Origin of the sequence: Burkholderia sp. E168m15, from assembly GCF_016586105.1 — a bacterium.
Lineage (GTDB): Bacteria > Pseudomonadota > Gammaproteobacteria > Burkholderiales > Burkholderiaceae > Burkholderia > Burkholderia orbicola.
Genome location: NZ_BCPO01000182.1, coordinates 1 through 56,133, shown reverse-complemented (window position 1 = coordinate 56,133; position 56,133 = coordinate 1). Strand labels below are relative to the sequence as shown.

Below are 56,133 nucleotides of genomic sequence, written 5' to 3'. Positions count from 1 at the left end.
AGATCGTCCCGCGTTTCGCCAGCGCTTTCCCAAGCTGTCGATCGACCTGCGCCTGGGCGATCATTTCGTCGACCTCGTCGGTGAAGGTATCGATGTGGCCGTTCGCGTCGGGGATCTCACGGGCTCTCGTTTGGTCTCGCGAGCGCTTTCGCCTCACTACATCGGCGCCTATGCGTCTCCGGACTACCTCGCCAAACGCGGTGTTCCCAGGCATCCTGACGAACTCGTGGAGCATGATTGCGTGAACTTTCGCTTTCAAAGTTCGGGGCAAGTTCTTCGCTGGACGTTTGCCACGGACGAAGGGCCGCTCAGCCTCACGCCGGATGCGGACATCGTCGTCGATACCAGCGATGCGGTGGCTGCCGTCATGGCGGCTGGCGGAGGCGTGGGCATTTCGCCGACGTATGTCGCGGCAGCGTACGTCCGGCGCGGGGAACTCGTGCCGATCCTCACCGAGTTCGTCGAACCGCGCTCCACTATCACCGCCCTTTGGCCGGAGAGCCGCCGTAGTAGTCCGAACGTCAAAGTATTGCTGGCATACCTCAAGAAGGTTTTCGCTTCGTATGCGGCAGAGCATTGACGGGCAGCCGATGGTTTTCGGACTACCTGGAGGAGCGGCCGAAGCGATCTTTCGACGGAACGATTCCGGCAGCCACGGCGAATGACGCGAAACAGCTCTTCGCTCATCGCAACCACATCCTTGCGGTCCTTCCGCGCAAGTTCGACGTTCTACTCTGAGCCGGCCATACCGACCACAGTTGCCCCAAGACCTTTCGTCCATTGAGGGAGGGCCATGCCGACGCCGCCCGCGGCGGCATCGGCGGCGCACGCTCCACGGCAACGGACCGTCGCCCGCCGATCGCTTCAGCAACGCGTGCTTTCATCCGGTGATCAGTCGCGGCGCTTCCCGTGAACCTGCTGTACGGTCACCGTGCCCTTTTTATCGCCAAAATGCGCGATCACGTAGTTCGAGACAGCCGCCACATCAGCATCCGAGTACACACTTCCGAATGACGGCATCATGTGGGTCTGTCCATTGATCTGCACATTCGTTCCATGGAGCAGCACCTGCATCAGCGCTGTACCCGATGGATCGTTGACCGCACGACTGCCGACGAGGTCGGCATACGGCGATTGTCGTCCTGCACCGTTCCATTGATGGCATCCCGCGCAGTCCGCGGCAAACAGACGTCGACCACGACCATTTTCGTCGCGGGCGCTTTCCCCCGGCAGGACCGGATTCGACGCGCGCGCAGCGGCCGGCGCAAGCTCAACGGGGCCTGCACCGCCACCCTTCACAGGCGTTATCCCGCGAAGGTATGCGACCAACGCGCCGATGTCGTTTGACGTCAAATGTTGAAGACTATGCTCGACGACCTCCGCCATTGGGCCCGCCGCGGAACTGCGGCCGCGCGCATGCCCTGTCGATAGATAGCCGGCAATCTGCTCGTCCCGCCATGCGCCAATGCCGTAAAGATCGTCCTGCGTCGTGTTATACGCTTTCCAGCCATCGATGTCGGCACCCGACAGATACGCGCGGGATTGCATCGCAAATCCGGCATTTCGTGGCGTATGACATTCGCCGCAGTGCCCGAGCGGCCCTGCCAGATACGCGCCGCGATTCCACTCGACGCTTTTCGCTGGATCGGGCCTGAATCGCTGCTCGTGGAAGAAGATCGCATTCCAGAACGCCATGCCCCAACGCTGGTTGAACGGAAACGCGAGCGTATTGAGCGGCGCAGCCTGTCGCACCGGTGCCAGGGAAAGCAGATACGTCTTGATATCCAGCACGTCTTCGCGGCTCATTGCCGTATATGACGTATAAGGCATCGCCGGATACAGGTGCCCGGCCCGACCGACACCCTGACGCACCGCCCTGACGAACGCGTCGTCAGTCCAGTCGCCTATGCCGGTTTCCTTGTCGGGCGTGAGGTTGGTGGAATAGATCTTCCCGAACGGCAGGTCGAACGCGCGTCCGCCCGCATAGGGCGTGCCGCCCGGAGCCGTATGACATGCGACGCAATCCGCCGCCCGCGCGAGGTAGGCGCCGCGCGCGACACCTGCCGGTAGATCCGCCGGCACGCCCGCGAAAGGCGACACCGGTTCGGGCCCGGACGGTCGAAGCGCGGTGTATGCGAACCATCCTGCAGCGACGAGAATGACCAGCAGTCCAAAGCAAGCGATCCGGCGAAGGATCTTCATGGTGTCAATTCGTTTCAAGTCGATATTCCCGTTCAAGCTGCGAGCACGTCATCACGCAAAGGCAATGCGCGAATCCGCCGGCCGGTGATGGCAGCAAGCGCATTCGCCACGGCCGGCGCAGGAAGCGGCGTGCCGGGCTCGCCGATGCCCGTAGGCGCGGCAGTCGACGACACCATGTACACCTCGACTCGCGGCATCGCATTCATACGCAGAATCGGATAGTCGTGGAAATTGCTTTCCTTGACTTGTCCCTGCTTGAACGTTATCGCTTGATGCAGGAACGAAAGGCCGAGCGCGGCAGCGCCCTCGATCTGGGAGGCAACAATGTCAGGGTTGATCACCGTGCCGCAGTCGACGGCACATACGATCCGGTCTACGGAGTAGGAGCCGTCCTGGCGCAGCGTGACTTCGGCTACCTGAGCGACGTGCGTACCAAACGACGCGTGGACGGCAATGCCTCTCGCTCGCCGGTCGCCGGGTTTCGATGCAGGCAGCGGCTTGCCCCACCCTGCCTTTTCGACGGCGAGATCGAGCACACCGAGGTCGCGTGGGCTTGACTGCAACAGTTGCCGTCGAAACGCATAGGGATCTTTCCCGGCCGCCGCGGCCAGTTCATCGATCATCGTCTCGACCACGAACGCGGTGTGCGTATGCCCTACCGACCGAAGCCACGCCACGGGTATCGCGAACGCGTTGTAGCTATGCTGCTCCACCCGGAAATTCGGAATCGCATAGCCCGTGTCGGCCGCTCCTTCCACGAGGTTATCGTCGACCGTCGTGGGATCGGGCGACGGCATGAAGCTCTGCCCGACGATACGATGGTGCCAGGATGCCAGCTGTCCGGACGCATCGACGATCGCACGCACACGATGGACGGTCAGCGGGCGATATTGAACACCGCGCATGTCGTCTTCGCGCATCCACACCATTTTTATCGGCGCGTCGATGCCCGCTTTACGGGCAGCAATCGCAATGCGAACGGCTTCGCGGACAAAATCCGATCGCGGATTGGCGCGCCTGCCGAAACTCCCCCCTGCGTAGAGCTGATGCAGCTGGACCTGGTTCAGCGCGAAGCCAAGTTCCTTCGCGGCTGCATTGCTATCTCCGGTGTGCCATTGCTCGCCGTTCCAGATTTCGCAGCGGTCCTTCGTCAAATGCACGACGCAGTTGAGCGGCTCCATCGGCGCATGTGCCAGATAGGGCTGCTCATAGATCGCGTCGATCACCTTGGCACCGCTGGGTGTGCCGTCCAGCACCTTGCCGCGCGCCTTCGCCACCACGCCCGGCGTACCGGCCAGTTCGCGAAACTTCGCGACGATCATGAAAGAATCCGCGGTCAGCGCACCGCGCTCGTCCCACTCGATCTTCAGCGCGTCCCTTCCCTGACGGGCCGCCCACGTGTTACGGGCAAGTACCGCCGCACCACCCTGAATCTCGTCGTCACCTGGAACCCGCACCACCGCGACCACGCCGGGGACGGCCAGCGCCTTGGCGCTATCGATACTGCGTATCTTTGCCCACAACTTCGGAGGATGCGCGATCGCGGCGACGAGCATGCCCGGAAGTCGAATGTCCTGCGTGTAGATCGCACTACCGTTGACCTTGGCGGGAACGTCCAAGCGACGCGTACCGTTCTTGCCGATGAATCGGAATCGGGCGTGATCCTTGAGCACGACTTCCTTGGGGATCGGTTCCGCGGAAGCCGCGGCCACCAGACTACCGTACGTTGCCCGGCGTCCCGAACGCGGGTGGACGACGACGCCGTTCTCTACCACGAGTTCGTTCCGAGGCACACCGAACCGTTTGGCTGCGGCGGCAACGAACATGGTCCGCGCGGTGGCTGCCGCGTGCCTCATTTGAACCCAGGCGCCAGCCATCGCCGTGCTGCCGCCGGTCGCCTGCACCTTGAACCCTCGCGCCGCGAGGACGGGATTGATGTAATGCTCCACATCGGCAGGCGCCCCCGTCACGGTGATGTCACTCAAGCTCACGTCGAGCTCCTCGGCGGCGAGCGTAGCCAGCCCCGTAAACGTCCCTTGGCCCATTTCGAGGTAACTCGAGATCACGGTCACCTTGCCATCCGCGGCAACGCGGATAAATGCATTGGGCTCGAAAGACAACCGTGCCGTCGACTTTCCGATCACGGCCGCCGCGCGGGCCGTGCCTCCGTGGAAGCTGAGCGCAAGCGTGAACGCCGCCATGCTGCCCAGAAAGTTGCGGCGAGACATTGCGATGGAGGGACTGTCGCTCACAGTCGATTCCGCGTCTTCGTTCGGAACACCGGCGTGGTTCGTCATGGATTGCTTCCTGTTTTTTGTCACGAGCGTCGTGATAGCCGAGAATCCTGGCTGGCGTTACGCTCGCGCTGCGAGCACATTCGCGGCCTTGTGTATGGCAGCACGAATCCGGACATAGGTGCCGCATCGGCACGCGTTTCCGCTCATTGCTGCGTCGATATCGTCGTCGGTCGGACGCGGCTTCGTGGAAAGCAACGCGATCGCCGACATGATCTGCCCGGACTGGCAATAGCCGCACTGAGGCACCTGGTGCTCGATCCAGGCGGCCTGCAGCGCTTGGCCTATGTGCAATTGCTCGGCGGCTTCGATCGTCGTTACCTTGCGACCTGCGACATTCGCAAGCGGTGTTACGCACGATCGAATCGGACTGCCATCGACGAGAACGGTACACGCGCCACACAGCGCCATGCCGCACCCGAACTTCGTCCCCGTCAGCCCGAGCTCGTCGCGCAAATACCAAAGCACCGGCATACTCGGATCGCCGTCAAACGAACGACTCTCACCATTGACCGCAAGCTTTACCATGACGCCATCCGTATCTGAGATTTACGCAAGCCTCGATGCTACGGTTATGCGGCCTGCGCTGAACCTTGAATTGTTGAATGCGGCCATGAGCAGAATTGATTAATCCGCGTTGGCCAAGTACGCTGTGAAGCGCTGTGTTGGCGTACGCTCGAACCGCTTCGGCAGGAAGCACCTTCGACGTCGATGCCGCTGACACTGCTTTCCAGCAGCCGGCACTTCGGGCAATTCCGCCAGCCTTTGCTGGCGGCGCAGCTTCGGAAGCGAACGGCGTACGTGCCGCCAAAACCGGGTCAGTCGAGCTTTTCGGTCTTCTTCAGGCGCGCACCATTACCAATGAGCAATGCCGAAAGAACGAGCAACACGACCCCGCCCATCAACGGAGCGAACACGCCGATGCGATCGAGGAGTTCTCCCCCTAGCGCGCCGCCCAGCATGATCGCCAGCTGAATCGATCCGACCATCAAGCCCCCACCGCTTTCGGGCTCGTCGTCGATTTCCTTCGCCAGCCAGGTGGACCACGTGACGGGAATCGCTGCATTCACGGCGCCCCAGCCGATCATCATCGTCGCGGCGCCCGCGAACAGGTGGCCGAACTGCACCAATCCCAGCGTCGCGGCGGCGAGCGCAATCGGCAACCAGCGCAACAGAGGGTAAACATGGTTGCGGTGCAGCATCGTGCCCGCGAAATGGGTCCCAGCAAAACCGGCCACGCCCAATCCGAGCAATAGCATCGACAGTTGATTGGCGTCTGCTCCGGTTACCGCTTCCAGAAACGGACGGAAGTAGGTGAACGTCCCGTAGGAGCCGGCGAAGGTGAGCATGACCGCAACCATTCCGACCGCAACGTTTCGGCGCTTCAGCAGTCCGAACAACCGGGTGATGGGAATGGCTGCTCGGGGGGGCATGCTCGGCAGGCTTACCGCTTGCCATACTAGATTCACCAGTACCAAAGGCACCAGCGCAGCAAATACGAATCTCCAACCCAAATGGCCACCGACGTACGCGCCAATCGGAGCAGCAAAGGCTGTCGCGATCGCATTACCCATATAGATCGTTCCGAGCGCCTTGGGTACGCGTTGTGCCGGCACCAGTTGAATCACCGTGGCTGTGGACAACGACCAGAAACCTCCGACCGCAAGCCCCAGGAACGCCCGCGCAATCATCAGCACCGCGAAGTTCGGCGACACGGCGATCAGCACGATCGATATCAGCATCAGAACCGTCATGCTCATCAACACATGCCGACGATCGAAACGCCCGGCGAGCGGCGCGACGAACAAGCTGGCCAGGACGGCGAAGAAACCGGAAATCGAGATCGCCTGACCAGCGATGCCCTCGGTTGCATTCAAGTCATGCGCAATCGGCGTCAGCAAGCTGACCGGCATGAACTCCGAGGCGATCAGCATCGCCACACACAGCGCCATGGCGCCTACCGCGCTTCCTGTCTGGCGCGGCGAGGAAACGAATGAAGAAGATGAAGGGGTCATGATGTTCGCTCCCAAAAATGCAGGACGCAGCAACGCCAACCCATCCGGCGCGCGGATAAAGCATTGGTGCATCTCAACGGAGGTATTGGCTACCGACGGCTCGACGTGAGCGACAGGAATGCATCGCTAGCGGCCCCGGCTTCGAAGCCCATAATAGGTCGAGGAGGCCATTGGCGAATACGCCGATTCCGGAATAGACCGATGCATCGGATTGATAAATCCGACGATGAGAACGTGCTGGATTGCTCAACCACTTCGACGTGAACAGCTACTTCGTGTGTCGAAGTGCGTCGATCAGAACGTGCATCGCTCGCGAAATCTCGCGCTGAGCCGAGTAGTAGATGTGATATCCGGGGGACGTGCGCCACCATGGTTTCAACACCGGCACCAATCTCCCGGTTTCGAGATGGGGTTGCGCCAGGTCCTCGTGGAGGTAGGCCAGCCCGTAACCAGACAGTGCCGCGTTCAACACCTGGTAAATGCCGTTGAATACGAGCCGCCCGTCGGCCCGGACATTCACTTTTCGCTGACCTTTACCGAGTTCCCATGCGCACAGGTTTCCCAAGGTCGGAAGGCGAAGGTTGATGCAATCGTGACAGACCAGATCCTGCGGCTTGGTCGGCACTGGTTTCGAAGCGAAATACGACGGCGCAGCCACGATCGCGAAACGTTGGTCGGGTCCAATGCGGACGGCAGAGATATCTTTCGACAACTCGTCGCCGAGACGCACCCCAAAGTCGTACCGGCTCTGGACGATATCGGTCAACGCATAGTCGGCGTTCACCTCCACCTTGATCTGCGGATACAACGCGAGGATCTTCGCAAGGCGCGGCCAGAGCAACGTATCGATGGCATGCTCCGGCGCTGTGATGCGGATCGTTCCTGCTGGAACGTCCCGCATTTCAATGATGCTCTTGAGCTCTGCTTCAATGTCGTTGAACCTGGGCTCGACGACCTGCAGCAATCGTTCTCCAGCTTCGGTCACGGATACGCTTCGGGTGGTACGTGTAAGCAAGCGCACACCCAACCGCGTCTCCATTCCGCGAATCGTATGGCTGAGCATCGACTGCGAGATACCCAACTGCGCGGCCGCACGAGTAAAGCTACGTTCGCGCGCAACCGCAATCAATGCGAGCAACTCGCTGTAGTTTTCCCGTGACATTTATCGATTCCATGCAGAGGGACGCGACGTCTTCACTTGCAATCTGGCCCGCGCAGACGAGAAGAGCGCTCGCACACTAATGCGCATGACGCAACGCGGATACAAGAAGGGCCATCGCTCCCGACGGTTGTCGCCGGCTGGGATAGTACAGATAGAACCCACCCCAAGACGGACACCAGTCCGTCAAGACCGGTATCAAGTGCTGCGCCTTGATATACGGTTCGGCGAGATCTTCCGGAACATACGCTAGCCCAAGCCCCGCCACCGCACCGGCCAGGCATTCGTAAATGTCGTTGCACGCCAACTGACCGTCGACGCGAACATTGACCGGTCGTCCGCCTTTTTCGAACTCCCACGCCCATAATCCGCCATGCGCCATCAGTCGCAAGTTCACGCAGCTATGGTGTATGAGATCACCGGGTGTCCGAGGCACTGCATGGGTGGCAAAGTACCGCTTCGTGCCCACGACGGTGAAGCGAACGTCAGGACCGATTTGAACGGCGATCATATCCTGCGCAATCGCTTCGCCAAGCCGGACTCCGGCATCGAACTGCTCGGCCACGAGGTCGACAAAGCGATTGTCGATACTCAGCTCGACCTTGATATCAGGATATTTGGGCAGAAACTCTTTCAGCTTGGGAGCGAGAATCGTCCGGCTCGGATAGTCCGGTGCGGTGACGCGAATGGAGCCCCTCGGGCTGCCACCGAGATCCGACAGAGCGGACATCTCCGCGTCGATTTCCTTCAAGCGCGGCGCAACGATGTGAAGGAGCCGCTCGCCTACTTCAGTCGGCGTGACGGTACGCGAATTTCGCGCGAGCAGTCGAGCGCCGAGCCGCTCCTCCAGCGCACGAACTGCGTGACTGACTGCGGATTGGGACACACCCAACTGCACGGCAGCTCGAGTAAAACTTTTCGCGCGAGCAACGGCGATGAGTGCCGTCAACCCGCCAAAGGAATCGCGCAGTGTACTGTCTTCCATGATCGATCATCCACCGTCTCGTCATTGACAGCACCATACCATCGCCATATCCAACACGCAGCCAATTCCTTTCCACTAGCGCTCCCCGAAGCAGCGCCTCGCCCCGCATCGCCGCAACGAGCGGCCACGGTCGTACGCCGAACCATTTCACTTGTCCGCGTCGCCGCCGAACGCAACATGAGACGTGGGCTGGGCCGCGGTGCGCATGCCTGCAACCTCTCGCGATGCTGCTTGTGCATCGTCAACCCACGTACGTGGGTTCGCACGCGCCGGGTTGAAACCCGCAGCTGCATATTGGTTCGCTTCCTGAAGGACTTGTTCACGAGTCGGGCCGTTCGACACCGACTGAGCCGACGCAAACAACGGTGCGAGCATACCGAGTGCAATAGCAAAAACACCAAGACGGATTTTCAAGGTATGGACTCCATAATAATTGCAATGATTTGGCCAAGGCCATCTGGCGCCTATCTTCGCCACGAGCAGTGGGGAACCCTCCCCGGAGGGTGGAATTGCCTCAAACCAATCTGCGATGGCTTGTACGCGCCAGGCTCGATGTCTCTCTACCCATGCACATCCGAAGCCGCCCGCTTATTGTGTGTGGATTGATATCAATGGCGACGTGTTGATCTACGCTTCGAACGATACGTTCGGCGCTCGACGGGATCAAGCTACGCGCTTGCTAAGACCTATGCACTGTATTAATAAATCGTCCCTCCAGCCCGTGAAACCTTGTTCAATGACGCATCTGCCCGGACGACCTTTAGACTGCTGCTTGCAGCCTTCGCCGCAAGCGCGCTAATTTCAGTGCCCAACCCGATAGATGCGGCCGCTATGCACGCCCTCCACGCTGCGCCGATACGCCATTGCCACACGTGTCGCCGGCACACCTTCGTAACCGGGAAAGAACGGCCCGAACCGTTCCGCGGATTCGATCAGCATGGTGGGACTGACCGCATTGATTCGGATACCCCGACGAAAATCGCACGCAGCAGCACGCACGAACCCTTCGATTCCGGCATTCGACGCCGCGGCGTGAGCACCCTGCGCAATCGGATCATCGACGGCGATGCCGGACGTCAGCGTGATCGAGCCGCCATCGCTCAGGTAATGCTGCCCCACCAGCGCGACGCGCACCTGACCGAGCAGCTTGTCCTGCAGGCCTCGATGAAAATCGGCCGCCGTCATCTTTTCGATTGGCGCCAATATGACGTTGCCTGCGGCGACGACGATGGCATCGACGCGCCCGATCTGCCCGAACAGCGAACCGACGCTGTCGTCACGCGTGATGTCGACCTGATGGTCTCCGCGGGTGCGGCCAACGCGAATGATTTCATGCTTGCCATCACGCGCAAGCTCATCTGCCGCGGCACGACCGACGTCCCCGCCGGCACCGATTACGACGATCTTCATCGAACACTCCTTTTCGCGTTCAGGTTGGAACGTCGCCATTCTTCACCGAACCGGGGACCCCATAAATATGCTCTAATTTCCGACACTCCTAACCTACAGTTCGCAATATGGACAGACTGCGTGCCATGGAAACCTTCGTTGCCGTCGTCGAAGGCGGCAACTTCACCGAGGCGGCGCGGCGGCTGGAAATCTCGGCGGTCATGGTCGGCAAATATGTGCGCGAACTGGAGGAGCGTCTCGCTGCGCGCCTGCTCGAGCGCACTACCCGGCGCCAGAACCTGACCGATGCCGGTCGCGTGTTCTACGAAGACGCCAAGCGTGCGCTCGAACACATGCGCATCGCCGAAACGTCGGTCGAACGGCTACGCGCGTCGCCCTCCGGTACGTTGCGAATCAGCGCGCCGATCACCTTCGGCGCCTGTGTCATCGCGCCGCTAGCCGCGACTTTCCGGCAGCGGTATCCGCTCGTACGCGTCGAGCTGGAATTGAGCAATCGCAACGTCGACCTGATCGACGAGGGTTTCGATCTGGCGATCCGCATCGGCGAACTGGGTGATGCCGACCTCGTTGCAAGGCCGCTGACCCGGTATCGCATGGTGATCTGCGCGTCGCCGGGCTATCTCGCTCAGTACGGGCGTCCGCAAACGCCACAGGACCTGAGCGCGCATCACTGCCTGTTCCACACGGTGTGGAGCAGCCGCAACGGCTGGAAGCTCGGCGACGATGACAGCACGCACTTTTCGGCTGAATCGGGGTTCACTTGCAATGACGGCAACGGCCTGCGAATGGCCGCCATCGCAGGCGCGGGATTGCTGCTGCAGCCGGAAGTCCTGGTGAGCCACGATCTGGCGAGCGGCGCGCTGGTACAGGTGCTGCAAGGTTACGAGCCGAAGCCGCACCCCGTTCATATCGTGTATCGACAAGACCGGCGCCCGCTGCCGAAGCTCACCCGCTTCGTCGCGCATTTGCTCGAGCATGTGACGGAGCGCGACGCGTCGTAGCGTGCTTTTCGGTTCGACGACATGCGCGAAGATACGTTGGTCGGGCAAACGTCTTCACCAATTTAGGATGACATCGTTTCGTCAGCGGCTTCAAGCTTCCGACCGCCTCCCCGCGCTATGCAAATCCGTACAACTTCGCCGGGTTCGTGACGAATATCCGCTGCTGCCAGTCCGGCCGCCCGATCCAGCCGGCGATCACGTCCAGCAAGCTTGCGTCGTCCGGCTTGTCCGTCTTCTGCGTCGGGTGCGGCCAGTCGGTGCCCCACAGCATGCGCTCCGGCGCCATGTCGATCAGCGCCTTCGCGACCGGCGCGACGTCGTCGTAGGCGGGCGCGCCCGTCTTGCTGTCGACGTACGGCCCCGACAACGTGATCCACGTATGGCCCTTTTCCACGAGGCGTTGCGCGGTACGAAACGCGGCCGACGACAGCCCGCCGGGCTGCGGCACATGCGCGATATGGTCGATGACGAGCGGGCAAGGCAGCGCTGCAAGATGCGGCTCCAGCTCCGGCAGCCGCGCACCCTGCACCACCAGCTCGATATGCCATCCGAGGTTCGCGATGCGCGCGGCGAGCGGCGCCAGCATGTCGAGCGTCGTCGCGCCCGGATAGCTGAGGTTGAACCGGATCGCACGGATGCCGCCGCGATCGAGCGCCCGAAGTTCGTCGTCGCTCACGGTGCCGTCGACCACGGCGACGCCGCGCGCGTCGGCGCCGAACTGCGCGATCGCCGCCAGCGTGCAGCGATTGTCCGTCCCGTACGTCGACGGCGTCACGACCACGTTGCGCTTCACGCCGATACGCGCCTGCACGCTTCGGTATTGCGCGACGGTCGCATTCGGCGGCCGCAGCGTCGTACCCGGCGCGACCGGGAACCGGTCGTCGTAGATGTGCATGTGACAGTCGATCGCCCCGTCGGGCAACCGGAACGCCGGCCGCTCGGTGCCGCTCGACCACGTTTCGTCGGCCGCGGCCAGCCTCGGCAATGCGGCCGAAGCCAGCGTCGCGCCGGCGATCCGGAGGAACCCGCGTCTCGCGATGCGCGCCATGATCAGATGGTCCCCGTCTTGCCGACCAGCTTGCCGGCCGCATGATTGCGCGTGAGCAGCAGCAGCGTCGCGACGCTGACGAGCGTGAGGATCGCGAGCGGCATCAAGGCGAGCGCGTAGCTGCCCGTCGCCGCCTTCACCCACCCGTACACGTTCACCATCAGCCCGCCGCCGAGCAGGTTCGCGATCGCGTTGACCGTCGCGAGCCCGGCGGCCACGGTGCTGTTGGACAGCATGTCGGTCGCGAGCGCCCAGAACGGGCCCTTGAACGAATATGCGCCGACCAGCACCGCGCAGAGCATGCAGATCGTGGGCAGCAGCGATCCGCTCAGCGACGTCGCGAACAGCCCCACGCCGATCAGCAGCATCGGCACGACCGTGTGCCAGCGGCGTTCGCCAAGGCGGTCCGAGCGCCGGCCCCAGTAGACCATCAGGATCGAGGCCACCGCGTACGGCACCGAGTTCAGCAGGCCGGTTTCCATGACGGTCAAGCCGAACGACTTCAGCAACTGCGGCTGCCACACGGACAGCGTGCTGCCTGCCGCGGAAGCACACGTGTCGACGAGCGCGAGGCACAGCACGTAGCGGTTGCGGAACAGCTGCGCAAGCGGCAGCGACGGCACCTTCTTGCGTGTCTTGTGGCCGGCGGCCAGCGCGTTCGAGAGCCACGCGCGCTCGTCGTCGTCGAGCCACCTCGCGTTCTCCGGCTTGTTCGTCAGCATGAACAGGCACGCGATGCCGAGCAGCACGGTGGGAATGCCTTCGAGGATGAACAGCCACTGCCAGCCGCGCAGGCCCCAGACACCGTCCATCTGCAACAGCAGCGCGGAGATCGGCGAGCCGATGAAGCTCGCGGCCGGAATCGCGACCATGAACGTCGCGACAATCCGCGCCCGGTACTGCGCGGGAATCCAGTACGACAAATACAGCAGCACGCCCGGGAAGAAGCCGGCCTCGGCCGCGCCCAGCAGGAAACGCAGCACGTAGAACGTCGTCGCGTTGTGCACGAGCGCGGTCGCCGCCGACACGATGCCCCACGTGATCATGATCCGCGCGATCCAGATCCGGGCGCCGTATTTCTGCAGCGCGAGATTGCTCGGCACTTCGAAAAAGAAGTATGAAATGAAGAACAGGCTGCTGCCGAAACCGAAGACCTGCGCCGACATCCCGAGGTCGTGGTTCATCTGCAGCGACGCCATCCCCACGTTGCCCCGGTCGATGAAGGCAAGCAGGTAGCAGATCATCAAGAAGGGAACGAGTCGCCAGACGATCTTTCGTATGGTCCGGCGCTCGATCGCGGACGCTTCCATGAAACCGGCTTGCATGTTGTCTCCGTTTATTGTGCGCCTGAGCGCGTTCCTGTGAACCGTTGCCACGCGATGACCGCCACCACGCCGCACGCCAGCACGGCGGCCATGGCGGCGAAGGTGTGTCGCACGCCGAGCGCCTCCGATGCGCTGCCGACGAGCAGGTAACCGAACGGCATCGTGCCGTTGTAGGCCATGCCGTACATCCCGACGAGCCCGCCGCGCACATGCTCCGGGCACTGCCGCTGAATCGTCGCGTTCGTCGACGTGGCCGCGAACGTGAGGCTGAAGCCGAGCGCATAGAACGCGGGAATCGATCCCGCCGCATCGGTCGTCGCGGCCAGTACGGCCAGCGCGCCGACTGCCGTCCACGGTGCATAGGCGATGAACCGGCGCGACGCGCGCGGCCCGAACGCCGACGACAGCAGCACCGCCGCGCTCAACGAGCCGGCGCCGGCGCACGCGAAGAACACGCCGGTAAAGCGCGCCGCGTCGTGAAAACCCTGATCCGCGAGCAGCGGCACGAGCGTCTGGTAGCTGCCGGCGAACAAGCCGATGCACGCGAGAATCGGCAGATAGCGGGCCGAGAACGCATCGGACAGCACGTAGCCGACCGCGTCGCGCAGGCCGCTTTCCGCGCGCGACGGGCGGTCCACCGTCGCGGTCCGGATCGACCGCACGCACGCCGCCATGAAGCACAGCGCAAGCGCATAGATCGCAAACGACGTCCTGGGGCCCAGCGTCGGATAGACGAATCCGGCGATGGTCGGGCCGACCATGCGCCCGACGTTGTAGACCATCGTGTTCATCGCGACCGCGTTGGACGTGTGCGTCGCATCCTGCAGGCTCGTCAGCAGCAGCACCTGCCGCGCCGGCGTTTCCACCGCGCTCGACACGCCGATCGCCAGCGCATGCGCGAGGATCAGCTTCACGCCGAGCAGGCCGAGCAGCGACAACGTGAAGAGGCTGCCCGTCAGCAGCAGCGACGTCGTCAGCACGCAGAGCGTCACGCGGCGCGCGTTGGCCGTGCCGATGCGGGAGCCCGCCACCGGCGCGACGATCAACTGCGGCCCGTACAGCAGGAAGTTGAGCAGCGCGAGGATCGCCGCCGAGCCGGACAGGTGATAGATCAGCAGATTCAGCGTGACGTTCTGCGTCCAGCTGCCGAGCACCGACGCGACCTGCCCGCTCAGGTAGCGCCGCAGCGATGCCTCCGTCAGCGCCGGAAACAGCCTGTTCACCCACCCCGCTTGCGTCGCGACGGTCATGACAACGTCTTCCCGCGCGTTTCGGGCGCGAACAGCACGACCGCGGCCGCGGCGACGAACGCGACGATCGTCGTCGCGAGCCCGAGCACGAAGCCGCCCGACGTCGACGCCAGCGCACCGATGATCAACGGCGCGATGAAGCCGCCGAGCCGGCCGCCGTTGTACGCGAGACCCATGAAGAAGCCGCGCGATGCCGTATTGCCGATGATCTCCGCGAGGAACGGGCCGGCGCCCGCGAAGATGCCGTTCACGCTGAAGCCCGTCAGAAAGATCGCGGTCATCAGCAGCAACGGATTCGCCGACACGATATACACGCCGACGGCCAGCGCGCCGACCACCAGGTAGGCCAGGAACATCGGCCGCCGGCCGAGCCGGTCGACCCACGCCGAGAACAGCAGGAACCCGGTGATCGCGCCGAACTGCAGCGCCAGCACGAACTTCAGGCTATGCACGAAGTCGAGGTGCTTCACCGTGATCAGGAACGTCGGCGTCCACGTGAATACACCCCAATAGAGATACTGCAGAAAGAAGATGAAGCAGAAGGCGGTGAGCAGGCCGCGTACGTTCAGCTTCTCGTGACCGGCCGTGTCGGGCTTGCGAGCCTGCGGCTTCGCGTGCCTGCGCTCGAGCCAGATCGGCGACTCCGGCGTCTTGCGCGCGACCCAGAACAGAATGAAGAACGGCGACGCACCGATCAGGAACAGCAGACGCCAGCTGTCGCCGCCCAATCCGCCATGCGTGGCGCCGACGATGCCCGAGATCGCGATCGCGAGAATCGCGCCGATCGGCAAGCCCATCTGCATCAGCGCGCCACCCTTGCCGCGCCGGCCCGGATGCCAGGTCTCCGCGATGAGCGCCGCGCCGGCGGTCCAGGTCCCGCCCATGCCGAGCGCGCCGAAAAAGCGCAACGTGGCGAACGCATGCGCATCGGGCGCAAATGCGATCAGGCCGGAAAACAGCGAGTAGATGCCGACGCAGAGCAGCGCGGTGCGCACGCGCCCGATCCGGTCCGACACGAAACCGAACAGAATGCCGCCGATGATCTGTCCGGCCGCCGTGACGCTCGTGAACATGCCGAGCTGCGCCTTGTTCAGCCCGAACTGCAGCGCGAGCGTCGGCAGCAGCAGCGACAGCAGGAACGAGTCGTAGCTCTCGAACGTCCAGCCGAGCCCCGCGAGCGACAGCGCACGCCACTCGATACCGGTCACGCGCGTGAGCCCTTTTTCTGCGGCGGCGGAATCGATGTCCTGCGTCGCCGCGGTTGCAGTCGTCTTCATGGGTTGTCTCCGGGAATCGCGACGCGATACGTCGAGGCGGCCGTCCGGCTGAACAGCGCGGCCTTTTCGTCGGCCGACATCGCGGACGCGAGTCGTTTGAAGGCGTTCCACAGCACGCGATAGCTGAACATCCCCTTGTCGACGGGGAAGTTGCTTTCGAACATGCAGCGATCGACGCCGAAAAGCTCGACGCAGGTGTCGAAATACGGCTGCCACGCGGCCGCCAGGTCCTGCGACGACGGCGGCAACTCGCGCGCGGCGAAATCGAAACCGAACACGGTCATGCCCGCGCCGCCGAGCTTCATGCGCGTGTTCGGCAGCGCGGCGAGACGCCCGAGCTGCCGTTTCCACTGCGCATGCACTTCGGCACGCCGGCCGGCATGCGGCCCCACGCCGACGGGGCCGCCAAAGTGGTCGATGACGACGATGACGTCCTCGGACGCGCGCACGAGTTCGTACAGGTCGTCGAGCTGCGTGTGATAGACCCACGCGTCGAGCGACAGTCCGTAGCGGCCGAGCGTCGCCACGCCCTGCCTGAAAGCCTGCTCCGACATCCGGTCGCGCGGCGGCGTCACCGGGCTCGACCGCACGTCGGGGCTCGCATGCCACGCGAGCGGATTGCGGATGCCGCGCAATCGCCCGCCGGACACCTGCAGCATCGTGTCGAGCACCGCCTCGAGTTCCGCGCCGAGCGACAGATCGGCGCCGCCGACGATGGCCTCGCAACAGCGCGTGGGGCCGTATGCGCCGCTGTCGAACATCGCGGCGACGCCGCTCGCGAATGCCACTTCGCCCACCGGCTTGAACGCCTCCGGCCCGCTTGCGCGCAACATCGATCGACACTGCACGTAGACCGTCGACACGACCCGATGCCCGCTGCGCACGTCCGCGCCGAACTCGTCCGCGAGATAGCGCCCGGTCTGGCGGTCCCACAGGTGGTGATGGGCGTCGACGATGGCGAGTTCGGGTTCGAGCACCGGCTCGTCGCGCAATGCGAGCCACTCGGGCCTGACCGGCAGATGGGGCGCGTGAACGGTCTGCATCGCACTCGCCTCAGAACTTCTGGCGCATGCCGATCACCACACCCGTCTGGTTGTGATCGGGCGCGACCGTGCCATAGCCGTTCACGCCGAGCGCGGAGCCGCCCTTGTTGCGCGCGAAACCCGCCGTCGCATAGATATCGGTGCGCTTCGACAGCAGATAGTCCGCACAGAGCACGGCGAGCCACGGGTCGGCACTCGTCGAATGCACGTCCTGGTAATAGGCCGTCGCCGTGACCACGAACGCGGGCGACACCGCGTATTGCGCGCCGGCCCAGTACAGGTTCGCCGTGCTGGCTTCGGCGCCGTTCGCGACACGGATCGGGTTCGCCGGCAGGAACGCATTCGACGCACGAAGGTAGCGATAACCAGCGAATCCCTTCACCGGTCCGATCGCATACGACGCGGCGGCCGTGGCGCGCCGCTCGGTGCCCGTGTTGGTCGCGACGGTGTTGCTGTTGCGCTGCTCGTACGACACGCTCGCGGCGAGCGGCCCTTGCGAGAAAGTCAGCGCCGCGCTGAAGAAGCGGCCGGTGAGTTGCGCGCCCGGCACCTCGGCGCCGTACCCGGTGTCGTAGCGGGTGCTATACATGGCCTGCGCCGTCAGTGGGCCGAACACGCCGGTGTACTTCACCGAGTTGTCGATGCGCGCGGCCGCCGCGTAGTCGACCGACAGCACCGAGTATCGCGACGACGCGCCCATCGGGTCGAAGGCCACGGCCTGTTCGTAAAAAAGCGCGTTCTGGCGGCCGAACGTGAGTTGTTGGCCCCGGTACGCCAGCCCGACCCACGCCTGCCGGCCGAAAATCCGCGACGTCGTGGCGGCGTTCGAACCGAGACCTTTCGTCGACTGCGCGGTCGTGCCGTCATTGATGTTGAAGCCGTTTTCCAGCTGGAAAATGGCCTTCATGCCGCCGCCGAGATCCTCGACGCCCTTCAGTCCCCAGCGCGAACCGGACAGATTGCCCGACGCTTCGCGCGTCTGCGCGCCGCCGGTATTCGTATTGTTGACGTGTTCGACGCCGACATCGGCAATGCCGTACAGCGTGACGCTGCTTTGCGCATGCGCGGCAACGCACCACGAGGCCGCGCTCGCGACGGTGACGGCGCCGAGCATGAAGCGGGGTTTCGGGCGGGAATGCTGGCTGGCCTGATTCGACAACATGAAGTCTCCAAACTGTTTTTTGTGGGTGGGTGTTCTGGCGAAAGAAAATTCACGCCTCGCGGGTGACAGGCGCTTCGCCGGCGCCCGAGCCCGGATCGCCGAGCCATGCGATGGTCAACGCGCCGAGTAGCAGCACACCCGACACGGCGATGAGCGGCGCGGTGAAGCCGCCCGAGAATTGCTTGAGCGCACCGATCATCGACGGCCCGACGAAGCCGCCGAGATTGCCGACCGACACGATCAGCGCGAGTCCGCCCGCGGCGGCCCGGCCGGTGAGGAATCCCGACGGGATGGCCCAGTAAGTCGCCTGGAACGCGAGGATTCCGCTCACCGTGACGCACAGTGCGATCAGCTTGAAAACCGGCGCATGAATGAAGGCGCTCGCACACAACGCCGCCGCGGCCAGCGCGAGCGCACCGGCAACATACGGAATACGGTTGGCAGCGCGATTGGCGAGACGCGCCCACCAGAGCATCGCACCGGCGCCGATCGCATACGGGATGGCCGTCAGCCAGCCGACCACCGCGTGTTCGACGCCGAACTGCTTGATGATCTGCGGCATCCACAAGCCGACGCCGAGCGAGCCGACGATCCCGCAGAAGTTGACGAACGCGAGCACGAACACACGCCAGTTCGTCATCGCGTCGCGCAGTGTGCTGCCGTGCTTCGCGCCGATGTCGCGCTGCTCGAACGCGAGGCGCTTCGCGAGCGACGCCTTCTCTTCGTCACTGAGCCACGCGGCTTTCTCTGGACGGTCGGCCAGCACGAACAGGCACGCGATGCCGAGCATCACCGCAGGGACGCCTTCGATCAGCAGCAGCCACTGCCAGCTGCGCAGCCCATGCAGGCCGCCGAGTTCGAGCAGCGCGCCCGAAATCGGCGAGCCGATCATGTTCGCGACGGGAATGCCGACGAGGAAGGCGGCCGTCACCTTCGCGCGCCACTTGCCGGGAAACCAGTGCGTGAAATACAGGTAGATGCCGGGCGTGAACCCCGCCTCGGCGAGCCCGAGCAGAAAACGCGCGGCCGCAAAGCTCTTCGGTCCGACGACGAATGCCGTCGCCATCGAGAACAGGCCCCACGTGATCATGATTCTCGCGATCCATACGCGCGCCCCGACCTTCTGCATGATCAGGTTGCTCGGAATCTCGAACAGGAAATAGCCGATGAAGAAGAGGCCTGCACCGACACCGAACTGCTCGGCCGTCAGACCGAGATCCTTGTTCATCGTGAGCGCCGCGAAACCGACGTTGGTCCTGTCGAGATAGCTGATCACGTAGCAGACGAAGATGAACGGCAGAATGCGCCGGAACGCCTTGGCGAGCGTGCGCTCGCTGGCCGCGTAATCGTCGCCGGCAAGCTGCGCCGAGGACGGCGCGTCGGCGCGCGGGGCGTCATCGCCGGCATGCAGCGCGTGCGAAATGGTCATGCTTGTCTCCTTCGTCGCGCGGCTGGCGGCGCGATCTTTCGGCATGCGGGCGGGAAGCCGATGCGCGGCTTCCCGGCTCGTGGGTCTCAGTCCTGCTTCACTGCCCGTTTCGCTGCCTGTTTCGGCAGCGGGCCGGCAATACTCATGTCCGCTTTCAGGACGGAACCGGACGTCGATTCGGTGATGAAAAGCGTCTTCATGTCCGGGCCGCCGAAGCACACGCTCGTGAGCGACGCCCCTTTCGGTCCGGTCAGGATCTCGACGGGCTCCGCGCAATGGTTGAGCACCCACACGCGGCCGAGCCCCGGATTCGCGACGAACAGGCGGCCTTCGAGATCGACGGTGAGGCCGTCGGGCCCGCTCGGTCCGTAGGAGGTAAAGAACTGGCTGACCTTGCTGACCGACCCGTCGGCCTGCAACGGCATGCGCCACACGGCATTGCCGCGCGTCATCGCGACGAACAGCACCTTCTCGTCGCGCGACAGGACGAGCCCGTTCGGGCTCGGGCAGGTGCCGAGCAGCATGTCGAGCTTGCCGTCGGGCGACAGCCGATACACGCGGCCCGTCGGATCGTGCAGCCCGGTCTGCCCCTGGTCGGTGAAATAGAGGTTGCCGGCCGAGTCGAACGTCAGGTCGTTCACGCCCTTGAAGCGCTCGGTGTTGCGGCGCTCGAGATGCGGGCGAATTTCACCGCGCTCGATATCGAGCAGCATCAGGCCGTTCCGGTAGTCGGTGATGATCAGGTGCGATGCGTCGAAGCGCTTCATCCCGTTGGGCTCGCCGTCGTATTCGACGACGAGATCCCAGTCGCCCGACGGCGAAATGCGGAAGATGCGCCCGTGCGGAATGTCGGTGACGAACAGATAGCCGTCCGGGTCCCAGACCGGCCCTTCGAGAAAGGAATCGGTGACCATGCCGCCGCGATTCGCGCGCGCCCATTCCGTGCGGACGTCCGGCTTGCGAAACTTCTCCGGCATGCGCGTGAATACTTCGGCTTCGCGTACGTCGGGACTCGTCAGATAAAACATGCGTACCTCGATGTTCAGGGTTCAAGCCGCGCTGTGCGCGCGTTCGTCGAGCACCGCGAGAACGTTGGCGGCCGCGCCCTTCCCCATGTTCACGTACGCGGCATCGCTCACGCCGCCGACATGCGGAGACAGAATCACGTTGGGGATCTGCTGGAACGGGTGCGGCACCGTCATCGGCTCGACATCGAAGCTGTCGAGGCCGGCCGCGCGCAATTGGCCGCTCGCCAGCGCGTCGGCAAGCGCGGCTTCGTCGATCAAGCCACCGCGTGCGGTATTGACCAGAATCGCCCCGCGCTTGAAACGTGCGAATGTGTCGCGGTTGAGCATCCGGCGGTTGTCGGCCGTCAACGGACAATGCAGCGACACGACGTCCGACTCCGCGTACAGCGTGTCGAGCGCCACGCGCTTCACACCGGCGGGCGCTTCCTTCGCGAACGGATCGAACGCGAGCACCTTCATGCCGAACGCCGCACCGATCGCGGCCACGCGCCGGCCGATCGCGCCGAGTCCGACGAGGCCGAGCGTGCGCCCGTCGAGTTCGACGGACTTGTGCGTCGCCTTGTCCCAATGGCCTTCGCGCATGCGGATATCGAGCTGCGGAACCGACTTCGCGCACGCGAGCAGCAGCGCCCATGCGTGCTCGGCGACGGCGGCCGCATTCGCGCCGACCGCGGCGCGCACCGCGATACCGCGTGCGGCAGCCGCGTCCTGATCGATCACGTCGATGCCGCTGCCGTGCTTCGAAATCACCTGCAGGTTTTCGGCCGCGTCCATGATGCGGGCGTTGATCTTGCCGTACCGGACGATGATCGCGACCGGCTTGTGCTCGATGCAGAGCGCCACGATGTCGTCCTCGGTCGGTTGCTTGCCGGCGAACACGACGTCGAACTGCGCAAGCATCTCGAGCGCTTGCGGCGCAAGGTCGGCGGCGGTCACGAGGACCACGGGCTTGTGCGAAGCGATCCGCATCACAGTGCCTCGCCTTCGGCCAGCATGCCGGCTGCACGCAACTCCTTCTCGATCCAGCCCGGACGAAGGTCGCCCTTGTGGATCGCCGCGATACGCGCGGTTTCGAAGTCCAGCTTTTTCTGCGCGAGATCGACGATGCGCGCGACGTCGGCGCGGGGAATGACGACGACGCCGTCTGCGTCGCCGACCACCAGGTCGCCCGGATTGACCGTCGCGCCGCCCAGCGAGATCGGTGCATTCACGCGCCCCGCGATGCTTTTGGTCGGACCGCACGGATTGAGGCCGGCCGAGAAGATCGGGTAGTCGCCGTTGGCCAGTTCGTGCGCGTCGCGCACCGCGCCGTCGATGACGATGCCGGCGATGCCGCTCGCCTTCGCCTGCGCCGCCATGATTTCGCCGAGCAGCGCGCACGAGATGTCGCCCTTGCCGTCGACCACGACGACGTCGCCCGGCTTCGCGACGGCGAGCGCCGCATGGATCGCCAGGTTGTCGCCCGGACGGACTTCGACCGTGACTGCGGGGCCGGCGACCTTCATCTTCGGCGACAGCGGCCGCACGCGGCCATGCACCGTGCCGCGGCGGCCCGCGACGTCGGCAAGGATCGCGGCCTGGTAACGCGCGGCCGCCTGAACCAGTTCCGGCGAGATGCGTTCGATGTCGCGATTGATCGGAGAAATGCTGACGGATGGCTTGCTCATGACTCGACCTCGGGTTGCGCGTTGTACTCTGTACAACACTGGTGTACATAGTGAAATCACTATAACGAGACAACCCATACCAGGGCACTGGCGTTTACCCTTTTACGTGGTAAACCAGCGTTTTACTCTGTACAATACCCGTCGTGTGTCGACGGGAGAGAAGGAATGGGAAATGACGGCGTGGTTGCCGTGGAAAAGGCGCTTTCGCTGCTGGACTGCTTCAAGCCGGGCGCCGAATCGCAGTCGCTCGCGACGCTGTCGCAAGCATCCGGCATGCACAAGACGACGGTCTATCGGCTGATGAACTCGCTGGAGCGAATGGGCTATGTCGTGCGCGCCCAGTCCGGCAACTATTCGCTTGGGCACCGCGTGCTGTACCTCGGCAAGCTGTACGAGCAATCCTTCCATCTGTCCACGGTGGTCGAACCGGCGCTGCACGCGCTGGCCGCGCTGACGAAGGAAAGCGCATCGTACTACGTGCACGACAACGGGCAGCGGCTTTGCCTGTTTCGGGTCGAGCCGTCCGAAGGCCTGCGTGAAACGCGGCTCGCGGGCACGATGCTGCCGCTCGACGACACGGCCATCAGCCAGGTGATCCGTTTCTGGGGTCTTGGCGAACCGATCTATGACAAGCCGCCCGCACTACCCCTCTTCACCGCGGGTGCACGCGATGTGCACACGGCAGCGTTCGCGGTGCCGGTCTTCGGCGCCGGCGACAAGTTCATGGCGGCGCTGACGCTGTCCGGTCCAGCGTCGCGCCTCAGCGTCGCGCACGAATCGGGTGAACTGGATCGACCGCAGCTGGATGCCGCCGCCGATCTATCGCGGAAGCTGGGCGCGAGTGTCGCGCTCTGCGAGACCGTCTACGGCATCTGATCGCCGCTTTGAGCAAGGCGTGGTTCAGGTCGGCGAACCGCTCGTCGCCTGACCAAGGCCACGTCCACACCATGCCCCGCCCCGGCCCCGGGGGCGTGACGCATGCGTCGCCGCACCGACGCGACGGCCCGCCCAATCGGCCTGTCCAATCGGCTCGGCACGCGGGCCCTTGATTTTCGAGACGAACGGTCTATTATTCGCGCATGGACGCTCGAACCGATCCGCCGCGCCGCCGCGGCAGGCCACCCAAACAGCACGACGACCTCGTCGCCACGCGCGACATGCTGCTGCGCACCGGGCTCGAGATCCTCACCGAAAAGGGCTTTTCCGCCACCGGGCTCGACGAGATCCTCGGGCGCGCCGGCGTGCCGAAGGGCTCCTTCTATCACTACTTCGACAGCAAGGAAGCGTTCGGTCTCAAACTGATCGACCGCTACGCCGAGTTCTTCGCCCGCAAGCTCGACCGCCATTTCAGCCAGCTGGAACGCTCGCCGCTGGCGCGCGTGCGCGCGTTCGTCGACGACGCCCGCGACGGCATGGCCCGCCATGCGTACAACCGCGGCTGCCTGATCGGCAACCTCGGCCAGGAAATGGGCACGCTGCCGGAAAGCTTCCGCGCCCGTCTGCGCGCCACGTTCGAAGACTGGCAGCGCCGTCTGGCCGAATGCCTGGACGCCGCGCAGCAGGCGGGTGAGCTGGCGGAGTCCGCCGACCCCGCCGCGCTGGCCGCGTTCTTCTGGATCGGCTGGGAAGGTGCGGTGCTGCGCGCGAAGCTCGAACGCAGCGACCAGCCACTCGCGCTGTTCGCGCAGTTTTTCTTCAATGGATTGCCACGCCGCTGAATTTTTTTACGATTAATTAGACGATCGGTCTAGAAAGGAGGACGCATGTTCCAGGGCATCGTGATCGACAAGGACGAAACCGGCCAGCACGCGCGGCTGCACACGCTGGACGACGCGCAGTTGCCCGCCGGCAACGTGACGATCCGCGTGGGCTATTCGACGCTGAACTACAAGGACGGGCTGGCGATCACCGGCAAGAGCCCGGTCGTGCGCAAGTTCCCGATGGTGCCGGGCATCGATCTGGTCGGCGAAGTCGAAGCGAGCACGCACCCGGATTACCGCGCCGGCGATCAGGTCGTGCTCAACGGCTGGGGCGTCGGCGAAACGCATTGGGGCGGCCTCGCGCAGAAGGCGCGGGTCGACGGCGACTGGCTGGTGCCGCTGCCGTCCGCGTTTTCGCCGCAACAGGCGATGGCCATCGGCACGGCCGGCTACACCGCGATGCTGTGCGTGATGGCGCTGGAACGGCACGGCGTGCGCGCTGGCGACGGCGAGATCGTGGTGACGGGCGCGGCCGGCGGCGTGGGCAGCGTCGCGACGGCCCTCCTCGCGCGGCTCGGGTATCGCGTCGTCGCCGTGACGGGCCGCCCGGCCGATGCCGACTACCTGCGGCAACTCGGCGCGGCGGAGATCCTGGATCGCGCTCAATTCAGCGCACCCGGCAAGCCGCTCGGCAAGGAGCGCTGGGCCGGCGCCGTCGACGTGGCCGGCAGCCACGTCCTCGCCAACGTGTGCGCGACCACGCGCTACCGCGGCGTGGTGACGGCCTGCGGCCTCGCCGCCGGCATGGATTTCCCCGCGACCGTCGCGCCGTTCATCCTGCGCGGCGTCACGCTCGTCGGGATCGACAGCGTGATGTGCCCGCGCGCCGAGCGGCTGGAGGCCTGGCGCCGGCTCGCGTCCGATCTCGACGTCGAGAAGCTGGGCGCCATCGGCCGTCGGGTCGGCCTGAGCGAGGTCATCCCGCTGGCCGCGGAACTGATCGACGGCAAGGTGCGCGGCCGCGTCGTCGTCGACGTGAACGCGTGATCGTCATTCGTGCCGCTTTATCGAGGAAACTTCATGACCGCTTCAGACAATGCGCCCGTCAGCCGCTTCCCGGTGCCGGCGCTCGAAGACCTGCCCGACGACATTCGCGCACGCATCGCGGCCGTCCAGGAGAAATCGGGCTTCATCCCGAACGTGTTCCTCACCCTCGCGCATCGCCCGGACGAGTTTCGCGCGTTCATGGCGTACCACGACGCGCTGATGGACAAGCCGGGCAATCTCAGCAAGGCCGAACGCGAAATGATCGTCGTGGCCACCAGCGCCGCGAACCAGTGTCAGTACTGCGTGATCGCGCACGGGGCGATCCTGCGGATTCGCGCGAAGGACCCGCTGATCGCCGACCAGGTCGCCACCAACTATCGCAAGGCCGACATCACCGCCCGGCAGAAGGCGATGCTGGACTTCGCGATGAAGGTGTCGCAGGCCGCGCATCAAGTGGGCGAGCCGGACTTCGACACGCTGAAGACGCACGGCTTCACCGAGGACGACATCTGGGACATCGCGGCGATCTCGGCCTTCTTCGGGATGTCCAACCGCATCGCGAACGTGACCAACATGCGGCCCAACGCGGCGTTTTACGCGCTGGGGCGCTGAGAACCCCGATCGCGCCATCGTCACCCCGGAAGGCCGGCGCGCCTGCGTCCGGCCTTCCGCGCGTTGCGGCAGGCAATGCACCGCAACAAGGTGGCCGCGACGCGCACGCTCAATGCCGCAACTCCCGCGCGATCGCGCTGTAGAACACCGACGCTTCGAGCGGCAGCGTATCGAACGACGGCTCCGCCTTCGGCCACGTCGACCATTGCACGACCACGAGATGCTCCGCGCGGTTGACCATGATGACCTGGCCGAAGATGCCGAGCGCCCACAGCGCGCCGCGCATCGACGCTGCGGGCGTCGGGTCCGTGCCCTTCGCATCGACCGGCACCGCGTTGTTCCACCACTGGTAGCCGTAAATGCCGTCGGGGTGCCCGGCCGACACCGACTGTCGCGCCTGCGTCCAGTCCGACGCCCGGTCGAGCCAGCCGTCCGGCAAGATCCGCGTGCCGTCGGGCAGCTTGCCGCCACCCAGCACGAATTCGCCGAAGCGCCCCCAGTCTTCCAGCGTCGCGTTGAAACCATGCGCACCGACGTCGTGCTGCCCTTCGCGATACGCGTGCCACACGCCATCGCTCGCCATCCCGTACGGCTTCCAGATCGTCTTTTCGAGATAAGCGGCGAGCGACATGCCGGTCGCGCGTTCGAGCACGTCGCCGAGCAGCCACGCGCCGCCGGAACTGTACGACCAGGTCTGCCCGGGCGGATGCGCGCGGCCGAGCCCCTTGACCAGCGTGCGCACGCACGCATACGTGCCGGGCCGCGCCTCGCATTGGGTGAGCTTCGCGAAATCGGAGTCCGGATTCGTGTAGCTCTCGTTCCACGCGACACCGGACGTATGCTGGATCAACTGCTTCAGCGTCACGCCGTCCCACGCGGTGCCCTTCAGGTCCGGCTCGTAATCGGTCACGCGATCGTCGAGCGACTTGATCTTCCCTTCCTGCAACGCGACCCCGACCAGCGTCGACACGACCGACTTGCCGACCGAGCGCGACGTCCACAACGTCGTATCGGTGTTGCCGTCGCCGAGATACTTGTATGCGATCTTGCCGTCCTTCAGCACCAGCAGGCCGGCCACGTCCTGATGCTTCAGGTAGTCCTTCAGCGTGTAGCGCTTGCCGTGCACTTCGTACGACATGTCGGTCAGCATGCGGGCGGCATCGACGAACGGCATGGCCGCGCCATGGTGGAACACGTCGCCCGGATAGTTGCGATAGTCGTTGCGAAAGCCGATCACGCGATCCGGCTGGCTCCACGTCAGCATCCGCTTCGGGTCGGGCAGCGTCGCGTCGAACGGTGCGGGGCACGTGGCCAGCGCGACGCCGCCGCACGTCGCGGCGGCGGGCAGCGCGGCAGACGACGCGGCTTGCGCGAACGACGCCGTCACTGCGCTGCCCGCGACGATGGCCGCTGCAAGCGCGATGCCGAATGAACGATCGAACCTCGGTTTCATTGTGTGTGTCCTTGTCGACGATGTCCGGTCGCGCCTGCGCAAGAAGGTTTCCGCCGCACGGCCCGAACGTTTCAGGGCGCGGCGCGGGCGGTGCCATCGTCACCGGCGTCCGACGCGCGGCATACGCGCGTCGATCACGCCCACGGCGGCTCCCGCATCGCGCCCTCGAAAATCAGTATCGAGTGCGCGCGTCGACGAGGCAAAACGGCACATGTGGGAAAATCCCCCGCATCCGCCGGAAGGGACATCATGGGCGCACTGACTTACTCGCTCGCGCAGATCGAGGCGTTCGCGTGCATTGCCGAACACGGCAGCATCACGAAAGCCGCCGCGCATCTCGGCAAGGACCGCTCGACCGTCAGCGAACTGCTGGAATTCTTCGAAATCGAGTTGGGCTTTCCGCTCTTCGCGCGCAGTGGACGGGTGCTGTCGCTGACGTCGGAGGGCGAACGCCTGCAACGCCAGGCGCGCCTGCTGCTGCGGCAGGCGCAAGCGTTCGGCGCCGCGGCGAGAGGCGTGCCGTCGGGCATCGCCGACGCGATCCGCATCGCCTACGATCCGTTCGTGCCGCGCACGCTGCTGCATGCGTTGATCGACGATCTCGCCGCGTCGGGCATCGACGTCAGCACGTGGAGCGCGTCCCGCGACGAGGCCGAGGCGGCGCTCGTGTCCGGCGCCGCGCAGGTCGCGATCAGCCTGGCACGCAATCGGTTCATCGCGGCCGAGCTCGAATGGCGGGCCGTCGGCGCGATCGAGATCGGCTTTTACGCGTCGGCCGACCTGTTTCCGGCGAACGGGTCGCCGGTCACGGTCCCCGCGCTCGCCGCGAAGCCGCAAGTGGTGATGCACCGGTCGCTGAGCACGCAGTTCGCGCAACTGCTGCAGGTGTCGGACCGGCTCGTGTACGCGAACGAACTCGAAACCGTACGTCACCTGCTCCAGCACGGGCATGGCTGGGGCTTCCTGCCGACGCATTTCGACGCTAACTGCTGGCCGTCCGTCACGCGCATCGACACGGAGGTCGGGCATGGCAGCCTCGTCCATTCGATCGTCGCGGTGTGGAAGCCCGGCACGTGGAATCCGTCGCCGATCATCGAAGCGATCGACGCCGCCGGCGCGGCATGGGAGAAAGCCGCGCAGCGGCAGCACGGCGCACGCTGAACGCAGCGGCCATGCTGCCGGCCACCGTTACTCGATCACCTTCAACGCATCGAGCCCGTCCGGCAGCTTCGCATCCGGAAACTGCGTCGACAGCGTGGCGTCCCGCCACCGCGCCGCCTCTTCCGCACGCTGCCGCTCCGCCTGCTCGCAGACGAACAGCGCATCGCCGCCGAGCAGCAAACGCAGCGGCACGTCGTCGCGGCGCGACAGGTCGACGATCAGCGCCGCGATGCGTGCGGGGTCGCCGATCTCGTGGCCGCCATACGCACCGAGCAGGTCGAGAATCTTGCCGACCGACGGCTGATAGTCGGGCAGCAGATCGTCGACGCCGCGCTTCGCCTGCGCGGCCCATTCGGTGCGCATCCCGCCCGGCTCGAGCGTGCACACGCGCACGCCGAACGGCGCCGCTTCCTTCGCGAGCACGTCGCTGAACCCGCCGACCGCCCACTTCGCGGCCTGATACGCGGACAATCCGGGCGTCGACGTGCGCCCGCCGACCGACGACACCTGGAAGATGTGCCCGGCGCGCTGCGCGCGCATCGTCGGCAGCACCGCGCGCGTGAGGTTGATCACGCCGAACAGGTTCGTTTCGATCTGGTCGCGGAAAGCGTCGGCGCTCATCTGCTCGAACGGCGCCGTGTGGCCGTAGCCCGCGTTGTTCACCAGCACGTCGATGCGGCCGAACGCCGCGCGTGCCGCCGAGACGGCCTGCGCGGCCGCCGCTTCGTCGGTGACGTCGAGTTCGACCGGCAGCAGCCGGTCGCCATACCGTTCGGCCAGATCGGCCAGTCGCGCCGGATCGCGTGCGCCCGCCACCAGCCGGTCGCCCGCCGCCAGCACCGCTTCCGAAATCGCTCGCCCGAGGCCGCGCGCGGCCCCCGTTACCAACCAGACTTTCGACATTTTCCACTCCATGATGATGGTGAAACGATGAAAATGAATGATTACTCACTCATTAATTGGGCGACGTATCGATCGTTCATGACCTGCATCGCCCTGCCTGAAACGCCCTGCCCGTCGTCGCGGCACACGCCGCCACGACGGCAATCCCTGACTCACACCGTGTGCAACACGGCCCACATCGCGCGAAACCCCGCTTCCCGGTATGCATCGGCCCGCGCCGGATCACGTGCGATCGATTCCATCGCGGTTTCCGCGATCGACGTGAACAACGCCGAGCAGAACGCATGGGCTTCGTCGCGGTTCAGCGTGCCCGACGCGCCGACCTGTTCACGCAGCAGCGAGCCGATCCCGCCGAAGCCTTCCGCGCCGGCCGCCCGATGCGCATCGTCGATGCGGCCGCTCACGCCGAGCTGCTGCAGCGCGCGCCGCCCGTCCGGATTCGCGACGCCCCACGACACGTAGCCGTTCCACGCATGCCGCACGGCCTGCTCGGCCGGCGCGTGTTCCGGAAACCCGGTCATCATCGCCTCGCGCAGGCCGGCCTTCAGGCTCAGGTACAGCGCGTTCAGCAACGCATCCTTGGTCTCGAAGTATGTGAACACCGTGCCTTCCGCCACGCCGGCGAGCTTCGCGATACGCGCCGTCGTCGCGCTCGCGCCGTCCTCGGCGAGCGCACGCGCGGCCGCGGCGAGGATGGCATCGTGCTTGTCGGGACTGCGCGGTCGGGCCACGTTCGATTCCTTTAATGAGTGAGCGCTCAATCATAATCAACACGGTATCCGGAACGCAAGCCCTGTTACATCCGGGGGAACGCATACGCAAACCATCAAAACGGTGCACTATTGCGTTTTGCCGTACCGGCGCCCGAGCATCCGGCGCCCCATTGCCCTCGACGTTCGTTTCACGTTCACCGTTTCAAACCGCGAACCTCCCATGACGAATCAGCCTTCCCAGACGGCGGCCGACCGGCCCGTCGACATGATCATCTTCGGCGGCGGCGGCGACCTGGCCGCCCGCAAGCTGTTGCCCGCGCTGTACATGGCGCACCTGCACTGCAATCTTCCGCCCGAGACGCGCATCATCGCCGTCGGCCGCCGCGACTGGGGCATCGACGGCTATCGCAAGTTCATGGACGAGCAGTCGCGCCCGTTCATCGACGAGAAGGCGTTCGACGCCGACGCGTGGAGCCGCTTTCTCGACCTGTTCAAGTACGTGCTGATCGACGTGAACGCGCCGGACGACTACCTGCGCCTCGCCGAAGCGGCGCGTAGCGACGCGGTGCGCGTGTTCTACCTGTCGACGTCGCCGGAGCTGTTCACGACGATCTGCGACAACCTGTCGGCCGCGCACCTCGTCGACGCGCACTCGCGCGTCGTCCTCGAAAAGCCGCTGGGCCACGATCTCGCGTCCGCGAAGGCGATCAACGATGCGGTCGGCAAGCACTTCGAGGAATCGCAGATCTACCGGATCGACCACTATCTCGGCAAGGAAACCGTGCAGAACCTGATGGTGCTGCGCTTCGGCAACCCGATCTTCGGGCCGCTGTGGCAGGCGCCGAACATCCGCAGCGTGCAGATCACGGTCGCGGAGACGGTCGGCGTCGGCAGCCGCGCGGGCTTCTACGACCATACCGGTGCGCTGCGCGACATGGTGCAGAACCACCTGCTGCAACTGCTGTGCATCGTCGCGATGGAGCCGCCGGTGTCGCTCGATCCGGATGCGGTGCGCGACGAGAAGCTGAAGGTGCTGCGCTCGCTGCGCCCGATGTCGCTGTCGGACGTCGCACGCGACACGGTGCGCGGCCAATACACGGCCGGCGCGGTGGACGGCCAGCCGGTCAAGGGCTATCTCGAGGAAGACAACGTGCCGGCGGACAGCCGCGCGGAAACCTTCGTCGCGCTGCGCGCGCACATCAACAACTGGCGCTGGGCGAACGTGCCGTTCTTCCTGCGCACCGGCAAGCGGCTGCAGCGCCGCCAGTCGGAAATCGTGATCGAGTTCGCGGACATGCCGTTCTCGATCATCCCGACCGGCCCGCGCAATTACGGCAACCGCCTCGTGATCCAGCTCCAGCCGGAAGAGTCGATCCAGCTGCAGATGCTCGCGAAGGAGCCGGGCAGCGGCATGAACATGGTGCCGGTGAGCCTGAACCTCGATCTGCAGCAGGCGATTCCGGAACGGCGCGCGGAAGCGTACGAACGGCTGCTGATCGACGTGATCCGCGGCCGCCTCACGCATTTCATGCGCCGCGACGAACTGGAAGCCGCGTGGTCGTGGGTCGAGCCGATCCTCGACGGCTGGAAGCAGCTCGGCGACCGGCCGCGCCTGTACACGGCCGGCACGTTCGGCCCCGCGGCTTCGTCGGCGCTCCTCGCGCGCGACGGGATGTCGTGGGCCGAAGAGGCGTAATCGCAGCACGACGGCGTGCCGCCGCGCGGCACGCCCGCTCCCGCAGCGCAGCGCCGCCTGCGCTGCGTCGCTACTGCGGCTCCATCCACGCGGCCTTGCGCCGCGCCGGCGCATCGCCGCCGCTGCCGCCGCCGCCCAGCACCTCGATCAGGTAGTCGACGAACGACGCGATCCGCGACGAGATCGCGGTATTGCGGTAGTACACCGCGTGAATCGGCTGCTGGACGTCGAGCGTGTGGCGCGCGAGCACCTGCACCAGCCGCCCCGCTTCGCGATCCTGCGCGGTCACGAAATCCGACAGGCAGACGACGCCCGTGCCCTCCAGCGCAAGCTGCCGCAGCGTTTCGCCGCTCGACGAATACACGTCCGGCTCGATGCGGTATGCTTCGCCGTCCGTGCCGAGGATCGGCCATACGTTCAGCGATTCGGGCTGCGTGAAGCCGAGCAGCGTGTGCTTGTCGAGATCCTCGACCTTGCGCGGCTGGCCATGCGCTTCGATGTAGTCGGGGCTTGCCAGGATGCGCACCCGGCTGTTGCCGATGCGCCGGCTGTGCAGCGTCGAATCCTTCAACCGGCCGATCCGGATCGCGACGTCGGTGCGCCGCTCCAGCAGATCGATGATGCCCTCGTTGCTGTTCAGCTCCAGCTCGACCTTCGGGAAGCGTTCGCGGTAGCCGCGCACGAGCGGCACGATCACGTGCAGCATGAACGGCGTCGCGGCGTCGACGCGCAGGCGCCCGGACGGCATCTCGCGCCGCGCGAGCATCTGCTCTTCCGCGGTCTCGACCGATTCGATGATCGCGCGCGCGTTCTGCAGGAATGCGCGCCCTTCTTCCGTCAGTTCGAGCCGACGGGTGGTCCGGCGCAGCAGCGTGGTCTTCAGCTTCTCCTCGAGCCGCGCGAGCGTACGGCTCGTCGCCGACACGGTGAGGTCGAGCTGCTGGGCGGCGGCGGTGATCGAACCGGTGTCGACCACGGCGGCAAAGGCCTGGAGTTCGTCGAGGGTGATCTTCATTGTTGATTTGAAATCAAAACAATTTGGTTTATAGACCAGTTTTTCAGCAAAAGTAAAGCCGGCACACTGCGATCCATTCCTACTGAAACCCGGATCCCGTCATGCCACTCGCGTTGCTTGCGCTGACCATCAGCGCCTTTGCCATCGGCACCACCGAATTCGTGATCGTCGGCCTGATCCCGACGATCGGCGCCGACCTCGGCGTCAGCCTGCCGTCCGCCGGCCTGCTCGTCAGCCTGTACGCGCTGAGCGTCGCGATCGGCGCGCCGCTCCTCACCGCGCTCACCGGCCGCGTGCCGCGCAAGGCGCTGCTTGCCGGACTGATGGCGCTCTTCACCGTCGGCAACCTCGTCGCATGGCAGGCGCCCGGCTACGAATCGCTGATCGTCGCGCGCATCCTCACCGGCCTCGCGCACGGCGTGTTCTTCTCGGTCGGCTCGATCATCGCGACCACGCTCGTGCCGAAGGACAAGGCCGCCAGCGCGATCGCGACGATGTTCAGCGGCATGACCGTCGCGTTCGTCGCCGGCATTCCGCTCGGCACCTTCATCGGCCAGCACTTCGGCTGGCGCGCGACGTTCCTGATCGTCGCGCTGTTCGGCCTCGTCGCGTTCGTCGGCGCGGTCGCGTTCGTGCCGCGCGGGCTGCCGCAGACGCCGCCCGCGCCGCTCGCCCGCCAGCTGCGCGTGCTGGCCCAGCCGCGCCTGCTGCTCGTCTATGCGATGACGGCCGTCGGTTACGGCGGCTCGCTGATCGCGTTCACCTATATGGCGCCGCTGCTCGAACAGATCGCCGGCTTCACGCCGTCGCAGGTCAGCCTCGTGCTCGTCGGCTACGGCGTGTCGGTCGCGGTCGGCAACGTGTGGGGCGGCAAGCTCGCGGACGCCGTCGGCCCCGTGAAGGCGCTCAAGCGGATCTTCCTGCTGCTCGCGATCGTGCTGCTCGCGCTGACCTTCACGATCCACGTGAAATGGCTCGCGGTGCTGACGATGCTCGCGTGGGGCGCCGTCGCGTTCGGCAACGTGCCGGGGCTGCAGGTGTACGTCGTCAAGCAGGCGCGCCACTTCGCGCCGGACGCCACCGACGTCGCATCGGGCTTCAACATCGCCGCTTTCAACCTCGGCGTGGCCGGCGGCTCGTCGCTCGGCGGCCTGATCGTCGCGAACGTCGGCCTCGGCCACACGCCGTGGATCGCCGCCGCCGTCACGCTCGGCGCGTTTGCGCTCACCGCATTGAGCGGCCGTCTCGACAGCCGTCAGGGCCTGCCGGCACGCACGGCCGAACCCGTCGAACTCGCCCATTGAACGTCACCTTTTCACAGGAGCCACCAGCATGAACGCATCGACCCAACGTCCGCCGTTCGCCGGCAAGACTTTCGAAGTCCGTTACGACGGCCTCACCGCGCTCAACGCGTACGACGAGGACGGCCGCCACATGCGCTACGAGATCACCGAAGGCCCGTACGCGGGCGCGAAGGGCGAAGTCGAATACACGTGGCAGCCCATCGCCGGCGAGACCTACGCGATCTCGTGGCAGGAAGCCGATCGCGCCACTGTCGTGCACATCGACGATTTCGCCGCCGGCACGTCGCGCTCGTTCTTCACCGCTTCGTCGCTCGATTTCTACCGGCTCGACGGCAGCCTGCGCGCGGTCTGAACGGAGCAACCCGATCATGTCCCCCTCCCTCGACAAGCTCGCCGCCGGCGGCTTCAGCATCGGCATCGAACTGCCGCTCGACAACGACTGGACGCCGTCCGGCAACGCGAAACGCCGGCATGACGGCCGCCACCCCGGCGAGCCCGACCTGGAAATCCACGCGGAGCTCGCGCAACTGGCCGACACGCTCGGCTTTCGCGCGCTCTGGGTGCGCGACGTGCCGGTGTACGACCCGTCGTTCGGCGACGCCGCTCAGGTGTTCGAAACGTTCTCGTATCTCGGCTACCTCGCCGGCATCACGCGCGACATCCTGCTTGGCACCGCAGCCGTCGTGCTGCCGCTGCGCGAGCCGCTGCTGACGCTGAAATCGGCCGCGACGATCCAGGAACTGAGCGGCGGGCGCCTGCTGCTCGGCGTGGCGAGCGGCGACCGGCCGGTCGAATATCCGCTGTTCGGCCGCGACTTCGCGTCGCGCGGCGCGAACTTCCGCGACCAGATCGCGCTGCTGCGCGACGGCGCGCGCGGGCATCTGCCGCCCGGCCTGGAAGTGCTGCCCGCCGCCCGCTCGCCGGTGCCGCTGCTCGTCGCGGGCCTTGCGCAGCAGACGCCCGCGTGGATCGGCGAGCACATGGACGGCTGCCTCGCGTATCCGGGCACGCCGGCCGATCACCTGCAGCGCGCCGCGAACTGGCGGGCGGTGGCGGGCGACAAGCCGTACGTGAGCTTCATCCACCTCGACCTCGCGGAAGATCCGCACGAACCGCTGCAGCGGCACCGCTTCGGCGCCCGCGCGGGGCGCATCGCGCTGACGGAGGAACTCGCGGCGATGCGCGACGCAGGCGTGCGGCACATCGGCCTGCATTTCCGCCGCAACCGGCGGCCGCTCGACGAGACGATGGCCGAAATCGCAGCGGACGTGCTGCCCGCATTCCATCCGAAAACGAATCCGCAGACGCTCGCCGCATAAGGCCGGCGAGCGTCTTCCAATAGGCGAATTGCCGGCCAATATTTGATTTCAAATCAAATATTTTTGACCTCTAAAGGCGTTTATTTCATCAGTCTCAAGCGCCAGAATGACGTCCATCCCGCAATCGTTCCCCCTCTTTCAGGAGCACATGATGAGCAAGATTCCCGCATTCGGCCTCGGTACCTTCCGCCTGCAAGGCCAGGTGGTCATCGACTCGGTCCGCAATGGCCTCGAAGTCGGCTACCGCGCGATCGACACCGCACAGATCTACGGCAACGAAGCCGAAGTCGGCGAAGCGATCGCCGCATCGGGCGTGCGCCGCGAAGACCTGTTCCTCACGACGAAGATCTGGGTCGACAACTACGCGCCGGAGAAACTGGCGGCCAGCCTCGAGGAAAGCCTGCGCAAGCTGCGCACCGACGTCGTCGACCTGACGCTGATCCACTGGCCGGCCCCGGGCAACGGCGTGTCGATCGACGCGTTCATGACCGCGCTGGCCGATGCGAAGGCGAAGGGCCTCACGCGCCAGATCGGCATCTCGAACTTCAACATCGAACTGACGAAGGAAGCGATCGCGGCGGTCGGCAAGGACGCGATCGCGACGAACCAGATCGAACTGAGCCCGTACCTGCAGAACCGCAAGCTGGTCGAGTTCCTGAACGCCGAAGGCATCCACGTGACGTCGTACATGACGCTCGCGTACGGCAAGGTGCTCGGCGACCCGGTGATCGGCGCGATCGCGCAGCGTCACGACGCGACGCCGGCGCAAGTCGCGCTCGCGTGGGCGCTGCAACTCGGCTACTCGGTGATTCCGTCGTCGACCAAGCGCGAGAACCTCGCGAGCAACCTGCTCGCGCAGACGCTGCGCCTGACCGACGAAGACATGGCGCAGATCGCCGCGCTCGAACGCAACGGCCGCGAAGTCGACCCGGCCGGCCTCGCGCCGAAGTGGGACTGAGCACGCGGCGGCTTCATCCGATATGACCCATCCGCGGCCCGCCGGCCGCGGCACCGACAGGAATCCATCATGACCCAGGACCCGCTTTTCCAACCGCTGCGACTCGGCGCGCTGACGCTGCCGAACCGCATCGTGATGCCGCCGATGACGCGTTCGCGCGCGAGCCAGCCCGGCGACGAAGCCAACGAACTGATGGCCGCGTACTACGCGCAGCGCGCGAGTGCGGGCCTGATCGTCAGCGAAGGCACCTACATCGCGCCGCTCGGCAAGGGCTACGCGTGGACGCCCGGCATCCACACGCCGTCGCAGGTCGCCGGCTGGCGCAAGGTGACGGACGCCGTGCATGCCGCGCACGGCCGCATCTTCGCGCAGCTGTGGCACGTCGGCCGGCTGAGCCACACGAGCCTGCTCGGCGGCCAGCAGCCCGTATCGTCGTCGCCGCTCCAGGCGAAGGGCGTGAACGTGTTCATCGCCGGTGAAGACGGCAGCACGCCCGGCTTCGTGCAGGCGTCCGAGCCGCGCGCGCTGTCGATCGACGAGATCCGCGAGATCGTCGACCAGTACCGCACTGCCGCCCGTCATGCGATGGAAGCCGGCTTCGACGGCGTCGAGCTGCACGGCGCGAACGGCTACCTCGTGAACCAATTCATCGACTCGAACGCGAACACGCGCGCCGATGCGTACGGCGGCTCGCTGGAGAACCGGCTGCGGTTCCTGCGCGAAGTCACGCAGGCGCTGATCGAAGGGACCGGCGACGCGTCGCGCGTCGGCATCCGTCTCGCCCCGCTGACCACGCTGAACGGCTGCGTCGACGACGACCCGGAAACCACCTACCTCGCCGCCGCGAAGCTGCTCGGCGAACTCGGCGTCGGCTATCTGCACATCGCGGAAGCCGACTGGGACGACGCGCCGCTGATGCCGGTCGCCTTCAAGCAGCAATTGCGCGCCGCGTTCCCGGGCGTGCTGATCTATGCCGGCGCGTACACCGCCGAGCGCGCCCGCGAAGCGATCGCCGCCGGCTGGGCCGACCTCGTCGCATTCGGCCGCCCGTTCGTCGCGAACCCCGATCTCCCCGAGCGGCTGCGCACCGGCGCCGCGCTCGCACCGCACGATCGCAACACCCTGTTCGGCGGCGGCGCCCACGGCCTGACCGACTACCCGACGCTCGCGCAGGCCGCGGCATAACGATAGACAGGAATCTGAAATGAAAGCAACGCTCGCCCGGCTCGCGCTCGCCGCGATTTTGCCGCTCGCGGCAGCCCAGGCGGCGCACGCCGCGCCGGCCGCCCCGGCGGCCGACTGGTATCCGTCCGTGTATGGCGCCGATGACGAAATCGGCGCGGCCAACCTGCTGACGCCCGACGTCATCAAGCAGGCGGTCGGCCTCGTGAAGGCCGGCAAGACCTATCCGCTGGCCGTGCCGGTGGACAAGCACCTGCCGGCGTTCCGCCATCGCAGCTTCCGGCTGTACAACGTGCAGGTCGGCCAGCAGGCCGGCAAGAGCCTCGGCCCGAACAAGTTCACGTTCAACGACGAACTCGTCAACGCATGGACCGGCGTCGGCACGCAGTTGAACGGCATCGGCCACATCGGCATCGACAACGTGTACTACAACGGCAACCGCGCGGCCGATTTCGTGACCGTCGACGGCGTGAAGAAGCTCGGCGTCGAGAAGGTGCCGCCGATCGTCACGCGCGGCGTCGTGCTCGACATGACCGCCTACTACGGCAAGCCGATCGTGCCGGGCGGCACCGAATTCACGGTCACCGACATCCAGGCCGTGCTGAAGAAGCAGGAGCTGACGCTGCGCAAGGGCGACGTCGTGCTGTTCAACACCGGCTGGCTCGAGCTGATCGGCAAGGACGACAAGCAGTTCCTCGACGTCGAGCCGGGCATCGGCATGGAAGCCGCGAAGTGGCTGGCCGACCAGGGGATCGTCGCGTTCGGCGGCGACACGTGGGCGTCGGAGGTCTATCCGAATCCGCACACGCAGGACGAATTCCCGGTCAACCAGTACATGCTCGCGAAGCGCGGCATCTACAACCTGGAGCTGATCGACAGCCGTGCGCTGGTGCGCGACAAGGCATGGGAATTCCTGTTCGTGCTCGGCCAGCCGCTGTACGTCGGCTCGACGCAGGTCATCCGCTGATCGCGCGCCCGCCCTGCGGCAATCGCGGCGACTATCGCCGCGATTGTCATTTCTGCATTGCAGCCTGTGCGATCGGCGTCTAACGTTGACGGGATCGACGCCATACGACCGTCACCCGACCTGAAAGGACGCCCCGTCATGCCAAGCCGCTCCCCGACACGCGACATGCTGCTGGCCCTTGCGGCCGGCCTTTCCCTGGCGGCTTTCACCGCGCCCGCCCACGCCGACGAGGCCGCCGGCCTCGCGCCGCCGGCGCCGGCCACGCCGGTGCTGGCGACCACCGCGACCGGCGTGCAGATCTATGCGTGCGAATACGACGCCGACCACCGGCTCGCGTGGGCCTTCAAGCGCCCGGAGGCGATGCTGTTCGATGAAAGCGGCACGCTCGTCGTGCGGCACGGTGCGGGGCCGTCGTGGGAAGCGCTCGACGGCAGCCGCATTACCGGCAAGAAGCTCGCGGAAGTGCCGAGCGCAAACACGGCCAGCGTTCCGCAACTGCTGCTCGCGGCGACGCCGGCCGCAACCGGCACGCTCGCCGGCGTGCGCTTCGTGCAGCGGCTCGACACCGCGGGCGGTACGCCGCCGGCCGCGACCTGCACGACCGAGCATGCGGTCGGCCGCTTTCCGTACTTCGCGCGCTACGTGTTCCTGAAGTGATGCGCACGACGTCGCAAGCGACGGGCGTCATCCCGTCGCCTTTCGTCATGCGTCGATTTAATCAGCCATCCTATATTTGATGCGGGGAAGCGTGAAATCACCGGCACCCTCGTTCCGTCTGGTCAGCGTGTCCGCATCGACAATTCGACGTCGCCGCCGAACGGCACCGACAGATAGCCGTTTTCCGGTGCGCGCACGTAAGCAAGATAGTCGGGGCTGTATTCCGCGTTGTCGGCCACGACGAACGCGCCCGCCCTGAGCCGCGGCTCGACCCGCGCGAGAATCTCCGGATACAGCGCCTTCGCTCCGTCGAGCAGCAGCAGATCGACCGCATCCGGCAGATCGTTAGCCAGCGTACGCAGCGCATCGCCTTCGCGAATCTCCACGAGATCGGCCAATCCGGCCGCCGCCAGGTTCGCCTGTGCGCGCACGACCTTCGACGGCTCGAACTCGCTCGTGATCAGCCGCCCGCCGCCGTTGTCGCGCAGCGCGGCCGCGAGATGCAGCGTCGAAATGCCGAACGACGTGCCGAATTCGACGATTGCCTTCGCGCCGCCACTGCGCGCGAGCATGTACAGCAGCATGCCCGTCTCGCGCGACACGGGAAGCGGGTAATCCTTCAGGCGCGCATACAGATCGGCGTAGTCCGTCTTGCTGCGCATCAGCCGCGCTTGCTCGTCGCGCGACACGTTGGCGAAGGCCGGGCTCGTCGCGGGCGACGACGCATCGGCTTCGTCGAACAGGCGCGCCAGCAGCGAAGCCAGCGGGTCGAGCATCAGGGTGGTCATGCGATATCTCCGGTAGCAGTTGAGTGCGTCAGTGCACCCGACTAGAATATGACGAACTATTCAGGTTTTACTATTCGCATTGGCAAATCGCTCATGACCGACCGCCGAAACGCCCCGATCGCCACGCGCAAGCAGCCTCGGCAGGCGCGCTCGACCCGCCTCGTCGAGGACGTCCTGCAGGCGGCTATTCAGGTTTTGGCGAGTGAAGGCGCGCAGCGCTTCACGATGGCGCGCGTGGCCGAGCGGGCCGGCGTGAGCGTCGGCTCGCTGTACCAGTACTTCCCGAACAAGGCGTCCGTACTGTTCCGGCTCCAGCACGACGAGTGGCGGCAGACGCACGACATGCTGTGCGGGATACTGCAAGACACGCGGAAGACGCCGCCCGAGCGGCTGCGCACCGCCGTCCACGCGTTCATCCGTTCGGAATGCGACGAGGCGCCGATGCGGATCGCCCTCGACGATGCCGCCCCGCTCTATCGCGACGCCCCCGAGGCGCAGGACGTGAAGGCCGAGGGCAACCGGGCGTTCAGCGCGTTCATGCGCGAAGCGCTGCCCGACGTGTCCGACGCCACGCATGCGCTCGCGTGCGAGCTGATCCTGACGACGCTCACCACGGGCGGCAAGGCGTTCTCCGAAACGGCGCGCACGCCGGCGGAAATCGACGCCTATTCGGCCGCGATGGCCGACATGTTCTGCGCGTATCTCGCGCATCTCGCGCACGATTGAGGCCCGCGCCGACACGGAAACCGCGCACGCGCGCCAGTCGTATCGTCCGGATGCAGGTTCTGCGCGGCGGCGAATCCCGTCACCCGCCCCGGTTCGCGCCGGCTTCCGGCCTCATTCTGAAAGCAATTCGTAAAATCCAGTGCCTCGCCCGCTTGCGCGCTGCCCGCCGACCCTGCATTCAAATAGTCGCCTTAACGGATTCGAACTAGGCGTATACACGCGGGCCGGCGCGACGGAGCCCCGTCGCACGCCGATATAAGCGCTGCGACATGCGCTGCATGCTCTTCCCCCGATGGGACGTGATGGGCGGCTCGCCTAACCTTCGCTACGGCAAAGCACACGTGACGGGGTCGACACCGCAACGCGTCGCACGACGCGACACCCTCGCGATCGTTTCGACTCGCCCGTAACGACACACACCACGCGTCATGCGTCCCCACGACGTTGCCGATCAATCCAACCAGATACGAGACACCCTGACGACGGTTCGCGACGAGCCGTTTCAGCATGCTGATAAAGGAGCAAGCTCATGAGTGATACCCCGGTGCAGCCGACAGTCGGCGTCGGCGCGGAAGAACCCGGCCTGGGCGCCAACGGCGCCATCGACCGGTACTTCGGCATTTCGTCGCGCGGCAGCACGCAGCGCCGCGAGATCATTGCCGGCGTGACCACCTTCCTCGCGATGGTCTATTCCGTGTTCGTCGTGCCCGGCATGTTCGGCAAGGCCGGCTTCGACACGAGCGCGGTGTTCGTCGCGGTGTGCCTCACCACCGCGTTCGGCTCGCTGCTGATGGGCCTGTGGGCGAAGCTGCCGATCGCGATCGGCTGCGCGATCTCGCTGACCGCGTTCACCGCGTTCGGGCTCGTGCTCGGCAAGGGGCTGCCTCCGACGGTCGCGCTCGGCGCGGTGTTCCTGATGGGGCTCGTGTTCACCGGCATCTCGGTCACCGGCGTGCGTTCGTGGATCTTGCGCAACCTGCCCGCGGGCGTCGCGCACGGCACCGGGATCGGCATCGGCCTGTTCCTGCTGCTGATCGCGTCGAACGACGTGGGCCTCGTGATCAAGAACCCGGGCGCCGGCCTGCCGGTCTCGCTCGGCCAGATCACCGCGTTCCCGGTCATCATGTCGGTCGTCGGCCTCGCCGCGATCTTCGGCCTCGAAAAGCGTCGCGTGCCGGGCGGCATCCTGCTCGTCGTGATCGCGATCTCGGTGTTCGGCCTGATCTTCGATCCGGGCGTGAAGTACCGCGGCATCTTCGCGCTGCCGTCGCTCAGCGCACCGGGCCACGCGTCGCTGATCGGCGCGATGGACATCAAGGGCGCGCTGTCGATGGCCGTGCTGCCGAGCGTGCTCGCGCTGGTGATGACCGCCGTATTCGACGCGACCGGCACGATCCGCGCGGTTGCGGGCCAAGCCGGCCAGCTCGAGGGGAACGGCCGCATCATCAACGGCGGCCGTGCGCTGACCGCCGATTCGATCAGCTCGATCTTCTCCGGCTTCCTCGGCGGCGCGCCGGCGGCGGCCTACATCGAGTCGAGCGTCGGCGTGGCCGCCGGCGCGAAGACGGGCCTCGCGGCGGCCGTGGTCGGCCTGCTGTTTCTCGTCGTGATGTTCTTCTCGCCGCTCGCGGGCCTCGTGCCGTCGTACGCCACCGCACCGGCGCTGATGTACGTCGGCCTGCTGATGCTCGGCAGCGTGAGCAAGCTGCACATGGACGACATGGTCGACGCGATGTCGGGCCTCGTGTGCGCGGTGTTCATCGTGCTGACCGCGAACATCGTGACGGGCATCATGCTCGGCTTCTCGACGCTCGTGATCGGCCGCGTCGCCAGCGGCGAATTCCGCAAGCTCAACGTCGGCACCGTGCTCATCGCGGCCGTGCTCGTCACGTTCTATCTCGGCGGCTGGGCCATCTGAGCGCGAGACCTGCGCGACGTCGCCGGCAGAAGGACGGCGCGCATCGGGACGGTATCGTCTCCTCCACCATCCTCGTTGATGGTCTCCAGCCTGGGAACGCGAGTTTCCAGGCTTTTTTTGCGGGTGCGACGCGCTGCGCGCAAACGGCGCGACACCCGTTCGCGCCCGGTGCTACGATCGCGTTTTGCCTTCAGGAGTCGCGATGAACACACTCGGCATCGTCTCCGAATCGAGCACCCGGGCCTCGGCGCGCAAGCCGCCGTTCATTCCGTCGTTCGGCTTCCACGAAGTGCACGAATCGCAGCCGATCGGCGCGCCGCCCGCGCGCATCATCGACGTCGTCGCGTCGCTCGACATGCGCGCCGATCCCGTCATCGACACGCTGCTGACGGTGCGTGAATTCCCGGCGGCCATCGCCGGCGCGCTACGCCACGCGCCGGCCCGCCCCCAACGCGCGCGCTTCGGCTTCGACACCTTCACGCCGCTCCACCGTGACGACACGTCGCTGTCGCTCGGCCTCGTCGGCCGCTTCTGGCGCCCGACGCCCGACGTGCGCCCCCTCGCGGATGCCGACGCCTTCGTCCGGCACGACGACCCGCGTGATGCGAAGCTGGTGCTGCGGTTCGAGGTGGTCGGGCTCGCGTCGGGCGCGCACATCCTGCGCACCGAAACCTTCGTCCATTGCCCGAGCGCGCGCACGCGCGCGCTGTTCACACCGTACTGGCTCGCGATCCGGCTGGGGAGCGGCTGGATTCGGCGTCGTACGCTGGCGGCAGTGGAAATCGCTCTGGCGTGATTCGCGCCATCAGAACGGCTTGATCACGGCCAGCCCGACGACGAGCGCCATCACGACGATCACCACGCCGGCCGCGTGCCCGAGCCACGGCGCCGGCACGACGACGAGGTCGTCGCGCTCCATGCGCCGCAGCGTGCCGGCCAGGACCCCGTGCAGCACCGACAGCGCGACGACGAGCGCAAGCTTCACCGACAGCCACGCGGCGCCGAACCAGTGGCCGCTCAGCGCGAGCGCGATGCCGGCGATCCAGACGATCGCGAGCGCAGGCGCCGTCACCGCGCGATCCCAGCGCCGCACCGCGCGATGCACGGCGAGATTCGCAATACGCACCGCGACGGACGACAACAACAGCCCGCCGACGAACGTGACGACGGCGGCCAGATGCACGGCCTTCAGCATCAGGTAGATCATCGCGCGTGCCGCCTGCGCGCGATCCAGCCGGCGCTCGCCAGCCCCGCGAACGGCACGACGGCCGACAGCACCAGCCGCGCGACCTCGGCCTTGCTCCATAGCCCGCTCGACGCGGTGCCGACCACCGCCCACACGTACATCGCGAACGCGATGCCGTGAACCGGACCCATGATCGATACCGCCACCGGATAGCCGGCCAGATGCTTGAGCGGCACGGCCACGCACACCAGCACGACGAGCGTGGTCGCCTCCAGCAGCGACAGGTATTGCAGGTTCCGCAACGCGTTGCGATCGTCTTGTTTCATCGGCAGGCCTCCAGGTGGTCCGCCGCGATTGTCGCGTGTGGCGCCGAGTCGAGCCATTGGCTAGAATGACATCTTTCAACGGATTCTGGCCACAGCCTCGAACGCCATGCACACGGTCGCCGTTCTCGCCTTGCCCGATGTCGTGCCGTTCGATCTGGGCGTCGCCTGCGATACGTTCGCGCGCGTGCGGGCGCCGAATGTCGAGCAGGCGTACCGCGTGCGCGTGTGCAGCGAACAGCCGCGCGTCGGCGGCGAGCTGTTCGAGCTGCGCCCGCCGTTTCGCCTCGATGCGCTGGCCGACGCCGACACGATCATGGTCCCCGGCACGTCGGTGCCGCTCGCGCCCACGTCGCGCCGCGTGCTCGACGCGCTGCGCGCGGCGGCCGCGCGCGGATGCCGGATCGCATCGATCTGCAGCGGCGCGTTCGTGCTCGCGGAAGCCGGGCTGCTCGACGGCCTGCGCGCGACGACGCACTGGCTCGCGGCCGCCGAACTCGCGCGCCGCTACCCGAACGTCGACGTCGATCCGAACGTGCTGTTCGTCGACAACGGCCAGATCCTGACCTCGGCCGGCGCGGCGGCCGGCCTCGATCTGTGCCTGCACATGATCCAGGCCGACTATGGCGCGGCGGTCGCCGTCGACGCCGCCCGCAGCGCGGTGGCGCCGCGCGTGCGCGAAGGCGGGCAGGCGCAGTTCATCGCGCCCGAATGGCCGGCCGGCGGCGACGGGCTGCACGACCTGATGGACTGGCTGCACGCGAACCTGCGCCAGCCGCTGACGCTCGACGCGATCGCGCGCAAGGCGTCGACGAGCGTGCGCACGCTGACGCGGCGCTTCCAGGAGCAGACGGGCACGTCGCCCGGGCAATGGCTGCAGACCGCGCGTGTGCGGCATGCGCAGCAGTTGCTGGAGGTGACCGAGCTGTCGATCGAACACGTGGCGACGGAAGCCGGGTTCGGTTCGGTCACCGCGTTTCGCGAACGCTTCGCGCGTATCGTCGGCACGTCGCCGCAGCGCTATCGGCAGGCATTCCGCGCGCGCGCCGATGCGTGACCTTCAGCGGGCTCGGCCCCCGAACCCACCGCTCCCGCTCGCACCAACCGGACCCGACCGATGACCCGCATCCGCAATCCCCTGAACATCGCGCAGCTCCAGGCATTCGTCTCCGCCGCGCACCTGAAGAGCCTGCGCGCCGCCGCGCGGGAGCTCGGCGTCACGCAGCCGGCAATCACGCACACGATCCGCGAGCTCGAAACGGCGCTCAACGCGGAACTGCTCGTGCGCAGCGTGCGCGGCGTCGAGCTGACCGCCTGCGGCGCGGCGCTGCTGCCGCGCGCCGAGCAGTTGCTCGGCGACGTCCGCCGCACGGTCGAGGCCGTCGAGCAGGTGAAAGGCGAGATGTCGGGCCGCGTCGCGGTCGGCACGATGCCGTCGATCGCGCTGACCGCGTTGCCGCACGCGGTGACGGCGTTTCGCCAGTCAATGCCGAACGTCAGCCTGCATCTCGAGGAAATGACGGTGCCGGACGCGCTCGCGCAACTGCGCAACGGCACGCTCGACATCGCTGCGATGCACCATGTGCCCGCGCTCGACCGCGATTTCACGCAATTGCCGCTGCTGTCGACCGAATTCACGATCGTGATGCGCGACGGTCATCCGCTCGCGCAGGCGCGCCGGTTAGAGGAATTGCTCGACGCCGAGTGGATCGTCACCGTCGGCGCCGAGCAGTTCCCGCACAGCGTGATGGTCGGGATGTTCGAGGCGCACGGGCTGCCGCTGCCGAAACGTCTGCTGCGCTCGCCGATGTCGTTCGCGGTGACGCTCGGGCTCGTCGCGCGCTCGGACGTGATCGGCTGCTTCACGCGCCCGCTCGCCGCGATGGTCGCGCCGCTCGGCATTCGCACGGCCGAACTCGACGAAAGCATGCCGCGCTTCGACCTGTCGATCATCGCGCGGCGCGACCTGCTGCCCACGCCCGCCGTGTCGCACTTCGTCACGTGCCTGCAGCGCGCGGTCAACGAAACGCTCGGCTGAATCGTTCCTGTGTGTGAAACGGCGGCGCATCCGACGCGCCGCCGCCGGGCCCGGTATCGGGGCTTGTCCTAGGCGCCCTGCCGGTATTTTGTCTTGATAATCTTCCGCACGTCGCGCGCCCCCATCGGGCGGGCGAAACGGACTGTCCGACGCGAAGCCGCGACGGGCCGAAGGCTTACGGCGCGGCACAACCGCGCACCCATCGAACAAAACGAGGAGTCACCGAGTGAAAAAGATTCTTGCGGCTGTGACCGTGGCCCTGCTCGCCGTATCGGCCGGCAGTGCATACGCGAAGGACTGGTCGACCGTGCGGTTCGGCGTCGACGCAAGCTACCCGCCTTTCGAATCGAAAGGCGCCGACGGCAAGGTGGTCGGCTTCGACGTGGATCTCGGCAACGAGATCTGCCGCCGCATCAACGCGAAATGCGTGTGGATCGAAAACGACTTCGACGGGATGATCCCGGCGCTGAAGGCCCGCAAGTTCGACGGCGTGCTGTCGTCGATGTCGATGACGCCGGCCCGCGCCGAACAGATCGCGTTCTCGTCGAAGCTGTTCAACACGCCGACGCGCCTCGTCACGAAGAAGGGCGCGAACCTGCAGCCGACGGCCGAATCGCTGAAGGGCAAGTCGGTCGGCGTCGAGCAGGGCACGATCCAGGAAACCTACGCGAAGGCGCACTGGGCGTCGAAGGGCGTCAACATCGTGCCTTACCAGAACCAGGACCAGGTCTACGCCGACCTGATCTCCGGCCGTCTGGACGGCGCGCTGCAGGACGCGGTGCAAGCCGAGATCGGCTTCCTGAAGACGCCGCGCGGCGCGAATTTCGACTTCGCCGGCAAGGACCTCGACGATCCGAAGACGCTTGGCAACGGCGCCGGCATCGGCCTGCGCAAGGAAGACACCGACCTGAAGGCGAAGATCGACGGCGCGATCGCCGGCATGCGCAAGGACGGCACGTACGACAAGCTCGCGAAGAAGTACTTCGATTTCGACGTCTACGGCAAGTAATCCGGCCGACCGACGCACGATTCGGCATGATGGAAACGGGCTCCGCAAGGAGCCCGTTTTTTTGCGCGCGACGCGGACGACGTTATTTTTTCCGCGCCAACCTGATGATTCTCAACGGAAAACTGCGTGCTCTGGCGCCGGTTTGATGGCGGCGAGGAAGGCAACGTACAATCGATCCTCCAAGCACACGGATCACTCGCGGCTGCGCCGCACTCCCCCATCATGCAAACGCAGACCCATCCGCTGATTTCCCCCGCCGTCGGTACCGAACGCCAGATCACCAGCTTCCACTACGGCCCGCGCGGCGGCAAGAAGGTCTACATCCAGTCGTCGCTGCACGCGGACGAGCTGCCCGGCATGCTGGTCGCCACGCTGCTGCGCCGCAAGATCGCCGCGCTCGAGACGGCCGGCAAGCTGCAAGGCGAAGTCGTCATCGTCCCCGTGCCCAACCCGATCGGCCTGTCGCAACACGTGTTCGGCGATCACCTCGGCCGCTTCGAGCTCGGCTCGATGCAGAACTTCAACCGCAATTTCTACGATCTCGCGGCGCTCGTGCTGCCGCGCGTCGAACACCACCTCACGAACGACGCGCAGCGCAATCTGGCCGCCGTACGCACCGCGATGCGCGAAGCGCTCGACGAACAGAAGCCGCGCACCGAACTCGACTCGCAACGCCTCGCGCTGCAGAAGCTGTCGTTCGACGCCGATATCGTGCTCGACCTGCACTGCGACAGCGATGCGGTGATGCACCTCTACACGAATCCCGATCTGTGGGCGGACGTCGAGCCGCTGGCGCGCTATCTCGATGCCAAGGCGTCGCTGCTCGCGCTGAATTCGGTCGGCAACCCGTTCGACGAAATCCACAGCTTCTGCTGGTCGGATCTGCGCAACCGCTTCGGCGACCGCTTCCCGATCCCGAACGGCGCGATTTCCGTCACGGTGGAACTGCGCAGCGAACGCGACGTGTCGTACGAGTTCGCCGAAAAGGATGCGCAGGCGATCGTCGAATACCTGACCGAGCGCGGCATCGTCGAAGGCACGCCGGCGCCGCTGCCGCCGCTCGCGCATCCGGCCACGCCGCTCGCGGGCACCGATCCGCTCGTCGCGCCGGTGTCGGGCGTGATCGTGTTCCGCACGCCGGTCGGCGCGATGATCGAGGCCGGCCAGGCCGTGGCCGACATCGTCGATCCGCTGACCGATCGCGTCGTCACGCTGAAGAGCAGCGTGTCGGGCGTGCTGTATGCGCGTCAGGTCGTGCGCTTCGCGACGGCCGGCATGGAAGTCGCGCGCATCGCCGGCGCGACCGCGATCCGCACTGGGTCGCTGCTGTCGGCCTGAACCGGCTGGGCGCGGCCCGCACGCCGGGCCGCGGCGCGCATCGCACGTCATCGGCTGCATCAAACGAAATCGCCCGCTTACGCGGGCGATTTGCTTTCCGGAGCGCGCGTCGGCGGCCGATACCGCGCCGCCGGCCGCTGCTACGTGCGAAGGAAGTTCAGAACGCCGGCACGATCGCGCCGCCGAACTTCTGGTCGATGAACTTGCGCACGTCGTCCGATTCATAGGCCGCGACGAGCTTCTTCACCCACGGCTTGTCCTTGTCCTGCGCGCGCACCGCGATCAGGTTCGCGTACGGGCCGCGCAGATCCTCGATCGCGATCGCATCCTTCACCGGCGTGAGTCCGGCCTTCACCGCGTAATCGGTGTTGATCGACGCGGCGTCGACATCGGGCAGCGCGCGCGGCAACTGCGCGGAATCGAGCTCGACGATCTTGATCTTCTTCGGGTTCTCGGCGATGTCGAGCGGCGTCGCGTTCACGCCGTTCGCGCCGACGCCCGGCTTCAGCTTGATCACGCCGTATTTCTGCAGCAGCAGCAGCGCGCGGTTGCCGTTCGACGGATCGTTCTGGATCCCGACTTTCGCGCCGACCGGCAGATCCTTCAGCGACTTGATCTTCTTCGAATAGAAGCCCATCGGCGCGGTGTAGGTCAGCCCGACGTTGACGATCTTGTAGCCGCGCTGCTTGATCTGGCTGTCGAGGAACGGCTGGTGCTGGAAGCCGTTCGCATCGAGGTCGCCCGCATCGAGCGCCGCGTTCGGCTGCACGTAGTCGTTGAATTCGATGACCTTGATCGCGAGGCCTTCGCGCGCGGCGACCTTCGTCACTTCGGTCCAGATTTGCGCGTCGGGGCCGCTCATCGTGCCGATCTTCAGCGTTTGGGAGTCGGCGTGCGCGCCGGGCGCGGCGAATGCCAGCGCGGCGGCGAGTGCGCCGAGGCCGGTCAGGATCGAACGTCGCATGTGGTGTCCTCTTGTCCCGTGTCAATTGTTGGAGGACGGATCGTGGCACGAGGCTCCGGACGCTGCCAACCAAGCTTATTTCATGTGCATATTCCGGATCGGAATCGAATGACAGGCGAATTCGGTATAACCACCAATGGCACAACCGGGCAGAATTTAGGGCCTGCTTGCATAGGGAACGTGCATGCGAATGCCTGAAATCGCTCGCAGGGCCAGGAGTGAGGAGCGCCGTTTGGCCGCGCCAAACAAGCGACGAACGACGCCGCCATGCGGGCGATTTCAGGCATTCCCGTGGATTGAATTTTTAGTTTGGGGTTGCCACGAGAACGGCCGCTCGCCGCGTTGCGCTCCTTGCGAATACGCGAGTATTCGCGGCGTCGCGCGCCTCGCGAGCGGCCGTTCTCGTGGCAACGCATGCACGTTCCCTATGCAAGCAGGCCCTAATGTCGCATCGGCACCACACATTCTTCATATGACAGTCGCTGTCATATTCATTACGTGGCCCGCCGATAAAGTTGCGCCGGTCCGTGAAAGCGCCCATAGAGAGCGCCGGAACCGCAACTGGACACGCCATTTATTCGCTCGGAGAATCCTTTGAACAAGAAACTGTTGACCATCGCCGCCCTGGCAGCAACGGCCGGCACGGCGCACGCACAAAGCAGCGTGACCCTGTACGGCGTCATCGATGCCGGTATCAGCTACGTGAACCACAGCAAGACCGCCAACGGCGGCACGGGCAAGCTGTTCAAGTACGACGACGGCGTGGCCCAGGGCAGCCGTTGGGGCCTGCGCGGCACCGAAGACCTCGGCGGCGGCCTGAAGGCGATCTTCGTGCTCGAAAACGGCTTCAACAGCGGCAACGGCACGATCGGCCAGGGTGGCGCGATCTTCGGTCGCCAGGCCTACGTCGGCCTGAGCCAGTCGCAATACGGCACGGTCACGTTCGGCCGCCAGTACTCGTTCTCGACCGACATCCTCGGTTCGAACTACTCGACGGGCGGCAACACGGTCGCGGGTAACTACGCGTACCACGTGAACGACATCGACCAGCTCACGTCGAGCCGCATCAACAACGCCGTGAAGTTCCAGAGCGCGAACTACTCGGGCTTCACGTTCGGCGCGTTGTACGGCTTCTCGAACTCGACCGACTTCGCAGGCGCACCGGCCACGACGACGGGCACGACGACGACCGCGGGCTCGTCGCGCGCATACAGCTTCGGCCTGAACTACGCGAACGGCCCGGTCTCGGTCGGCGCGGCGTACACGGACATCCGTTACCCGAGCCAGTCGACGCCCGGCTTCTCGACGACGATCGCGAACCTGAGCACCGGCAACGTCCGCGACCTGCGCACGTACGGCGTGGGTGGCCGCTACGTCTGGGGCCCGGCAACGGCATGGCTGCTGTGGACGCGTACGCAGTTCTCGACCGTGTCGGGCGCGGGCGGCACGTTCTACAACGCGTATGAAGCAGGCGCGAAGTACGCCTTCACGCCGGCACTGTCGGGCGGCCTCGGCTACACGTACACGAACGCGACGCAGAACGGCAACTCGTGGCACTGGAACCAGGTCAACGGTATCGCCGACTACGCACTCAGCAAGCGTACGGACGTGTACGGTCTGGTCGTGTACCAGCAGGCTTCGGGCAAGGGCGTGCAAGCGCAGATCGGTTCGAGCACGAGCTACTTCAATACGTCGGGTACGGGTTCGAAGAACCAGATCGCCGCACGTATCGGTATCCGCCACAAGTTCTAAAGCATCCGCTTAACTGTCCGCGTCACGCGCGGATCACGACGGCAAGAAGCGCCCCGCTCCACGCGGGGCGCTTTTTTATAGGCTTTTAAGTTTCGCTTAATTCTGGGCTGAGAGGATGCTCTCACCCCCCCTGTTGGCCGCCTGAGCATCGGCGGCTTTTTTTTTAAACGCCGACGGCGCCGCCATCGATTGCCCACAAGACAGGATCGGAGGCCATGATGATCGAAGATACCGTTTTCAGCCATCTGCACGCGATTCTGACGTGCCAACACTCGCTGCCGGTCCAGAGCTGCCGCGTCTCGGTTGAAATGCAGCGCCCCTGGGGCCGCCCGTATCGCCTCGTCGAATGGACGATGCATCTCGACGCCCCCGCGCGGCGCCAGATCGTGCCGGCCGAATCGACCGACGAAGAGATCGCCGAGGTCGTCGCGTCGCACGTGCCCGGCCGGCTCTACGGCGACGGCCGACTGCAGTTCTGAACGCATTTTCGCTCCCCCGCTTCCCGTCTGTCGGCCACGCCGCACGCATCGTGCGGCAGTCGGTCTCGTTTGACGCGGCAACGAAACCTGCTACGCTGCGCGTTTTCGTCCACGCAACACACGATGGAAAACGCATTCAACGAACGTGGCGTCATGGTCACGCGCAACGGCCTGTCGGCCGCCGGGCAGGTATTCTCGCTGCGTGACATCCGCCACGTCGACGTCGTCAAGATTCCGAAGAACCGTCTCGTGCCGTCGCTGATCTCGCTGATCGGCGCGGCCATCGCCGTCGCCGGCGGCATCGGCGCATCGAGCGCCGCGCTGGTGGTCGGCGTGATGCTCGTCGTCGTCGGCTATCTCGCGTGGGCCACGCAGGACATCACGTACCGGCTGATGGTCGAGATGCCCGACGGCAAGCGCGAAGCGCTGTCGAGCGTCGACGCCGAATTCGTCGAACGCGTCGCGCAAATCGTGCGCGATGCGCAGTCCGCCACCGCGGCCGGCTGATTTTCCTTCGCATGCGGCCCGCGCCGGTTCGCGCGGGCCGCACATACTCGCGGCGAATATCGGCTCGCGCGGCGTGCGCGTCGCATCGCATACCGCCCGCCGCCCCGCACGCACCTCGCCTCCACGGCGGACGCCGACCGCCTAGTATGGAAGGAGCGGCTCCCCGCCGCATCGTCCGAGGAGGCCAGCATGAACGCTCAATCGCTGTCCGGCATGCTTCGCGCGCAGGAACTGCTGATCGTGTCGATGATCCGTGCGCTTCCCCCCGACACGCGCCGTGCGCTCGTCGAGCTCTACACCGAACAGATCGCGTTCGCCGAACAGGCCGGGATCGAGAGCCATGGCGATCGCGCCACGCACGACGCGTTCATCGCGCATGCGCGCAACCTGCTGATCCGCATCGAAGCGCTGGCCTGAGTTTCTCGAAGACCTTCCCCACGGCTCGCCCGAGCCGCGCCGGCGAGTGCTCACTCGCACGAGCCGTTTTGCGTCCTTGAATTGATAATGATTCTCATTTACACTGGTAAAGTTGTCAGTTGCCTTTCAAATCGCCGTTTGCCGCTTGCCGCGCGCAAACGGGCCAGCCAGGTGAACGCGTCACCCAGCCAGCCTTCGGGCTTGTTATCGTCAATGGGAGACCACCTGTGCATTGCTATACGCTGGCGCGGCGGCCGATCTGTGCCGCGCTGTTCGGCGCGTTCGGCCTGTCCGCCGCCCCGGCTCACGCCGATTCGTCGCCGCAAGGCGCCCCCCCGCCTTCCGCCGTCCTGACCGCCGCATCCGCGCGCGGCGAGGCGGCGCTGCTCGATCCCGTCACCGTCACGGCCACCCGCACCGCCACCGCGGCGAGCCGCACGGCGGCGTCCGTGTCGGTGATCACCGACGAGGATCTCGAAGAGCAACAGGCCACCAATATCAAGGACGCGCTGCGCTACGAGCCGGGCATCACGGTGCGCCGCACCGCGTACCGGCCCGGCAGCGCCGCGCTCGGCGGCGGCCGCGACGGCGATTCGAGCATCAACATCCGCGGCCTCGAAGGCAATCGCGTGCTGCTGATGGAAGACGGCATCCGCCTGCCGAACGCGTTCTCGTTCGGTCCGCTCGAAGCGGGCCGCGGCGACTACGCCGATCTCGACACGCTCAAGCGCATCGAGATCCTGCGCGGGCCGGCGTCGGCGCTGTACGGCAGCGACGGCCTGACCGGCGCGGTGAACTTCATCACGAAGGACCCGCGCGACCTGCTGTCGATCTACCACAAGCCTTACTACTTCTCGTTCCGGCCGAGCTACGACTCGACCGACCGCAGCATCGGCGCGACCGTATCGGCCGCGGGCGGCAACGATCGCATCCAGGGGATGATCATCGCCGACGGCCGGCGCGGCCACGAGGTCGACACGCGCGGCGACAACAATTCGGCGAGCACGCTGCGCACGACGTCGAATCCGCAGGACGTGTATTCGGAATCGCTGCTCGGCAAGCTCGTGCTGACGCCCACCACACGCGACACGATCAAGTTCACCGCCGAAACGGTGCAGCGGCGCGTGAGCACCGACGTGCTGTCGGCGATCAATGCGCCGGCCACGCTCGGCCTCACGACCCACGACCGGCTCGAGCGCAACCGCTTCAGCGTCGACTACGACTTTCGCGACGACGCGTTCCGCTGGTTCCAGACCGCGCACGTGCAGTTCTACTACCAGGACGCGAAGCAGGACCAGTACGCGTTCGAGACGCGCGGCAGGCTACCCTCGCGTTCGCGCGACAACCAGTACAAGGAACGCACGTTCGGCGGCGCCGCGTTCGCCGAAAGCGGCTTTTCGACCGGCCCGCTCGCGCACAAGCTGTTGTACGGCGTCGACGGCAGCCTGTCGCGCGTGACGAACCTGCGCGACGGCACGGTGCCGGGCGTCGGCGAAGCGTTCCCGAACAAGGCGTTTCCCGACACCGACTACACGCTGTTCGGCGCGTTCGTGCAGGACCAGATCGGCTACGGCCGCCTGCTCGTCACGCCGGGCCTGCGCTTCGACACGTACCGGCTGAGCCCGACCGAAAACGATCCGCTGTTCACCGGCAAGGCCGTGTCGACGAGCGCCAACGAGCTGTCGCCGCGCGTCGCCGTGCTCTACGAAATCACTCCAGCGGTCATTCCGTACGTGCAGTACGCGCACGGCTTCCGCGCGCCGACGCCCGACCAGGTGAACAGCAGCTTCTCGAACCCGGTGTACGGCTACACGTCGATCGGCAATCCGAACCTGAAGCCCGAAACCAGCGACACGTTCGAAGCCGGCCTGCGCGGCAAGGCCGGCACCGGCTACGGCGTCGTGCGCTACAGCGCGGCCGCCTTCACCGGCCGCTACCGCAACTTCATCTCGCGTACGACGCTCGCCGGCAGCGGCCGGCCGGTCGACCCGTTCGTGTTCCAGTACGTGAACTTCGCCGACGCGCGCATCCACGGCCTCGAAGGCCGCGCCGAATGGGTGATGCCGAACGGCATCACGCTGAAGACGGCGATGGCGTTCACGAAGGGCTCGACGCAGAACGACGGCGCGGCGAGCCAGCCGCTCAATACCGTGAACCCGTTCTCGGCCGTGTTCGGCGTGCGGTACGAGCCGACCGAACGCTGGTTCGTGCAGACCGACCTGCTGTTCCAGGCCGCCAAACGCGACAAGGACGTCGACAAGTCCGACTGTTCGAACAAGGCGTGCTTCACGCCGCCGTCGTCGTTCGTCGTCGACCTGCGCGGCGGCTATCGCTTCAACAAGCACGTGAGCGCGACGATCGGCATTCGCAACCTGTTCGACCGCAAGTACTGGAACTGGTCGGACGTGCGCGGCATCGCGGCCGATTCGCAGGTGCTCGACGCATATTCGTCGCCCGGCCGCACGGTCGCCGTCAGCATGAAAGTGGATTTCTGATGCGCGTTGCCCGCGCGCCCACCCCAACCGTTACTCGAAGGAGTCCGACATGATGCAATCCGCCCTTCCCGGTCAATCCGCCACGCCGGCCCGCGCGGCCGCCGCGCTGCGCGACGCGTTCATCAAGCTCAAGACCGAGCGCCAGTTGCGCAACCGCGACGTCGCGCAGGCGCTCGGCGTCAGCGAAGGCGAGGCGCTCGCCGCGTTCGTCGGCGAGCACGTCGTGCGGCTCGACGCGCGCTTTCCGGCGATGTTCGAGGAAATGCCGCGCCTCGGCCGCGTGATGGCGCTGACGCGCAACGACACGGCCGTCCACGAAAAGGATGGCGAGTACGCGCAGATGAGCCACGACGGCCCGATCGGCCTCGCGCTCGGCGACATCGACCTGCGCATCTTCTATCGTCACTGGGTGTCGGCGTTCGCGGTGCGCGACGAGACCGCGCACGGCCCGCTGAAGAGCCTGCAGTTCTTCGATGCGCAGGGTCACGCGATCCACAAGGTCTACCTGCGCGCGCACAGCGATCATGCCGCGTACGACGCGTTCGTCGAACGCTGGCGCGCGCCGTCGCAGGAGCCGGGCCTCGAGGTCGTGCCCGCCGCCCCGAAAACGCCGGAGCGCGCCGACACCGAAATCGACGTCGCGGGCTTTCGCGCCGCATGGGACGCGATGACCGACACGCACCAGTTCTTCGGCATCACGCAGCGCTTCGGCGTGAGCCGCATGCAGGCGCTGCGCCTCGCCGATCCGCACTACGCGTATCCGGTCGAAACCGCGCATGCGTTGCGCCACGTGCTCGAACAGGCGGCGAAGAGCGGCCAGCCGATCATGGTGTTCGTCGGCAACGCGGGGATGATCCAGATCCATACGGGCCCCGTCGCGAACGTGCGCGAGGTCGGCGCATGGATCAACGTGCTCGATCCGGGCTTCAACCTGCATGTGCGCGAAGACCTGATCGCCGCCGCCTGGGTCGTGAAGAAGCCGACGAGCGACGGCATCGTCACGTCGCTCGAACTGTTCGACCGGCAGGGCGACCATGTCGCGCTGCTGTTCGGCGAGCGCAAGCCCGGCAAGGTCGAGCGCGACGACTGGCGCGCGCTCGTCGCGACGCTGCCGACGGCTGCACGCGGGGCCGCGCGATGAGCGCTCGCCCATTCGATCCGCGCCGCCGGTCGCTGCTGGGCGGCGCGGCAGCCAGCGCGCTCGCGGGCGC

The 56,133-nt window shown here is 66.0% G+C and carries 54 protein-coding genes; 28 read left to right on the top strand and 26 right to left on the bottom strand.

The window, feature by feature from the left end; genetic code table 11:
- A partial coding sequence (locus JMF86_RS29105; protein ID WP_201317188.1) for a substrate binding domain-containing protein occupies window positions 1-580 on the top strand: 580 nt, incomplete at its 5' end.
- A gap of 311 nt (window positions 581-891) precedes the next feature.
- Here the strand turns inward: JMF86_RS29105 and JMF86_RS29100 are convergent.
- The 8 genes from JMF86_RS29100 to JMF86_RS29065 all read right to left on the bottom strand — a co-directional run bounded on the left by JMF86_RS29100 (window position 892) and on the right by JMF86_RS29065 (window position 10,065).
- Window positions 892-2,202 (bottom strand): cytochrome c, encoded by a 1,311-nt coding sequence (locus JMF86_RS29100; protein ID WP_011546824.1) that lies wholly within the window; start codon window positions 2,200-2,202, stop codon window positions 892-894.
- A gap of 32 nt (window positions 2,203-2,234) precedes the next feature.
- On the bottom strand, window positions 2,235-4,499 hold the full coding sequence (locus JMF86_RS29095) for a xanthine dehydrogenase family protein molybdopterin-binding subunit (protein WP_011549038.1): 2,265 nt from the start codon (window positions 4,497-4,499) through the stop codon (window positions 2,235-2,237).
- A 57-nt stretch (window positions 4,500-4,556) separates the two neighbouring features.
- Entirely contained in the window at window positions 4,557-5,024 is a 468-nt protein-coding gene (locus JMF86_RS29090) for a (2Fe-2S)-binding protein (protein ID WP_011549037.1), read from the bottom strand.
- A 290-nt stretch (window positions 5,025-5,314) separates the two neighbouring features.
- On the bottom strand, window positions 5,315-6,511 hold the full coding sequence (locus JMF86_RS29085) for an MFS transporter (protein ID WP_011694870.1): 1,197 nt from the start codon (window positions 6,509-6,511) through the stop codon (window positions 5,315-5,317).
- Between the two features lie 268 nt (window positions 6,512-6,779).
- Entirely contained in the window at window positions 6,780-7,673 is an 894-nt protein-coding gene (locus JMF86_RS29080) for a LysR family transcriptional regulator (RefSeq protein ID WP_011549036.1), read from the bottom strand.
- A gap of 76 nt (window positions 7,674-7,749) precedes the next feature.
- Window positions 7,750-8,655, bottom strand: coding sequence for a LysR family transcriptional regulator (locus JMF86_RS29075; RefSeq protein ID WP_011549035.1), 906 nt, complete (start codon window positions 8,653-8,655; stop codon window positions 7,750-7,752).
- A gap of 147 nt (window positions 8,656-8,802) precedes the next feature.
- Window positions 8,803-9,069, bottom strand: coding sequence for a DUF4148 domain-containing protein (locus JMF86_RS29070; RefSeq protein WP_260525823.1), 267 nt, complete (start codon window positions 9,067-9,069; stop codon window positions 8,803-8,805).
- 387 nt (window positions 9,070-9,456) lie between these two features.
- Window positions 9,457-10,065 carry a short chain dehydrogenase gene (locus JMF86_RS29065; RefSeq protein ID WP_011549033.1) on the bottom strand — a complete coding sequence of 203 codons (609 nt, stop codon included), beginning with the start codon at window positions 10,063-10,065 and terminating at the stop codon, window positions 9,457-9,459.
- Between the two features lie 107 nt (window positions 10,066-10,172).
- On the opposite strand from JMF86_RS29065, the gene JMF86_RS29060 reads away from it, so the two are divergent.
- Complete coding sequence (locus JMF86_RS29060; protein ID WP_011549032.1) at window positions 10,173-11,066, top strand: LysR substrate-binding domain-containing protein; 894 nt, start codon at window positions 10,173-10,175, stop codon at window positions 11,064-11,066.
- 115 nt (window positions 11,067-11,181) lie between these two features.
- Here JMF86_RS29060 and JMF86_RS29055 read toward each other — a convergent pair whose 3' ends face one another.
- From JMF86_RS29055 to JMF86_RS29010, 10 genes are all read right to left on the bottom strand, one after another.
- On the bottom strand, window positions 11,182-12,114 hold the full coding sequence (locus JMF86_RS29055) for an amidohydrolase (RefSeq protein WP_011549031.1): 933 nt from the start codon (window positions 12,112-12,114) through the stop codon (window positions 11,182-11,184).
- Between the two features lie 2 nt (window positions 12,115-12,116).
- A complete protein-coding gene (locus tag JMF86_RS29050; RefSeq protein ID WP_011549030.1) occupies window positions 12,117-13,439 on the bottom strand; it encodes an MFS transporter in 1,323 nt (440 codons plus the stop codon).
- 11 nt (window positions 13,440-13,450) lie between these two features.
- Window positions 13,451-14,689: an MFS transporter gene (locus JMF86_RS29045; RefSeq protein WP_011549029.1), complete on the bottom strand. Its 1,239-nt coding sequence runs from the start codon at window positions 14,687-14,689 to the stop codon at window positions 13,451-13,453.
- The gene (locus JMF86_RS29040) at window positions 14,686-15,966 is read right to left on the bottom strand and encodes an MFS transporter (RefSeq protein ID WP_011549028.1); all 1,281 of its coding nucleotides are present in this window, start codon (window positions 15,964-15,966) and stop codon (window positions 14,686-14,688) included. Before JMF86_RS29040 ends, JMF86_RS29045 begins: the two co-directional genes overlap by 4 nt.
- On the bottom strand, window positions 15,963-17,009 hold the full coding sequence (locus tag JMF86_RS29035; RefSeq protein ID WP_011549027.1) for an amidohydrolase: 1,047 nt from the start codon (window positions 17,007-17,009) through the stop codon (window positions 15,963-15,965). The genes JMF86_RS29040 and JMF86_RS29035 overlap by 4 nt, the downstream gene beginning before the upstream one ends.
- Window positions 17,010-17,019: 10 nt before the next feature.
- On the bottom strand, window positions 17,020-18,171 hold the full coding sequence (locus JMF86_RS29030) for a porin (protein ID WP_011549026.1): 1,152 nt from the start codon (window positions 18,169-18,171) through the stop codon (window positions 17,020-17,022).
- A 49-nt stretch (window positions 18,172-18,220) separates the two neighbouring features.
- The gene (locus JMF86_RS29025) at window positions 18,221-19,600 is read right to left on the bottom strand and encodes an MFS transporter (protein WP_011694856.1); all 1,380 of its coding nucleotides are present in this window, start codon (window positions 19,598-19,600) and stop codon (window positions 18,221-18,223) included.
- 86 nt (window positions 19,601-19,686) lie between these two features.
- Window positions 19,687-20,628, bottom strand: coding sequence for an SMP-30/gluconolactonase/LRE family protein (locus tag JMF86_RS29020; protein WP_011549024.1), 942 nt, complete (start codon window positions 20,626-20,628; stop codon window positions 19,687-19,689).
- A gap of 21 nt (window positions 20,629-20,649) precedes the next feature.
- On the bottom strand, window positions 20,650-21,597 hold the full coding sequence (locus tag JMF86_RS29015) for an NAD(P)-dependent oxidoreductase (RefSeq protein WP_011549023.1): 948 nt from the start codon (window positions 21,595-21,597) through the stop codon (window positions 20,650-20,652).
- The gene (locus tag JMF86_RS29010) at window positions 21,597-22,295 is read right to left on the bottom strand and encodes an RraA family protein (RefSeq protein WP_011549022.1); all 699 of its coding nucleotides are present in this window, start codon (window positions 22,293-22,295) and stop codon (window positions 21,597-21,599) included. Before JMF86_RS29010 ends, JMF86_RS29015 begins: the two co-directional genes overlap by 1 nt.
- A 165-nt stretch (window positions 22,296-22,460) precedes the next feature.
- Here JMF86_RS29010 and JMF86_RS29005 point away from each other — a divergent pair, with 165 nt between their 5' ends.
- The 4 genes from JMF86_RS29005 to JMF86_RS28990 all read left to right on the top strand — a co-directional run bounded on the left by JMF86_RS29005 (window position 22,461) and on the right by JMF86_RS28990 (window position 25,654).
- Window positions 22,461-23,171: an IclR family transcriptional regulator gene (locus JMF86_RS29005; RefSeq protein WP_011694857.1), complete on the top strand. Its 711-nt coding sequence runs from the start codon at window positions 22,461-22,463 to the stop codon at window positions 23,169-23,171.
- Window positions 23,172-23,374: 203 nt separating this feature from the next.
- Window positions 23,375-24,013: a TetR/AcrR family transcriptional regulator gene (locus tag JMF86_RS29000; RefSeq protein WP_011549020.1), complete on the top strand. Its 639-nt coding sequence runs from the start codon at window positions 23,375-23,377 to the stop codon at window positions 24,011-24,013.
- 45 nt (window positions 24,014-24,058) lie between these two features.
- Entirely contained in the window at window positions 24,059-25,042 is a 984-nt protein-coding gene (locus JMF86_RS28995; protein ID WP_011549019.1) for an MDR family oxidoreductase, read from the top strand.
- 33 nt (window positions 25,043-25,075) lie between these two features.
- Window positions 25,076-25,654 carry a peroxidase-related enzyme gene (locus JMF86_RS28990; RefSeq protein ID WP_011549018.1) on the top strand — a complete coding sequence of 193 codons (579 nt, stop codon included), beginning with the start codon at window positions 25,076-25,078 and terminating at the stop codon, window positions 25,652-25,654.
- Window positions 25,655-25,763: 109 nt separating this feature from the next.
- Here the strand turns inward: JMF86_RS28990 and JMF86_RS28985 are convergent, their stop codons facing one another.
- A complete protein-coding gene (locus JMF86_RS28985) occupies window positions 25,764-27,107 on the bottom strand; it encodes a serine hydrolase (RefSeq protein WP_011549017.1) in 1,344 nt (447 codons plus the stop codon).
- Window positions 27,108-27,356: 249 nt separating this feature from the next.
- On the opposite strand from JMF86_RS28985, the gene JMF86_RS28980 reads away from it, so the two are divergent.
- The gene (locus tag JMF86_RS28980; RefSeq protein ID WP_011549016.1) at window positions 27,357-28,268 is read left to right on the top strand and encodes a LysR family transcriptional regulator; all 912 of its coding nucleotides are present in this window, start codon (window positions 27,357-27,359) and stop codon (window positions 28,266-28,268) included.
- A 27-nt stretch (window positions 28,269-28,295) separates the two neighbouring features.
- On the opposite strand, the gene JMF86_RS28975 is transcribed toward JMF86_RS28980, so the two are convergent.
- Window positions 28,296-29,171: an SDR family NAD(P)-dependent oxidoreductase gene (locus tag JMF86_RS28975; protein WP_011549015.1), complete on the bottom strand. Its 876-nt coding sequence runs from the start codon at window positions 29,169-29,171 to the stop codon at window positions 28,296-28,298.
- 152 nt (window positions 29,172-29,323) lie between these two features.
- Complete coding sequence (locus JMF86_RS28970; protein WP_011549014.1) at window positions 29,324-29,902, bottom strand: TetR/AcrR family transcriptional regulator; 579 nt, start codon at window positions 29,900-29,902, stop codon at window positions 29,324-29,326.
- Window positions 29,903-30,104: 202 nt separating this feature from the next.
- Between JMF86_RS28970 and zwf the strand changes: the two genes are divergently transcribed.
- On the top strand, window positions 30,105-31,580 hold the full coding sequence (gene zwf / locus JMF86_RS28965; RefSeq protein ID WP_011549013.1) for a glucose-6-phosphate dehydrogenase: 1,476 nt from the start codon (window positions 30,105-30,107) through the stop codon (window positions 31,578-31,580).
- Between the two features lie 70 nt (window positions 31,581-31,650).
- Here the strand turns inward: zwf and JMF86_RS28960 are convergent, their stop codons facing one another.
- The gene (locus tag JMF86_RS28960; RefSeq protein WP_011549012.1) at window positions 31,651-32,595 is read right to left on the bottom strand and encodes a LysR family transcriptional regulator; all 945 of its coding nucleotides are present in this window, start codon (window positions 32,593-32,595) and stop codon (window positions 31,651-31,653) included.
- A 101-nt stretch (window positions 32,596-32,696) separates the two neighbouring features.
- On the opposite strand from JMF86_RS28960, the gene JMF86_RS28955 reads away from it, so the two are divergent.
- The 7 genes from JMF86_RS28955 (at window position 32,697) to JMF86_RS28925 (ending at window position 38,982) form a co-directional block, all read left to right on the top strand.
- Window positions 32,697-33,899 (top strand): MFS transporter, encoded by a 1,203-nt coding sequence (locus JMF86_RS28955; RefSeq protein ID WP_011549011.1) that lies wholly within the window; start codon window positions 32,697-32,699, stop codon window positions 33,897-33,899.
- A gap of 28 nt (window positions 33,900-33,927) precedes the next feature.
- Window positions 33,928-34,251 carry a hypothetical protein gene (locus JMF86_RS28950; protein ID WP_011549010.1) on the top strand — a complete coding sequence of 108 codons (324 nt, stop codon included), beginning with the start codon at window positions 33,928-33,930 and terminating at the stop codon, window positions 34,249-34,251.
- A gap of 16 nt (window positions 34,252-34,267) precedes the next feature.
- Window positions 34,268-35,218 (top strand): LLM class oxidoreductase, encoded by a 951-nt coding sequence (locus tag JMF86_RS28945; protein ID WP_011549009.1) that lies wholly within the window; start codon window positions 34,268-34,270, stop codon window positions 35,216-35,218.
- Between the two features lie 151 nt (window positions 35,219-35,369).
- On the top strand, window positions 35,370-36,176 hold the full coding sequence (gene dkgB, locus JMF86_RS28940; protein WP_011549008.1) for a 2,5-didehydrogluconate reductase DkgB: 807 nt from the start codon (window positions 35,370-35,372) through the stop codon (window positions 36,174-36,176).
- A 69-nt stretch (window positions 36,177-36,245) separates the two neighbouring features.
- Complete coding sequence (locus JMF86_RS28935; RefSeq protein WP_011549007.1) at window positions 36,246-37,361, top strand: alkene reductase; 1,116 nt, start codon at window positions 36,246-36,248, stop codon at window positions 37,359-37,361.
- Between the two features lie 19 nt (window positions 37,362-37,380).
- Window positions 37,381-38,325, top strand: a complete 945-nt coding sequence (locus tag JMF86_RS28930) for a cyclase family protein (RefSeq protein WP_011549006.1) — start codon at window positions 37,381-37,383, stop codon at window positions 38,323-38,325.
- Between the two features lie 138 nt (window positions 38,326-38,463).
- Window positions 38,464-38,982, top strand: a complete 519-nt coding sequence (locus tag JMF86_RS28925; protein WP_011549005.1) for a DUF3455 domain-containing protein — start codon at window positions 38,464-38,466, stop codon at window positions 38,980-38,982.
- A 122-nt stretch (window positions 38,983-39,104) separates the two neighbouring features.
- On the opposite strand, the gene JMF86_RS28920 is transcribed toward JMF86_RS28925, so the two are convergent.
- On the bottom strand, window positions 39,105-39,770 hold the full coding sequence (locus tag JMF86_RS28920) for an O-methyltransferase (RefSeq protein ID WP_011549004.1): 666 nt from the start codon (window positions 39,768-39,770) through the stop codon (window positions 39,105-39,107).
- Between the two features lie 48 nt (window positions 39,771-39,818).
- Here JMF86_RS28920 and JMF86_RS28915 point away from each other — a divergent pair, with 48 nt between their 5' ends.
- The 3 genes from JMF86_RS28915 to JMF86_RS28905 all read left to right on the top strand — a co-directional run bounded on the left by JMF86_RS28915 (window position 39,819) and on the right by JMF86_RS28905 (window position 43,210).
- Window positions 39,819-40,496 carry a TetR family transcriptional regulator gene (locus tag JMF86_RS28915; RefSeq protein WP_011549003.1) on the top strand — a complete coding sequence of 226 codons (678 nt, stop codon included), beginning with the start codon at window positions 39,819-39,821 and terminating at the stop codon, window positions 40,494-40,496.
- Window positions 40,497-41,025: 529 nt separating this feature from the next.
- On the top strand, window positions 41,026-42,414 hold the full coding sequence (locus JMF86_RS28910) for an NCS2 family permease (RefSeq protein WP_011549002.1): 1,389 nt from the start codon (window positions 41,026-41,028) through the stop codon (window positions 42,412-42,414).
- A 202-nt stretch (window positions 42,415-42,616) separates the two neighbouring features.
- Window positions 42,617-43,210, top strand: a complete 594-nt coding sequence (locus JMF86_RS28905; RefSeq protein ID WP_011549001.1) for a hypothetical protein — start codon at window positions 42,617-42,619, stop codon at window positions 43,208-43,210.
- A gap of 9 nt (window positions 43,211-43,219) precedes the next feature.
- Here JMF86_RS28905 and JMF86_RS28900 read toward each other — a convergent pair whose 3' ends face one another.
- Together JMF86_RS28900 and JMF86_RS28895 are read right to left on the bottom strand one after the other, a co-directional pair.
- Complete coding sequence (locus JMF86_RS28900; RefSeq protein ID WP_011549000.1) at window positions 43,220-43,621, bottom strand: CopD family protein; 402 nt, start codon at window positions 43,619-43,621, stop codon at window positions 43,220-43,222.
- Window positions 43,618-43,926 carry a DUF3817 domain-containing protein gene (locus JMF86_RS28895; protein ID WP_023475797.1) on the bottom strand — a complete coding sequence of 103 codons (309 nt, stop codon included), beginning with the start codon at window positions 43,924-43,926 and terminating at the stop codon, window positions 43,618-43,620. The genes JMF86_RS28900 and JMF86_RS28895 overlap by 4 nt, the downstream gene beginning before the upstream one ends.
- 106 nt (window positions 43,927-44,032) lie before the next feature.
- Here JMF86_RS28895 and JMF86_RS28890 point away from each other — a divergent pair, with 106 nt between their 5' ends.
- From JMF86_RS28890 to JMF86_RS28875, 4 genes are all read left to right on the top strand, one after another.
- Window positions 44,033-44,980 carry a GlxA family transcriptional regulator gene (locus JMF86_RS28890; RefSeq protein WP_011548998.1) on the top strand — a complete coding sequence of 316 codons (948 nt, stop codon included), beginning with the start codon at window positions 44,033-44,035 and terminating at the stop codon, window positions 44,978-44,980.
- Window positions 44,981-45,040: 60 nt separating this feature from the next.
- Window positions 45,041-45,961 carry a LysR family transcriptional regulator gene (locus JMF86_RS28885; protein ID WP_011548997.1) on the top strand — a complete coding sequence of 307 codons (921 nt, stop codon included), beginning with the start codon at window positions 45,041-45,043 and terminating at the stop codon, window positions 45,959-45,961.
- A gap of 226 nt (window positions 45,962-46,187) precedes the next feature.
- On the top strand, window positions 46,188-46,970 hold the full coding sequence (locus JMF86_RS28880) for an ABC transporter substrate-binding protein (protein ID WP_011548996.1): 783 nt from the start codon (window positions 46,188-46,190) through the stop codon (window positions 46,968-46,970).
- 222 nt (window positions 46,971-47,192) lie between these two features.
- Window positions 47,193-48,308 (top strand): succinylglutamate desuccinylase/aspartoacylase family protein, encoded by a 1,116-nt coding sequence (locus JMF86_RS28875; protein ID WP_011548995.1) that lies wholly within the window; start codon window positions 47,193-47,195, stop codon window positions 48,306-48,308.
- A gap of 157 nt (window positions 48,309-48,465) precedes the next feature.
- Here the strand turns inward: JMF86_RS28875 and JMF86_RS28870 are convergent, their stop codons facing one another.
- Entirely contained in the window at window positions 48,466-49,272 is an 807-nt protein-coding gene (locus JMF86_RS28870; RefSeq protein ID WP_011694873.1) for a MetQ/NlpA family ABC transporter substrate-binding protein, read from the bottom strand.
- Window positions 49,273-49,866: 594 nt separating this feature from the next.
- Here JMF86_RS28870 and JMF86_RS28865 point away from each other — a divergent pair.
- The 6 genes from JMF86_RS28865 (at window position 49,867) to JMF86_RS28840 (ending at window position 56,063) form a co-directional block, all read left to right on the top strand.
- A complete protein-coding gene (locus JMF86_RS28865; protein WP_011694874.1) occupies window positions 49,867-51,024 on the top strand; it encodes a porin in 1,158 nt (385 codons plus the stop codon).
- A 218-nt stretch (window positions 51,025-51,242) separates the two neighbouring features.
- Window positions 51,243-51,503, top strand: coding sequence for a DUF2866 domain-containing protein (locus JMF86_RS28860; RefSeq protein ID WP_011548992.1), 261 nt, complete (start codon window positions 51,243-51,245; stop codon window positions 51,501-51,503).
- A 123-nt stretch (window positions 51,504-51,626) separates the two neighbouring features.
- Window positions 51,627-52,010 carry a DUF6232 family protein gene (locus JMF86_RS28855; RefSeq protein WP_011548991.1) on the top strand — a complete coding sequence of 128 codons (384 nt, stop codon included), beginning with the start codon at window positions 51,627-51,629 and terminating at the stop codon, window positions 52,008-52,010.
- 189 nt (window positions 52,011-52,199) lie between these two features.
- Window positions 52,200-52,427 carry a hypothetical protein gene (locus JMF86_RS28850; RefSeq protein ID WP_006480384.1) on the top strand — a complete coding sequence of 76 codons (228 nt, stop codon included), beginning with the start codon at window positions 52,200-52,202 and terminating at the stop codon, window positions 52,425-52,427.
- 227 nt (window positions 52,428-52,654) lie between these two features.
- Window positions 52,655-54,922 carry a TonB-dependent hemoglobin/transferrin/lactoferrin family receptor gene (locus JMF86_RS28845; protein WP_011548990.1) on the top strand — a complete coding sequence of 756 codons (2,268 nt, stop codon included), beginning with the start codon at window positions 52,655-52,657 and terminating at the stop codon, window positions 54,920-54,922.
- 49 nt (window positions 54,923-54,971) lie between these two features.
- The gene (locus JMF86_RS28840) at window positions 54,972-56,063 is read left to right on the top strand and encodes a hemin-degrading factor (protein WP_011548989.1); all 1,092 of its coding nucleotides are present in this window, start codon (window positions 54,972-54,974) and stop codon (window positions 56,061-56,063) included.
- Window positions 56,064-56,133: the final 70 nt, after the last annotated feature.

Bases quoted from the DNA above. Each gene is read 5' to 3' on its own strand.
- JMF86_RS29100 (WP_011546824.1), bottom strand. From the start codon at position 2,202: ATGAAGATCCTTCGCCGGATCGCTTGCTTTGGACTGCTGGTCATTCTC.
- JMF86_RS29095 (WP_011549038.1), bottom strand. From the start codon at position 4,499: ATGACGAACCACGCCGGTGTTCCGAACGAAGACGCGGAATCGACTGTG.
- JMF86_RS29090 (WP_011549037.1), bottom strand. From the start codon at position 5,024: ATGGTAAAGCTTGCGGTCAATGGTGAGAGTCGTTCGTTTGACGGCGAT.
- JMF86_RS29085 (WP_011694870.1), bottom strand. From the start codon at position 6,511: ATGACCCCTTCATCTTCTTCATTCGTTTCCTCGCCGCGCCAGACAGGA.
- JMF86_RS29080 (WP_011549036.1), bottom strand. From the start codon at position 7,673: ATGTCACGGGAAAACTACAGCGAGTTGCTCGCATTGATTGCGGTTGCG.
- JMF86_RS29075 (WP_011549035.1), bottom strand. From the start codon at position 8,655: ATGGAAGACAGTACACTGCGCGATTCCTTTGGCGGGTTGACGGCACTC.
- JMF86_RS29065 (WP_011549033.1), bottom strand. From the start codon at position 10,065: ATGAAGATCGTCGTAATCGGTGCCGGCGGGGACGTCGGTCGTGCCGCG.
- JMF86_RS29060 (WP_011549032.1), top strand. From the start codon at position 10,173: ATGGACAGACTGCGTGCCATGGAAACCTTCGTTGCCGTCGTCGAAGGC.
- JMF86_RS29055 (WP_011549031.1), bottom strand. From the start codon at position 12,114: ATGGCGCGCATCGCGAGACGCGGGTTCCTCCGGATCGCCGGCGCGACG.
- JMF86_RS29050 (WP_011549030.1), bottom strand. From the start codon at position 13,439: ATGCAAGCCGGTTTCATGGAAGCGTCCGCGATCGAGCGCCGGACCATA.
- JMF86_RS29045 (WP_011549029.1), bottom strand. From the start codon at position 14,689: ATGACCGTCGCGACGCAAGCGGGGTGGGTGAACAGGCTGTTTCCGGCG.
- JMF86_RS29040 (WP_011549028.1), bottom strand. From the start codon at position 15,966: ATGAAGACGACTGCAACCGCGGCGACGCAGGACATCGATTCCGCCGCC.
- JMF86_RS29035 (WP_011549027.1), bottom strand. From the start codon at position 17,009: ATGCAGACCGTTCACGCGCCCCATCTGCCGGTCAGGCCCGAGTGGCTC.
- JMF86_RS29030 (WP_011549026.1), bottom strand. From the start codon at position 18,171: ATGTTGTCGAATCAGGCCAGCCAGCATTCCCGCCCGAAACCCCGCTTC.
- JMF86_RS29025 (WP_011694856.1), bottom strand. From the start codon at position 19,600: ATGACCATTTCGCACGCGCTGCATGCCGGCGATGACGCCCCGCGCGCC.
- JMF86_RS29020 (WP_011549024.1), bottom strand. From the start codon at position 20,628: ATGTTTTATCTGACGAGTCCCGACGTACGCGAAGCCGAAGTATTCACG.
- JMF86_RS29015 (WP_011549023.1), bottom strand. From the start codon at position 21,597: ATGCGGATCGCTTCGCACAAGCCCGTGGTCCTCGTGACCGCCGCCGAC.
- JMF86_RS29010 (WP_011549022.1), bottom strand. From the start codon at position 22,295: ATGAGCAAGCCATCCGTCAGCATTTCTCCGATCAATCGCGACATCGAA.
- JMF86_RS29005 (WP_011694857.1), top strand. From the start codon at position 22,461: ATGGGAAATGACGGCGTGGTTGCCGTGGAAAAGGCGCTTTCGCTGCTG.
- JMF86_RS29000 (WP_011549020.1), top strand. From the start codon at position 23,375: ATGGACGCTCGAACCGATCCGCCGCGCCGCCGCGGCAGGCCACCCAAA.
- JMF86_RS28995 (WP_011549019.1), top strand. From the start codon at position 24,059: ATGTTCCAGGGCATCGTGATCGACAAGGACGAAACCGGCCAGCACGCG.
- JMF86_RS28990 (WP_011549018.1), top strand. From the start codon at position 25,076: ATGACCGCTTCAGACAATGCGCCCGTCAGCCGCTTCCCGGTGCCGGCG.
- JMF86_RS28985 (WP_011549017.1), bottom strand. From the start codon at position 27,107: ATGAAACCGAGGTTCGATCGTTCATTCGGCATCGCGCTTGCAGCGGCC.
- JMF86_RS28980 (WP_011549016.1), top strand. From the start codon at position 27,357: ATGGGCGCACTGACTTACTCGCTCGCGCAGATCGAGGCGTTCGCGTGC.
- JMF86_RS28975 (WP_011549015.1), bottom strand. From the start codon at position 29,171: ATGTCGAAAGTCTGGTTGGTAACGGGGGCCGCGCGCGGCCTCGGGCGA.
- zwf (WP_011549013.1), top strand. From the start codon at position 30,105: ATGACGAATCAGCCTTCCCAGACGGCGGCCGACCGGCCCGTCGACATG.
- JMF86_RS28960 (WP_011549012.1), bottom strand. From the start codon at position 32,595: ATGAAGATCACCCTCGACGAACTCCAGGCCTTTGCCGCCGTGGTCGAC.
- JMF86_RS28955 (WP_011549011.1), top strand. From the start codon at position 32,697: ATGCCACTCGCGTTGCTTGCGCTGACCATCAGCGCCTTTGCCATCGGC.
- JMF86_RS28950 (WP_011549010.1), top strand. From the start codon at position 33,928: ATGAACGCATCGACCCAACGTCCGCCGTTCGCCGGCAAGACTTTCGAA.
- JMF86_RS28945 (WP_011549009.1), top strand. From the start codon at position 34,268: ATGTCCCCCTCCCTCGACAAGCTCGCCGCCGGCGGCTTCAGCATCGGC.
- dkgB (WP_011549008.1), top strand. From the start codon at position 35,370: ATGAGCAAGATTCCCGCATTCGGCCTCGGTACCTTCCGCCTGCAAGGC.
- JMF86_RS28935 (WP_011549007.1), top strand. From the start codon at position 36,246: ATGACCCAGGACCCGCTTTTCCAACCGCTGCGACTCGGCGCGCTGACG.
- JMF86_RS28930 (WP_011549006.1), top strand. From the start codon at position 37,381: ATGAAAGCAACGCTCGCCCGGCTCGCGCTCGCCGCGATTTTGCCGCTC.
- JMF86_RS28925 (WP_011549005.1), top strand. From the start codon at position 38,464: ATGCCAAGCCGCTCCCCGACACGCGACATGCTGCTGGCCCTTGCGGCC.
- JMF86_RS28920 (WP_011549004.1), bottom strand. From the start codon at position 39,770: ATGACCACCCTGATGCTCGACCCGCTGGCTTCGCTGCTGGCGCGCCTG.
- JMF86_RS28915 (WP_011549003.1), top strand. From the start codon at position 39,819: ATGACGAACTATTCAGGTTTTACTATTCGCATTGGCAAATCGCTCATG.
- JMF86_RS28910 (WP_011549002.1), top strand. From the start codon at position 41,026: ATGAGTGATACCCCGGTGCAGCCGACAGTCGGCGTCGGCGCGGAAGAA.
- JMF86_RS28905 (WP_011549001.1), top strand. From the start codon at position 42,617: ATGAACACACTCGGCATCGTCTCCGAATCGAGCACCCGGGCCTCGGCG.
- JMF86_RS28900 (WP_011549000.1), bottom strand. From the start codon at position 43,621: ATGATCTACCTGATGCTGAAGGCCGTGCATCTGGCCGCCGTCGTCACG.
- JMF86_RS28895 (WP_023475797.1), bottom strand. From the start codon at position 43,926: ATGAAACAAGACGATCGCAACGCGTTGCGGAACCTGCAATACCTGTCG.
- JMF86_RS28890 (WP_011548998.1), top strand. From the start codon at position 44,033: ATGCACACGGTCGCCGTTCTCGCCTTGCCCGATGTCGTGCCGTTCGAT.
- JMF86_RS28885 (WP_011548997.1), top strand. From the start codon at position 45,041: ATGACCCGCATCCGCAATCCCCTGAACATCGCGCAGCTCCAGGCATTC.
- JMF86_RS28875 (WP_011548995.1), top strand. From the start codon at position 47,193: ATGCAAACGCAGACCCATCCGCTGATTTCCCCCGCCGTCGGTACCGAA.
- JMF86_RS28870 (WP_011694873.1), bottom strand. From the start codon at position 49,272: ATGCGACGTTCGATCCTGACCGGCCTCGGCGCACTCGCCGCCGCGCTG.
- JMF86_RS28860 (WP_011548992.1), top strand. From the start codon at position 51,243: ATGATCGAAGATACCGTTTTCAGCCATCTGCACGCGATTCTGACGTGC.
- JMF86_RS28855 (WP_011548991.1), top strand. From the start codon at position 51,627: ATGGAAAACGCATTCAACGAACGTGGCGTCATGGTCACGCGCAACGGC.
- JMF86_RS28850 (WP_006480384.1), top strand. From the start codon at position 52,200: ATGAACGCTCAATCGCTGTCCGGCATGCTTCGCGCGCAGGAACTGCTG.
- JMF86_RS28840 (WP_011548989.1), top strand. From the start codon at position 54,972: ATGATGCAATCCGCCCTTCCCGGTCAATCCGCCACGCCGGCCCGCGCG.